The organism is Novosphingobium sp. AP12 (assembly GCF_000281975.1).
Classification (GTDB): Bacteria; Pseudomonadota; Alphaproteobacteria; order Sphingomonadales; family Sphingomonadaceae; genus Novosphingobium.
The window spans coordinates 1-42,041 of the sequence record NZ_AKKE01000057.1; the positions used below are offsets into that span (position 1 = coordinate 1).

A 42,041-nucleotide genomic window follows, 5' to 3' on the forward strand; every position below is an offset into this window, starting at 1 on the left:
AGCCACGATGACCGATCCGTATTGGTATGCGTGCGCATGGGATGCGCAAGGTTTGCGACTTGATCTCGCGCCCTTGCCTCCGATCGCCGACCCGATACACCGTGTCGCCTTGTACTTCAGCTAGCGGATGTCGCGGCATATAACCTAAATGGTTCTAAATGTCAAGTTAGAACCGCCTTGACTGCCACCGGTCTCCGTCCCCGCTAATGGGGGCGCTGGGTACTCACTGGGCAATATCTGAATCACGGCCAGGCAGCGCGGCTGCGCGCGCCCGGCCTCGCCGTGCTCAGGCCCGCGCTTCGTTCACGCCGGCGCTGTTGTGGCGCAGCGCCTTCAGCACGGTATCGACGATCTGCGGGGCGTTGAGGCCGGCTTCGTCGTACTGCGTCTCGGGCTTGTCGTGGTCCTGGAACACGTCGGGCAGGCGCATGGTGCGGATTTTGAGCCCGGCGTCGGTCAGGCCCTCGTCGCTCGCCATGGTGAGGACGTGCGCGCCGAGGCCGCCGATCGAGCCTTCCTCCACCGTCACGATCACTTCGTGGCTGAGCATGAGGCGGCGGATCAGGTCGGTGTCGAGCGGCTTGGCGAAGCGCAGGTCGGCGACCGTCGTCGACAGGCCCCTGGCCTCGAGCTGGTCGGCAGCCTTGAGCGCCTCGCCCAGCCGCGTGCCGAGTGACAGGATGGCGACCTTGGAGCCTTCGCGTACGACGCGGCCCTTGCCGATCGCCAGTTGCTCCGGCGTGGCGGGCAGTTCCAGGCCAACGCCGTTGCCGCGCGGGTAGCGGAAGGCGATCGGTCCGGCGTCGTGCAGCGCGGCGGTGTGGACCATGTGGACCAGTTCCACCTCGTCCGCCGCGGCCATGACGACCATGTTGGGCAGCGTGGCGAGGTAGGTCACGTCGAACGAGCCGGCATGCGTGGCCCCGTCGGCGCCGACGAGGCCGGCGCGGTCGATGGCGAAGCGGACCGGCAGGTTCTGGATCGCGACGTCGTGGACCACCTGGTCGAAGGCCCGCTGCAGGAACGTGGAGTAGATCGCGCAGAACGGGCGCATCCCCTGCGCGGCGAGGCCGGCGGCGAAGGTCACGGCGTGCTGCTCGGCGATGCCGACGTCGAAGCTGCGTTCGGGGAACTGGGCTGAGAACTTGTCGAGCCCGGTGCCCGACGGCATGGCGGCGGTGATCGCGCAGATCGTGGGATCGCGCTCCGCCTCTGCCGTAAGCGCCTTGGCGAAGACGCCGGTATAGCTGGGGGGGCCGGCGGGGGCCTTGGCCTGCTCGCCGGTGATGACGTCGAACTTCTGGACGCCGTGGTACTTGTCGGCAGCGTTTTCGGCGGGCGCGTAGCCCTTGCCCTTCTGGGTCACGACGTGGACGAGGATCGGGCCTTCGCCCGCATCGCGCACGTTTTCCAGCACCGGGACCAGCGCGTCGAGGTCGTGGCCGTCGATCGGGCCGACGTAGTAGAAGCCCAGTTCCTCGAACAGGGTGCCGCCCATGGCCATGCCGCGGGCGAATTCGTCGGTCTTCTTGGCGGCGACGTGCAGCGGGCGCGGCAGGCGGCGGGCGAACTTGCGCGCCAGCTCGCGCAGGCCAAGGAACTGCCCGGAGGAAACCAGCCGTGCTAGGTAGGCCGAGAGCCCGCCGACCGGCGGCGCGATCGACATGTCGTTGTCGTTGAGGATCACGACGAGGCGGTTGCCGGCCTCGCGCGCGTTGTTCATCGCCTCATAGGCCATGCCGGCGCTCATCGCGCCGTCGCCGATCACGGCGATGCCGCGCCCCGGCGTGCCCTTGATCTTGTTAGCGATGGCAAAGCCCAGCGCGGCCGAGATCGAAGTGGAGCTATGGGCGGTGCCGAAAGGGTCGTACTCGCTCTCGCTCCGCTTGGTGAAGCCGGAGAGGCCGCCGCCCTGGCGCAGGGTGCGGATACGCTCGCGCCGGCCGGTCAGGATCTTGTGCGGGTAGGCCTGGTGGCCGACGTCCCAGATCAGGCGGTCGGCGGGCGTGTCGAACACGTAGTGGATCGCGACGGTCAGTTCGACCACGCCGAGTCCCGAGCCGAGGTGCCCACCCGTCTGTCCGACGGCGGAGATCATCTCGGCGCGCAGTTCGTCTGCGAGCTGGCGAAGTTGGGCGGGCTTGAGCTTGCGAAGGTCTTCGGGAGTCGGAACTTCGTCGAGCAGGGGAGTGGCCGGGTTGGCGTTCATCTTTCGGGCCTTACACGCTTGCGACTGGCGTGTCGATTGACCGGTTCCGCAATATCGGTCCCGTGTGGTCGCGGCGCCTCAGCTGCAGTCCGCGCAGATGCCGCGCAGCTCGATCACCGGGCGAACGTCGGCGAATCCGGCCGTGCGGGCCGCCGCCACGAGCGCGCCCGTCAGCTTGTCGTCGTCGATGTGGACGGCCTGGCCGCAGCTGTCGCAGATCAGGAAGATACAGTCGTGCTGGCAGCCGGGGTGCGTGTTGGCGACGTAGGCGTTGGCACTCTCAACCCGCCGCGCGAGGTTGGTGCGCACGAACAGGTCGAGGATGCGGTACACGCTGTTAGGAGCGACGCGCTTGCCGCGCAGGGCCGATACGTTCTCGGCGAGATCGTAGGCGGAGGCGGGGCGCTCGCGGCCGGCCAGCGCCGAGAACACGTCGGCACGCATTTCCGTCCATTGCTCGCCCGCTTCGACGAGCGCATTGCGGGCCTCGCTGACAAGGCTGGCGCCGGAATGTTCGTGGTGGTTATGGTGAGCGGACATGCCGCCCATATGGGGCTTCCGGCGCGGCCACGCAATCGGGCGCGCTATCGGCGCGGCGCTCAGTGCGTTTCGGCAGCCTGCGCGGCAGGAGCAAAATCGCTGGCGAGCGGCGAGTGCCCGCCGATACCCATCACGCCAAGCACCAGCAGAGCCCCGCCGGCGAAGCCGAGCGCGAAGAAGCGGTAGAAGTCGGCCTTGAAGAGTCCCATCGGAATGGCTTTCGAAAATTCGTAGATACGTTGCGTGCGGCCCTAGTGGTCAAAAGTGCCTTTCCGTCGAGTGAACGATCGGCGCAATACCGCCATTCTTCGACGAACCGTTGACCCGATGCGGTGAAAGGCGAGAGAATCGGCCCTAGCGACGCCGTGCTGCAACAAACACCGCAGCGCGCCCGGTCCGGTCGTCGGCGCAGAACGCGATGCGCAGCTCGTGCCAGCCGTTGTAGCCGTCGGCAGCGTAGATCGCGGGTGACAGGCAGTCGGTGAAGGAGGATCGCGCCGTCGCGGGCGTCGTTGCTGCCGGCGAGGGGCTCATCCACCAGCTGCCGAGACCCCGGCGCGCGCCGCGTTTCGCGAAGGCGGCGGGTGTCATGGTGGCCGGGGCGAGCCCGGGCAGGGCCATGAGGCGGCCGCGCTCCGCCGGCGTGGCGTCGAGGCGCAGCAGGACTTCGCGGTCGCGGCCCTGTCCGAAGTCCTCGAACAGCATACGGTCCCGGTCAGGCACCGGTCCCGGGCCCATGAGTTCCGCATAGAGCACGCGGTCGTCGGGTGCCAGGGCCGAGGCGGCGAGCGAAAGCACCGCGAGCGCCAGCACGGGAAGCGCCGCGCAGCCGAACGGCAGGGAAGCGGCGGCCAGCGCGGAGCGGGGCGAGCGGAGCTTGCCGAGCCGCAGCAGTACCGCGGCGACCGTCATGCCGGCGAGGAAGAAGACGACAACCACGGGGCCGAACCAGATCACCCACACGGTCGTTCGTCTCCTCGTTCCGCCGCCTGGCTGATGCCGCTCAGTGCTTGAAGTGGCGCATGCCCGTGAAGACCATCGCCAGGCCCGCCTCGTTGGCGGCGGCGATCACTTCGTCGTCGCGGATCGAGCCGCCCGGCTGGATGACCGCCGTCGCACCCGCCTCGGCGGCGGCGAGCAGGCCATCGGCGAAGGGGAAGAAGGCGTCGGAGGCAACCGCCGAGCCGACGGTGCGGGCGGCGTCCCAGCCGAGCTTCTCGGCAGCTTCGGCGGCCTTCATCGCGGCGATGCGCGAGGAATCGCGGCGGTTCATCTGCCCCGCGCCGATGCCGGCGGTGACGCCGTCCTTGGCATAGACGATCGCGTTCGACTTGACGTGGCGCGCGACGGTCCAGGCGAACAGGCAGTCGGCCAGCTCGCGGTCGGTCGGCTCGCGGGCGGTGACGACCTTGAGGTCGTCGAAGCCGATGGCGCCGTTATCGCGGTTCTGCACGAGGAGCCCGCCGGTGATGCCGCGCACGGTCAGGCCGGCGCGGCGCGGATCGGGCAGTTCGCCGGTCAGCAGCAGGCGCAGGTTCTTCTTCTTCGCGAAGAAGGCGCGGGCTTCCTCGTCGGCATCGGGAGCGACGACGACTTCGGTGAAGATCTGGCAGATCGCCTCGGCGGTCGAGCCGTCCAGCAAGGTGTTCACCGCGACGATGCCGCCGAAGGCCGAGACGTCGTCACAGGCCAGCGCGCCCTGCCAGGCTTCCAGCAGCGAATCGCCCTGGGCCACGCCGCACGGATTGGCGTGCTTGACGATGACGACGGCCGGCTTCTGGCCCTTGAACTCGGCGGCGAGTTCGAGGGCGGCGTCGGCGTCGTTGTAGTTGTTGTAGGACAGTTCCTTGCCCTGCACTTGCTCGGCCTGCGCCAGGCCCTTGGTAAAGGGGCCGACCGGCGTATAGAGCGCGGCTTTCTGGTGCGGGTTCTCGCCGTAGCGCAGGGTCGTCGCAAGACGGCCGTTGACGCTCAGCATCTCGGGGAATTCGAGGCCCTGGTCGACGGTCGCGAACCACTGGGCGATCATCGAATCGTAGGCGGCGGTCTGCGCATAGGCGCGCGCGGCCATCAGCTTGCGGAAGGCTAGCGTGGTGGCGCCATCGGTCGCTTCCAGCTCGTCGATCAGGCCGGCGTAGTCTTTTGGATCGGTGACGATGGTGACGAAGGCGTGGTTCTTGGCCGCCGAACGCACCATCGAGGGGCCGCCGATGTCGATGTTCTCGATGACCTCGTCGCGGTCCGCGCCCTTGGCGACGGTTGCCTCGAACGGATAGAGGTTGACGACCACGAGGTCGATCGCGCCGATTGCGTGCTCGGCCATCGAGGCGGCGTGCTCGGGATTGTCGCGCACGGCCAGCAACCCGCCGTGGACCTTGGGGTGCAGCGTCTTGACGCGGCCGTCCATCATCTCTGGGAAGTCGGTGATCTCGGAGATGTCCTTCACCGCCAGGCCCGCCTCGCGCAGCGCCTTGGCGGTGCCGCCGGTCGAGACGAGTTCCACGCCCCTCGCGCTGAGCACCTGGCCGAGTTCGGCAAGGCCGGTCTTGTCGGACACCGACAGCAGGGCGCGGCGGATCTGGACGGAATCGGTCATCGGGCGGGCTTCCTTGCGGCAGGGTCTTTGCGCGCGCCCTTAGGACGGGAGGGGTTGGGGGGCAAGGGCGCGGGCGCCTTATGCGCCGAAGCCGCTCCTTTGCGGGGCGGCGCGCGATGAAAAAGCCTTAACCGCGCGGCTGCGCTCATCCGGTCTATGTAGGCCGGGCAGCTCGGGGCGACCCGAAATCACGCTGCATGAAGGAGGTGGTTTATATTCAGTTAGATACAGCACTCATGATCATCATGGCCTGCTTCGCTTTCACGACCCTGATCCTCAAGGTCGTGGAGCTATCACGCCGGCAGTGATCACGGGCGGGGAATGGGCTGGCACCCGTTCCCCAAACGGTAAGGGACACGCTACTGGCATAGCGCGCCCCTTGGAGGTGATATATCGATTAGATACAGCACTGGTATGATAGCGGCCATTCGCGGAGATTTCAATCCCGGCCGTTGTAGCGGATCGCTTCAGTTCATCTTCTTGAGCAGCCATCCGAACGTCCCGCCGCCGCGTGAGACCATGCCCTGGATGACGAGCTGTTGCGTCGCCTGCGGACGGCCCTGGCCGTCGACCCAGAGTGAATCCTCGACCGTCACGTCGCCCGCCCCGGACCGGAACTGCCAGTAGCCGCCGTCGGGGAGCGACAGGGCCGCGCCTTGCCCGTCGGCGGTGAGGTTGACGTCGACCTCGGGGCCGAGGTGGAAGCGGATCGCGAAGCCGACCATGCCGCGCTTGCCCTTGCGACCCGACGGGACCAGCAGGTCCTCGCCGCGCAGTTCGGAGCCGTCGTCGCGCAGCAGCAGGATGCGTTGGTGGGTCAGGCCGTAGCGCGCCGCGTAGCCGTTGTGGCTGGCGTCGAGGCGGCTGGCGGCGGTGCCGTTCTCCTGCGGCAGGGTCTTTCGGTCGAGCGCGACTTCGGTGACGCCCGAGCCGATCATGCCGCCGATCAGGATCGCGGTGGAATTGGCGTCGTCGAGGGTGAGCGTGGAGTGCGCCGCGGTCGCCCGCAGGCCCTGCTCGAGCCGTACCGGGACCAGCCCGCCGCCGCTTGCCGCGCCTCCGCAGTTGACGACGAGGCGGTGGACGCCGTGCGAGAATTCGAAAGCCAGCGTCGAGGCACAGCCGAAGCGGGCCTGCGCGGGCATCGGCGGCGGCGCGGTGTCGAACTGCAGGACCGACTTGTGCGCGACGACCCGCTGGTAGCCCCACTGGCGCACGTCGCGCAGAGGCCGGGTACGCACGCCGCTCGCCTTGACGAGCCCGTCGAGATCCTCGGCAGAGACCGCCCAGCCGCCCTGCCACGAACCGAGCCCGCCGTCGCCGTGGGTCAGCGCGAGGAGCGGCGGCAACAGCAGTTCCACCACGCGCTCGACCGCCGGGGGGGCGTCGCGGCGGGTGGCGTGATAGCAGTTGCGCAGCCGCACCAGCAGCGCGATCGCCTCCATCTGCGCGAGCGGGCTGCGGGACAGCACGCCGCCATCGTCGCCCATCAGCTCGCCCAATGCCTTGATGAGTCCGGCCTCGCCGTAGAGGCGGCGCGGCCGGCCATCGGGCAGCAGCAGCCCGGCGGCGACGATGCCGACCCAGCCGGCCACTTCGGCGAGCTGGTCCTCGGCGTTCGTCACGTGGCGGTCGAGCCAGCGGGCGGTCGCGGCGATGTGCGCCAGTGTGCGCAGCCGCAGCGTCTTCTCGCCGGAGAGGATCAGCGGGGCGTGCGCCAGCCAGTTGGCGACGCGCATGCCGGTGTTGCCCACGTTCCACGCCGGGCCCTTGCCGGGTTTCGACGGGGGAGCGGGGTTGGCGGCGAGCCAGGCGGTGAGGATGCGCTCGGCCACGGGCGCGCCCTGTTCGCGCGGCGCGCAGGCTTCAAGGTCGGTCAGCCACGAGAAGGAGTGGACGACCTTCTCCAGCGGCGGTGTCACCCGCTGGGCGCCCGAATAATCGACCTGCGCGACCGGGGTCTTGGCGCCGTGGACGAGGAAGTGACCGGCGCGGATCGCGGTGCCCGCGGCGCGGCTGCCGGGCAAGGTGTTGTCGACCGTCGCCAGCAGCCGGTTGCGAGCCTTCTTGCCCATCGGCCCGGCGAGCATCGATCCCGGCACGCCCATGCGGTAGGCCATGCGAATGAACTTCTCGCCGAAACCAACGGCGGGCGGCGAGAAATCGACCAGCGCCAGCGCGCGGCCCGGCTCGATATGGCCGGGCTCGATCACTTCGGCGGGGTGAGCGGCGTGTACGGGATGGGGGACCGGCGCGGCGTGGAGGTCATTCGCGCTGTCATCTGCCACACCCACCTCCACCGCGTCCGACAGGGGAAGCGCCCGGGATGGTTCCAGGTTCCGCGCCATCGGATCTGCGGCCGGGCGAGGATGGGTGCCCAGGCCCACGCCTATGCCAGGCCCTTGAGCGTCTGGATGTTGCTTGCGTACTGCGAGGGACCGCCGCGGAACGTGGCCGATCCCGCCACCAGCACGTCGGCGCCCGCCGCGACGCACAGCGGCGCGGTCTTCGCGTCGACGCCGCCGTCCACTTCAAGGCGGATGTCGCGGCCCGACTTGTCGATCATCTTGCGCACCGCCTCGATCTTGCGAAGCTGGCTGGAGATGAAGCTCTGCCCGCCGAAACCGGGGTTCACGCTCATGATGAGAACGAGGTCGATGTTGTCGATCAGGTAGTCGAGCATCTTGGCCGGCGTCGCCGGGTTGAGCGAAATGCCGGCCTTCTTGCCGAGGTTGTGGATCGTCTGCACCGTGCGGTGGACGTGGGGGCCGGCTTCCGGGTGCACGGTGATGTAGTCGGCGCCGGCATCCGCGAAGGCTTCGAGGTAGGCATCGACCGGGGAGATCATCAGGTGCACGTCGAAGACCTTGGCGCTGTGGGGGCGCAGGGCCTTCACCACGGCCGGGCCGATGGTGATATTGGGCACGAAGTGGCCGTCCATGACGTCGACGTGGATCCAGTCCGCCCCGGCTTCGTCGATGGCGCGCACTTCCTCGCCGAGCCGCGCGAAGTCGGCGGACAGGATCGAGGGGGAAATCAGCGGGATGGTCATGGTGGGGTAACCGGGCTCCTTGCGCCCGGGATACGCCACCACATCTGGGGGCGACAAGCGTGCGCGGGCCGTTTTCCACACGCGATGTTGCGTCAAGCGCGGCAAGGACGCCGGAATGGCCGAATTTGGTGGCAATGGCGACGAAGCGTGGCTTTCAGTCGGTGTAACGGAGAGTTCACTGGCCATTCACGGCGGCTGAGGCATCTTGAAGCCATAGAAATCCTTCACGACATGCCTCGTCGGTGGTTGCGAAGGCGCGGCGAAGTACCGATGGCCTGCCACCGCCGGGCTCACTACATGGAAGCGAAATGACCACGACCAATCCCAGGGGATCGATCGCAATGCCTTATCGAATGTCCGCTGCGCTGGCCGCGCTGGCCGCCGCCGGGCTTGCCGTGCCGGCGCTGGCCGAGAGCCGCACGGACTACCGCAACGAAATCCGCAACGAGATGGGCCGCTGCTCGTCCGACAAGGGCCCGGCGCTGCTGGTTACGGTGGACGGCGTGAAGTCGTCCTCGGGCAAGCTGCGCGTGCAGTCGTACCGTGCCAACTCGGCTGAATGGCTTCAGAAAGGCAAGTGGCTCTCGCGCATCGAAGTGCCGGCGCGTGCGGGCACGATGACTTTCTGCGTGCCGGTGCCTGCGTCCGGGACCTACGGCATCGCGGTGCGCCACGACGTCAACGGCAACGGCGAGACCGACATCCGCACCGACGGCGGGGCCATGTCGAACAACCCGTCGATCAGCATCTTCAACCTCGGCAAGCCCAGCTATACCAAGGTCGGCGTGCCGGTGGGCGGCGGGGTCAAGACGATCCGGGTGCAGATGAAATACATGTGACGGCGCGCGCCCCCGGTCTGGCCGGGCGCGACATTATTCCATGATCCTGCGCGCATCCGCGAGGTCCGAAGGCTTGTCGACGTCCACTGCGGCCAGGCCGTCCCGCGCGGCGACCAGGCTCGCGTTGACGCCGATCTTGCCTCCCAGCCGCGCGATCGCGGCGGCGAGCGTGAGGCGGCCGAGCGCGTAGCCGGCCAGCATGCCGAGCCCTAGCCGCGCGGCGATGCGCCAGGGGCGCTTGCGGTCAGCCTCGACCATCTTCCACGTCTCGATCGCGAGGCCGGCACGATCGCTCGCCAGCAGGAACAGGTTGCAGCCAGACCACTGGCCGTCGGCGAAGCGCAGGTACGTGCGGCGGCTCCCGGGCATCGCAGCCTCGATGGCCTCGCGCCGGGCGAGCAGGATGGCGACATCGCTGACCTCCGGCGTGTCGCCGAGGAAGTCCCGCACCCATTCGGGCCGCAGCAGCGCGTGGTCGCTGGTGGTGACGAGCAGCGGCGCGCCCAGAGCATCGAGCCCGATGGCGACGCTGGCGCTGGGACCGGCGCCGGTCGCCAGCACCTCGCAGCCGAGCCGCAGGGCAAGGTCGCGAACGTCCGCGTCGCTGGCCGAGACGGCGATCCGCTCGATCCCCGCCTCGCGCAGGGCACTCACGACATGGGAGAGCATCGGCCGGCCGGCGATCTCCACCAGAGACTTGTGCGACACGCCTTCCGCCGCGGCGACCGGATCGGGGGCGCCGGGGCGCGACCCGGCGAGGATCAGGGCTGCGGGCTTCATGCCTTCACCTGCTTTGGCAGCGCCTTGCGGCCGCGCCAGACCTGCCAGAGCACGCCGGGGGCTGCGAGCACCGGATGACGCTCGCGCCAGGGAGTGATCGCCACCGGTACGCCGGTATGACGCTCGATCTTCCACGCTGCATAGCGCGCCGCGCCTTCGAAGGTGGTCGAGGCTTTCAACAGGCGCAGGACGTTGTAGGGCTTGCCCATCCGCTGGCGGCGTTTCCACCACGACAAAGTATTGTCCCGCGCGGCGACCTTCGGGCGGATGGTGCTGCTCTCGCGCGTGAAGTCGATGCCCTGCGCGCTCAGCGCCAGGGGCAGCAGTCCCTCGAAATGCTCGCGGTTGGCGGCGAGGATCGAATCTTCGCGGCCGGCCTTCTCGACGCGGAATTCGGCGGCGTAAGTCGCCCGGAACAGCGCGCGCCAGTAGTCTTCGGGCGTCCCCGCCTCCGGTCCCAGTGCGACGGCCAGGCGGGCGGCGGTGCGGGCGGCCTGCGCTACGGCATCGGCGATCGCGGCGCCGGCCGCCTCGTCGCGCTTCCAAGCGAGGGCGCTGGGCTGGACGAAGCGGGCCCAGATCGTCGTGTCGACCTTTTCTCCGGCAGCGGCGGCGCGGAATGTCTCCAGCGCCATCGTCGCGACTTTGGCGCGCAGCGGCACGCCGTCGTGGAGCCATTCGTGATAACTCACGCGCGGCCAGATGCGCTCCACCTGCGGGCCGGGCGACAGGACGTAGAAGTCGAGCACGCCTTCCAGCGAGCCGGTGCGCAAGTTGGAGCCGTAGAACAGCACGCCGACCGCGCCCGCGCTTTCCGCCAGCTTCTGCGCGAAGGCGCGCACTTCCGGCACGACCAGGCGGTCGAGGGCCGTCGTTACACGCTCAAGGAGAAGGTCTTCGCTCATGCCGGCCTGCATCGGGCACGCCAGCCCCGATTACAAGCCGTCAGGGAACCACGAAGTTGATCTGCGGACCTTCGTCGAGCACGAACCGGCCGGCTGGGAAAGCCTCCCCGTCGAGGATGAACGAGCCTCCGATGTCGATGTCGAGTTCGCTTGCGGCAAAGCGCCTGGCACCGTTCCGGGTCAGGAACTTGCCGTTGAGCCCGGCCATGATCGCCGGCAGCAGCGCGACGATCCAGCGGACGGGCGAATCCATCACCGCCAGCTTGAGGCCCGGTGCCGGGTCGCGGCCGAAGGGGCGCGCGCCGAGCGGAAAACGCTCGAACGTGGTGGCGAACGTCAGGAAGCGCTCGTCTGCGCGGCCGCGCCCGGCGTAAGGCAAGTGGCGGCCGCTGTGGCGATCGACGATGCGGGTAGGGGTGCTGGCGCGCCAGACGTTTCCGGATCGTCCGAACAAGGCTCCGACAATGGCCGCGAGGATCGACAGACCCACCGCGAAGCTGTTGAACGCCCCGCGGCGGTGCGCTTCCTGTCCGGCTTCGGTGGCGCGGGCGAAGATGCCGGTGCCCAGCACGAAGCCGAGGATCGAGCGGGCCGCCCCATCCCGGGGGCCATCCTTGGGCGTAAGTCGTAGCGGGCGGCGCGCGATCGTGCTTCGGCGCTGCGCGGCGGCGAGCGCCTCGGCCAGCGACCAGCGGTTGGGCAAGCCGAGGTCGACCGCCAGCGCGTTGGTCTTGCCCTTGGGAAGGACGATGAGGGTGGGCCAGTCGTCGCCGAAGATGTCGGCGCCGCAGGACAACACGTCGCGGACGGTGCCGTCGCCGCCGTCGACCACGAGATAGTCGACACCGCGCCGCGCGAACTCGCCGAGCGTGTGGTGCAGTTCCTCGCGCGTGCAGGGGGTCTGGGTCAGGATGTTGGAGCAATCCGCCATCTCGGGCGCGATGCCCTTGTTGCGGTGGCTGCGGGGGTTGCGGACGATGCCGACGAGCGGAACCGCCCGGCCCCGGCGGGCAGGACGGACGAAGCGGGCGTCTGCGCGCCGACCGGGCTCACCGAAAGTCGGCAGCGTTTCGAATTCGTAGATGCTTCCGTACACACCCCCTATGTAAGGTCGCGCGGTCCGAAAATCACCAAGAAACATTCTGTGACACATTAAGGTTACAGTTCGATGGCAGCTGTTGCCCTATCGTCACGGCAGTGGCTGGTGCTACCGCGGCCTCCCCCGATGATTGCCAGTCTTCGCGGGAGGCTTTACGGGCTGGGGGCATGATCCAGCAAAACCAGGTGTTACCGGTCTTCACGATCGGCGCGAATCCCGTGAAGCTCTGGGGCCTTACGATGGCGCAGCGCGTCGCGCGGATCGCGCGGGCGGCCGGGCTCGAGACGGCGGATACGCTGCCACCGGGACCGGCCATCCTCTCCAACGCGGCCCATGCTTGGGACCCGGCATGGTTCGGCAACGTGGTCGGCCGGCCCGGCGTCGTTCTCACGCTCGGCGGCGTCCCGGCGCTCGGACATGGCGCCGACGCGGGGCAGACGGCCCGAATCGCGCGGGCCATGGCGGACGGTGTGCCACTCGCCGACAAGGCCGGGCTTGAAGTCATAGCCTTCGAAGACGGCCCCACGATCGAGAACAAGACGCTCCGGAAACGCGAGACGCCGTTCCTCATGACGCTCACTCCCACGACCGTCCGCCCGATCGAGCGGGCCAGCTACTTCGGCGCCTACAAAGGCGTGACAGACGTGCTGACCAAGTATCTCTGGCCCGAATGGGCGCTGGTGCTCACGCGGATCTGCGCGAAGCTCGGCATCACGCCGAACATGGTGACGGCGGTGGGCGCGGTGTTCTGCGTCGTCGCGACGGTGCTCTTCGCCTACGGGCACTACTGGGCGGGCATGGCGACGGGCCTAGTGTTCATGGTTCTCGACACCGTGGACGGCAAGCTGGCGCGCTGCACGATCACCTCGTCGGCGTGGGGCAACGTCGCCGATCACGGCATGGACCTCGTTCATCCGCCGTTCTGGTGGTGGTTCTGGGCGACCGGTCTCGGCGCCTGGGGGCTCGCCTATGATCCGGCGACGTTCTGGTGGGTGCAGGGCGCCATCCAGATCGGCTATGTCATCCAGCGCCTGATCGAGGGCGCGTTCATCAGTGCCCACGGCATGCACATCCACGTCTGGCGGCCGTTCGACAGCCGGTTCCGCCTGATCACCGCGCGCCGTAACCCGAACATGGTCATCCTGTTCGTCTCGGTGTTGTTCGGCCGGCCCGACATCGGCCTGATCGCGGTGGCCTGGTGGACCGCCGGCTCGTGCCTCATCCACGCCGTGCGGCTGGTCCAGGCATGGATGCTGCGGGCGCGCGGCGGTACGATCACCTCTTGGCTGTCGGAGAGCTGAGGACATGAACGCGACCATCGAGAAGTTCGGCTGGCCCGCGAGCCTCGTCGCGGGGTTCACCCACTGGGTCGTCCTCGCCCGGCCCGCGCAGCCGACGCTCGGCTCGCTGGTGCTCGCCGCGAAGAGCGACGTGACCGCATTCGGGGAGCTCCCCGCTGAGGCTCACGCCGAACTCAAGACCGTCACCGCCGCCATCGAAGCCGCGCTGGGCGAGGCGGTGAGCTACGCGAAGCTCAACTACCTGATGCTGATGATGGTGGATCCGCACGTCCACTTCCACGTCATCCCCCGCTACGAAGGCGCGCGCGAGTGGCAGGGGCGCGAATTTGTCGACTGCGGTTGGCCCAAGGTTCCCGACCTCGGCCACGGCGTCGCGCTGGAAGGCGACGCCCTCGCCGCGTTGGTGGCTTGGCTGAAAGGCTATTTCGCCGCTTGAGACAGGGGATGCCCCGGCCGGGCCGGGGACCGGATTGGCTTCAGACCCAGCTGTCGGTCAGCTTCGTCGCGATCTCTATGTCGTTGAGAAAGTCGACCTCGGCCCAGTCCAGTCCTTCGATCGAGACGGTGCCGACCTTGCTGGTGGGCGCGATCGAATCGATGACCTTCAGATACCAGTGCTGGACGCCCTCGGGCGTGCGCATGGCCTGGCGCACGGTTTCGCGGAACAGATCGACGCCTTCGCCCCGGAAGGCGAGGAAGCCGATCGATTCGGCGTTCGACTGCGCCGCCGTCAGCGTCTTGCCGATGTGGACGAGGCGGCCATCGGTCTCGCGTTCGACCTTCATGTCGTCGCTGTCGTAGCCCTCGGCCTTGACGTCGACCGTCACCGTGACGGGCCAGGGCCTGCCGTCGGGTCCGGTCGAGCCCTGCTGGACCGTGCGGACGATATCCTCGGACACCAGCGTGTCGCCGTTGAGGATCATGAAGTCGCCCTGCATCGCCTCGCGCGCGATCCAGCAGGAGCCGAGGTTGTCCGCCACTTTGAAGAAGGGATTGAAACGGATCGCGATTTCCACGCGCGGGTCGCGGATGGCGCCAAGGTGCTCCTCCAGCATGTCGGTCATGAACCCGGTCACCACGTCGATCCTTTTCACCCCGCCGCGCGCGAGCATCTCGATCTGCCACTCGATCAGCGAGCGGCCCGAGAAGTCGATCAGGCACTTGGGGCGCTCGGCGGTGAGCGGCAGCAGGCGCGAACCCTGGCCGGCGCTGAGGAGGATGGCGTGTTCTATCATGGTTCAGGTTCGATCTGCTTGGGGGAGGCGCGCCAGATAGCGACTGCGGCGTGAAAGGAAAAGCTCTGGCGGGAGCTGGCCCATCGGTTCGTTCCCCCAACTACGAGTGATCCCTTGCAAGTGACAGCCCCCTCGTCCAAATGCACGCCGATGCCCGCCAAACGCGACCGCCAGGAGAGCGCCTCTCCGCTAGGGCGGATACTCCAGAACACGGCCTGGCTGCTCGGCGGCAAGGGCTTCGGCGCGATCTGCGGGCTTGCCTACCTCGCCATCCTGACCCGCACGCTGGGACTGAAGGACTTCGGCCACTTCTCACTGATCTTCGGGACGGCGCAGGCGATCACCTCGATCGCCGGCTTCCAGACCTGGCGCGTGGTGGTCCGGTACGGCACCGAGCACATCCACAACCGCGACTGGGACAAGTTCGGCCGCCTGGGCATGCTCTGCGGCGTGCTCGACGGGGTCGGCGCGGTGATCGGCTGCGCGCTGGCGGCGGTGACGATCTACGGCTTCGCGCATATCCTGGAGCTCAATCCCGGCTACATCGACGTGGCCTTCTGGTTCTGCTGCGGCTCCCTCTGGGCGCTGGTTTCGGCGCCGACGGGCATCGTGCGCGCGCTCAACCGGTTCGACATGGCAGTCTACGTCGAGGCCATCGTGCCGAGCGGACGGCTGGTTGCCGCGCTCGTCATCTGGTTCACCGGCCCCACCGTCGGCCGGTTCCTGGCGGCCTGGGCCCTGATCGATATCCTCGAGGCCATCCTCTACTGGATCATGGCGCGGCGGCTCTGCCCGCAGGCGGTGCGGATCTCGAACCTCGGAAAATGGCGCCTCGCGCTGACGGAAAATCCCGGCGTCACGCGCTTTTTCCTCATTACTTACGCCGGCTCGACCATCGATGCGGCCATGAAGAACGGGCCGCTGCTCGTCGTCGGCGGCTGGGTCGGCACGCGCGCGGCGGGTCTCTACCGCCTCGCCTCGCAGCTTTCGCAGGCGCTGAGCAAGCTTTCGACCCTGCTGACCCGCTCGGTCTATGCCGAGGTCGCCCGCGTGCGCGTTGCATCCAAGGCGGCGGAGTTCCGCAAGCTGGCGCTCCAGACCACGTTGATCGCCGGCGCGGCGGGCATCGTCGTCGTGCTCATCGCGGTCGTCGCGGGCGAGCAGCTCCTCGCCATGATCGGCGGCGAGGCGTTCGAGAGCGGCGCGGGCATCCTCGTGCCGCTCGCCATCGCCGCCAGCTTCGACCTCGCCAGCGTCGCCTTCGAGCCGGTGCTCCATGCGACCGGCCGCGCGCGGCTTTCGCTGGTGGCCCGCCTGATCGCCGTCGTGGCGCTGGGCGTCGGGCTCTGGCAGTTCATCCCGATCGGCCCGAGCGGCGCAGCCTGGGCCGTGGCGCTGGCCGGGGCGGTGTCCTACCTCGCGATGGGCGTGATGGCCTGGCGCACGCTGCAGAAGGTCGACGCGGGCCAGATCGCCGTCGGCATCGACGAGGACGCGCTGGACTGACCCGACCCGGCTCGACACGGGGGCCAGCCCGCGTATCATGCCGTCATGCCCGCATCCCTCGTCGCCGAAGCCGCCGCCCTGTCCGACCGCATCACCGCACTGCGCCGCGCGGTCCATGCCGAGCCGGAAATCGGGCTCCACACTCCGAAGACCCGCGACAAAATCCGTGCCGCGCTTGCGCACCTGCCGCTGGAGTGGGCGGAAGGGCCTTCGACCACCGGCCTCGTCGCCACGCTGCGGGGCGGGCGACCGGGACGCAGCGTGCTCCTGCGCGGCGACATGGACGCGCTGCCGATGCCCGAGGAGACCGGGCTGGACTTCGCCTCGACCGTTCCGGGCATGATGCATGCCTGCGGCCACGACGCCCACGTCGCCATGCTGGCCGGCGCGGCGGAGATACTTGCCGGACAGGCTGAGAGCCTTGCCGGCGAAGTGCGCTTCATGTTCCAGCCGGGCGAGGAGGGCTATCACGGCGCCCGTTTCATGCTGGAGGACGGACTGCTCGGCGGGGAGGGTTTCGACCGCCCGCTGCCGGACGCCGCCTTCGCACTCCACGTCATGCCCAATGCGCCGCACGGGCTGATCGGCGGGCGCGCCGGACCGCTGCTCGCCGCTGCCGACCAGCTCCAGATCACCGTCACCGGGCGCGGCGGCCATGCCTCGATGCCTCACGACACGCTCGACCCGGTGCCGATCGCCTGCGAAATCGTCGGCGCCATCCAGACCATGGTGGCGCGCCGCTTCAGCGTGTTCGATCCGGTCGTGGTGACGGTCTCGAAGATCGAGGCGGGCACCGCGCACAACGTGATTTCCGATAGCGCGAAGCTCACCGGCACGATGCGCACGCTTTCGGCGGCAAACCGCGCGCGGCTGAAGGACGAACTGCCGCTGCTCGCCGCCGGGATCGCGGGCGCGCATGGGCTGAGCGCCGAGACAGTCATCCTCGAAGGCTTCCCGGTCACGCTCTGCGATCCGGGCGCGGTCGATTTCGGCGAGAAGGTGGCGCGCGACATGCTGGGCGAGGGCGCCTTCCAGCGCCTCGCCGACCCGATCATGGGCGCGGAGGACTTCGCCTATGTGCTGGAGAAAGTGCCCGGCGCGATGTTCTTCCTCGGCTTCGCGCATGCGGGCGATGACTGGCGGCAGTGCTGCGGCATCCATTCGACGAAAATGATGCTCGACGAGACGGTGATGCCGCGCGGCGCTGCATTTCTCGCGGGTTTGGCCACAACTTTTCTGGCCCGAGGCTGGAGCTGATCACTTCGGCGGACTTTAGTTGATGAAGTACGTGCGCGCGCGGTGTTCTTTGAAGGAGCATGGCGGGGGGCGGGATCGACGATGTGAAAGAACCTGCGCGAACGTAGCAGCGTCCGGCGCTGTAGGAAAATGCGCGCCCCGCTAACCCCGTCCATTGTCGATCCTCCTGCGCATCCTGTGCTTGCCAAGCCGCGCCTGGTTTGCTGACCTGCGCGCGATAAAGATAACTGCGGGAGAGGACATGGACGCGACCCAGCGGCTCGAGGCGATCGAGCGGATCCGCAACCTGAAGGCGCGCTACTTCCGGTTGATGGACACCAAGCAGTGGGACGAACTGGCAGGCGTGTTCACCCGCGACATGAAGGTGCTGACCCCCGACGGGCGGATATGGCTCTGCGGGGGCGAGGCCTACGCCGACAGCCTGCGCACTTCGCTCGAACACGCGGTCTCGTGCCACCAAGGCCTGACCGCCGAGATCGAGGTCCACGATGCGTTCAGCGCCTCGGCCATCTGGGCGATGCAGGACCTCATCACCTGGACCCGCGCCCACCCGCGCGAGGGGTGGAAGGCGATCCAGGGACGCGGCCATTACCACGAGACCTACCGCTTCGAGGATGGCGCCGATGGGAAAGTGGACTGGCGCATCGCCACGCTCACCCTGACCCGGCTCAGCCTCGACATCGAATGGCCCGAGGGAGTGCGCGCGGCATGAGTGTGGCGGAAAAGGCGGGGCTGACATTCGCCGACCACTTCGGCGAAGGCCGCGACGACAACCCCTACTGGAACGAAAGCGTGTGGTTCTCGCTCTCGATCCCCGAACGCCGCATCCACGGCATGATCCAGTACTACTTCCGCCCCAACATGGGGATGCTGAACGGCGGCCCGGTGCTGTGGGACCCCTCGGGCACCTTCCAGCACGACTGCCTGCACTACCAGTGGAGCCACCTGCAGGCGCTCCCGGCGGGCACGCGCGGCAAGTTCGACATGACGGCGCGCAATTCGCTGTCGTGCCGGATGATCGAGCCGATGGCGAAGTACAAGCTCGACTACCACCGCGACGGGCTTCTGCTTGACCTGACGTGGACCGCCATCGGCCCCGCGCACGAACTGCGCACCGGCGACGCCGGGCAGGCCTCCACCGCGAAGTTCCACATCGAGCAGCCCGGCCGCATGACCGGCACCATACGCCGCCACGGCGAGGAATGGGCCATCGACTGCTGGTCGATGCGCGACACTTCCTATGGTGCGCGCGAGTACGAATCGCTCGCCTGCGGGGGCTACTTCTGGGGCATCGGCTCCGGCGCGGGCGGACCCAGCGCCTTCCACGCCATCGCCATGGGCGAGGGGACCGAGGCGCGTTCGATCGGCGGCTTCATCTGGAAGGACGGGGAGATGGCCAGCCTCGCCTCGGGCCGGCGCGAGGTGCTGGAATGGGGGCGGTTCGGCCCGGCGAAAGTGCTCTGGCAGGGCACCGACACGCTCGGGCGCACGATGGAGGCCACCGGCGAGATCGACCCCGGCCTCGTCTTCACCGGCTACACCGACCACTCGGTCGTCTGGTCGCTGGTGCGCTGGGACTGGGACGGGGTGGAGCATTGGGGAGACAACCAGGAATTTTCCCCCGCCGAACGCTTCCGCCGCATCGCGCGCGGCGAGATCGCGCTGGGAAGTCCCGCGTGACCCTGGGCCAGATCGTCGTCGTCAACGGCACCTCGGGTTCGGGCAAGTCGACCACCTGCGAGCTTTTCCAGAAGACCCGCGAGGACTACTGGCTGCTCTACGGGATCGACCACTTCACCGCCCAGACCCTGCCCGCGAAGTTCGGCCACCACGGCCCGCTCGCCGCGCAGGGGATCGAGGCGGTGCCCGTCGATCCGGCGGACCCCGACGGACCCCTGCGCTGGCGTTTCGGGCCGGAGGGGACGAAGGCGTTCGCCGCCCTGCACGAATGGATGGCGGCGACATCGCGGCAAGGCCTCAACGTGGTGTTCGACCACCTTCTGATGAGCGACCCGCCGGTGCTGCAGGACCTCGTCGCCCGCACCGAGGGGCTGCCGGTGCTGCTGGTGACGCTCAAACCCCCGTTCGAGGTGCTGGAACGCCGCGTCGCCGAGCGGCGCATGGACAAGAAGATCCCCACCGACCTGCTCGGCGAGGACGCGGCGGCCAAGATCATCGACCGCCTCACCCGCCTGCGCCCGTGGTTCTACGAGGAGGTCTATCGCAACGCGGTGTCGGACCTCACCATCGACACCTCGGTGCACGGGCCGGAGGCGGTCTGCGCGATGATCTCGGCGCGGCTGGCGCAGGGGCCGGGTACGGCGTTCGATGAACTGCGAGCGGCCTGATCCTCCCCTCCCCGTCGGGGGAGGAAGCTCAAGCCCGCACGTCGGCCCATTCCGGGTGCCGCTTGAACGCCACGTCGACGTAGCTGCACAATGGTCCGATCTTGAAGCCTTCCTCGCGCGCGTCGGCGACCATCGCCTCGACCAGCCGCATCGCGACGCCGCGTCCGCCGATCGCGGGCGGGACCAGCGTGTGCTCGGCGTAGCGGACACCGCCGCGCTCAGCCCAGGTGAGGCGACCGATGTGGTCGCTGTCGGCGATGTGCGCATGGTACTCGCCGGTGGAGCCGGTCTCGTGCTTGGTGATGGTGACGCCGACCATAGGACGCTTCTCCTCGTTGCTGACGCTTGACGGAAACGGCCCGTCCTCTCAGGGCATATGGCTATGCAGTTCACCTCCGACAATGCCGCCGCCGTCCACCCCGCCGTCTGGAAGGCGATGATGGCGGCCGATGCGCCCGACGCGCCCTACGACGGCGATGCGCTCAGCCGGAGCCTCGACGCGGCATTCACCGCGCTGTTCGGGCGCGAGTGCGCGGTGCTCTGGGCGGCGACCGGGACGGCGGCGAACTGCCTGGCGCTCGCATCGCTGGTGCCGCCGCACGGCGCGGTGGTCTGCCACCGAGAGGCGCATATCGAGATGGACGAGGCCGGAGCGCCCGGCTTCTTCCTCCACGGCGCCAAGCTGCTGCTGGCCGATGGCGCCAGCGCCAAGGTCACGCCGGCGACGCTGGCGGCGGTGATCGAGGCGATCCGCGACGACGTCCACCAGGTCCAGCCCCACGCGGTCTCGATCACCCAGGCGAGCGAGTACGGCTGCGTCTACCGCCCCGCCGAAGTCGCCGCGATCGCCGCCGTCGCCAAGGCGCGCGGCCTCGGCCTGCACATGGACGGCGCCCGTTTCGCCAATGCGGTGGCACATCTCGGCTGCTCGGCGGCCGAGGCGGCAAGCGGCGTCGACGTGCTGAGCTTCGGCTTCGTCAAGAACGGCGGCATGGGCGCGGAGGCGATCGTGTTCTTCGACGTCGAGGCCGCGAAGGTCATACGCTACCGCCGCAAGCGCGCCGGGCACCTCCAGAGCAAGGGCCGCTTCCTTGCCGCGCAGATCCTGGCGATGCTGGAGGACGAGCTGTGGCTCGACAACGCGCGCGCGGCCAATGCCGCCGCTGCCGGAATCGCCGCCGCCGCCCCTGAACGCCTGCTCCACCCGGTCGAGGCGAACGAGGTGTTCCTCACCTGCACCGCCGCCGAGCGCGCGGCGCTGCGCGGCGCCGGCTTCACCTTCTACGACTGGGGCCCGGACGCCGCGCGTCTGGTGACCTCGTGGGACGCCAAGACCGGCGACATAGCGGCGCTCGCGAAGGCGATCGCGGCGCTATGAGCGCCGGGGACACGCAGCCCATCTCGATGCTGCGACCGGCGGTGGCGCTGCCGTTCCTGATCGTCGCGCTGATCTGGGGATCGACCTGGTGGGTCATCACCGGCCAGATCGGCGACGTGCCGGCGAGCTGGTCGGTGACCTGGCGCTTCGCGCTGGCGACCCCGGCGATGTTCATCGTCGCCGCTGCCATGGGACGCAGCCTGCGGATCGGGCGCGACGGGCAGGGCCTCGCGTTCCTGGTCGGGCTGACCCAGTTCTGCGGCAACTACAACTTCGTCTACCGCGCCGAGGCGCACCTGACCTCGGGCATCGTCGCGTTGATGATCGCGCTGCTGCTGGTGCCCAACGCGCTGCTGGCGCGCCTCATGCTCAAGCAGCCGATCAGCGCGCGCTTCGCCATCGGGAGCGGGATCGCCATCGCCGGCATCGCCCTGCTGCTGCTCCACGAATCGCGCGCCGCCCCGACCGGAGAAACCGGCGGCAGCGTCCTCGTCGGCATCGGCCTGGCGCTCGCGGCGATGCTCTGCGCCTCGGTCTCGAACGTGATCCAGGCGAACGAGGTCGGCAGCCGGTTGCCGATGGTGAGCCTGCTGGCCTGGGCGATGCTCTACGGCACCCTGTGCGACGCCGGGCTGGCGCTGTGGACGGCGGGCCCCCCGGTGCTGCCGACCGGCACGAGCTACTGGCTGGGCACCGCCTACCTTGCGCTGGCGGGTTCGGTGGTGACCTTCCCGCTCTACTTCACGCTGATCCGCCAGCTCGGCGCAGGCCGTGCGGCGTACAACGGCGTGGCGGTGGTGGTCATCGCGATGGTCTTCTCGACCGTGCTGGAGGGCTACCGCTGGTCGCTGCTGGCGGCCGGCGGCGCGGCGCTGGCGACCGTGGGCCTCGCGGTGGCGCTGAGCGCGCGCAAGCCCTCGACGTAACTGGGATAGCGCGGCCGCCAGCCGAGCACGACCTTCGCCTTGCCGTTGGCGACGCGGCGGTTCTCGGCATAGAACCCGCGCGCCATGGGCGAGAGCCCGGCCTCGTCGAGCGATTGCAGTGGCGGCAGCGCCATGCCGGTGAGGCGGCAGGCTTCCTCCACCAGCCGGTTCTGCCCGCAGGGCAGGTCGTCGGCGAGGTTGTAGGCGCCGCCCTGTGCCTCGACCCCGGCGAGCACGCCCGCTGCGATATCCGCGACATGGACGCGGCTGAAGACCTGGTCCGGCAGGTCGATCCGGTGCGCGCGGCCTTCCGCCAGTCGTTCGAAGATCGAGCGCCCCGGCCCGTAGATCCCCGGCAGCCGGTACGCCCGCGCACCGAGCGCCAGCCACGCCGCGTCCGCCTCGGCCCGCGCGGTGCGCCGCCCGGTGCCGACCGGCGCGCCCTCGTCCACCCACGCGCCGCCGGTGTCGCCGTAGACGCCGGTGGAGGAGAGGTAGGACAGCGCCTTGCCCCGCAGCGCGTCGCCGTATAGCTCCAGCACCGGATCGAGCGGCTCGCCCCGCCCTTCGCTGCCCGGCGGGACGGAGGACAGCACATGATCCGCATCCGCCAGCGCGACACGCACGCTCCCGGCGTCGTCGAAGGCGAGGGTGCCGTCGCTGCCGGTGGAGACGACTTCCCAGCCGCGGCCCTCGAAGCGGGCGGCGATGACGCGGGCGGTGTAACCGAGGCCGAAGATGAACAGGCGAGGCATCGCAGCCAGACCTAGCATCCCGGCGCGGACCCGCAACCCTGCGCCGAAATCGCTCCACCGCCGCTGGCAATCCGCCCCCGAGCGGTTAAGTATGCGGCATGGATATCGCCAGCAGACCCGCCGAGCCCGTGGAAAACACCCAGGTCGCCGACGCCGCGCCGCCCCCCGCGTCGCCGCCGGTCATCCGCCGCGAGGACTACCTGCCGCCCGCCTGGCTGGTGCCGCAGGTCGCGCTCGACTTCCGGTTGGGCGTGGACGCGACGCACGTCGTCTCCAAGCTGTCGGTCACCCGCAACGCTGCCGGCAACGGCACCTCGACGCTGCGCCTCAACGGCGACCAGATCGCCCCGCTCGCCGTCCGGGTGGACGGGCGCGAGGTGAACGACTGGCGGCTCGATGGCGGCGACCTCCTGGTCGAACTGACCGGAGAGGCGCACGACGTCGAGGTCGAGACCAGCGTCAATCCCGCCGCCAACAGCCAGCTCATGGGCCTCTACGCCTCGAACGGCATGCTCTGCACCCAGTGCGAGGCCGAGGGCTTCCGCCGCATCACCTTCTTCCCTGACCGCCCCGACGTGCTTTCCACCTATTCGGTGCGCATGAGCGGCGACAAGGCGGGCTTCCCGATCCTGCTGGCCAACGGCAACTGCACCGCCACCGGCGAGGGCGAGGACGGCACGCACTGGGCCGAGTGGCACGATCCCTGGCCCAAGCCGAGCTACCTCTTCGCGCTGGTCGCGGGCGACCTCGTCGCCAACCACGCGACCTTCACGACCTCGGGCGGGCGCGTGGTCGACCTCAACATCTGGGTCCGCCCGGGCGACGAGGACCGCACCCAGCACGCGATGGATTCGCTCATCAATTCAATGCGATGGGATGAGGAAACCTTCGGGCGCGAGTACGACCTCGACCTTTTCAATATCGTCGCCGTGTCCGACTTCAACATGGGTGCGATGGAGAACAAGGGCCTCAACGTCTTCAACACCCGCTACGTCCTCGCCGACCCGGAAACCGCCACCGACGGCGACTACGACGCGGTCGAGGGGGTGATCGGCCACGAATACTTCCACAACTGGTCGGGCAACCGCGTGACCTGCCGCGACTGGTTCCAGCTGAGCCTCAAGGAAGGCTTCACGGTGCTGCGCGACCAGCTGTTCAGCGCCGACATGGGCAGCGAGGCGGTCAAGCGGATCGAGGATGTGCGCGTGCTGCGCATCGCCCAGTTCCCCGAGGATTCGGGTCCGCTGGCGCACCCGATCCGCCCGGATTCGTTCCAGGAAATCAGCAACTTCTACACCGCGACGATCTACAACAAGGGCGCCGAGGTGATCCGCATGATGCGCACCATGGCCGGCCCCGAGCGGTTCCGAAAGGGCACCGACCTCTACTTCGAACGCCACGACGGCGAGGCCGCGACCTGCGAGGACTTCGTCAAGGCGATCGAGGACGGCGCCGGGCTCGACCTCGGCAGCTTCCGCCTCTGGTACTCGCAGGCCGGCACTCCGCAGGTCTCCGTCGAGCTGGACCATGACGGCACCCGTACGACCCTTAACCTGACCCAGAGCGTACCGGCGACGCCGGGCCAGCCCGAAAAGCAGCCGATGCCGATCCCGCTGCGCGTCGCCCTTTACGATCGCAGCACCGGCGAGCATTCGGGCGAGCAGCTCATCGTGCTGGGCGAGGCATCGGGCAGCTTCACCTTCGACGGGTTCGCGGCGCCCCCGGTGCTGTCGATCAATCGCGGCTTCTCCGCCCCCGTCGCCATCGACTTCGCGCGGCCTGCCGAGGACCTCGTGTTCCTTGCCGCGCACGACGACGATCCCTTCGCCCGCTACGAGGCGATGCAGGGCCTCGTCGTCCAGCACCTCGTCGCCGGCGTGGCCGGGCGGCTGGACGATGCCTCGCGGGCAGAGGGGCGCGCCGCTATCGGCGCGGCCTTCGCGGCGGTGATCGCCGATCCGGCGCTCGACGACCTGATGCGCGGCGAACTCATGATCCTGCCCGCCGAGACCTACCTCGCCGAGCAGCTGGCCGTCTCCGATCCCGGCGCCATCCATGCCGAGCGCGAGGCGCTGAAGGCCTGGCTCGGCGCCGAGTGCGCCGATGCGCTGAAAGCCCTGCACGACCGCGCGGTGGCGGTGCCCTATGGCCGCGATGCCGCCGCCCGCGGCGCACGCAAGATCAAGACCCAGGCACTCACCCTCATCGCCGCGGGCGACCCGGCCGAGGGGGCGACGCGCGCCTTCGCGCAGTACAAGGCCGCCGAGACCATGACCGACCGCCAGGGCGCGCTGATGGTCCTCGCCAGCCTCGACGCCCCCCAGCGGGCCGCGGCGCTGGCCGACTTCCATGCCCGCCACGCCGGCAACGCGCTGGTGATCGACAAGTGGTTCTCGCTCCAGGCGGGCTCGTTCCACGCCGACGTGCTCGCGCATATCCGCGAACTCGCCGCCCATCCCGACTTCACCATGACCAACCCCAACCGCGTGCGCGCGCTCTACATGGCCGCCGCCGGCAATCCGCAGGCGTTCCACGACGAAAGCGGCGAGGGCTACCGGATGATCGGCGACCTCATCCGCCGCCTCGACCCGGTGAACCCGCAGACGGCCGCGCGCTTCGTCCCCGCACTCGGCCGCTGGCGCCGCGTCGAGCCGGTCCGCGCCGCGATGATGCGCGAGGAACTCGAACGCATCGCCGCCGTCCCCACCCTCTCGCGCGACGTGCGCGAGCAGGTGACCAAGAGCCTTGGCTGAACCCGTCGAGATCAACCGCGCCCCGCTGCTCGAGGATCTGCCGCATGGCTTCCTCGGCCGGCGCGGCGGGGTGAGCACGGGCGACGTGGCAGGCCTCAACGTCGGCCTCGGCTCGGGCGACGAGCCGGCGCTGATCGCCTGCAACCGCGAGCTTGCCGCCGAGGCGGTGCTGCCCGGCGCTCGCCTCGCGACCGTCTACCAGGTCCATTCCGCCACCTGCGTCGTCGCCGAACCCTGGCCGGACGACGCCCGCCCCCATGCCGACGCCCTCGTCACCGACAGGCCCGGCGTGCTGCTCGGCATCCTCACCGCCGACTGCGCCCCCGTCCTCTTCGCCGACCGCGAAGCGGGCGTGATCGGCGCCGCCCATGCCGGGTGGAAGGGCGCGATCGGCGGGGTCACCGACGCCACCATCGCCGCCATGGAAGCGCTCGGCGCGCGGCGGACAAGTATCGTCGCAGCGGTAGGTCCCTGCATCGCGCAAGGCTCCTACGAGGTGGACGAGGCATTCGCGGCGCGATTCGTCGCCGATGATGCCGACAACACCCGCCATTTCCGGGCCGGACGCGAAGGCCACCACCAGTTCGACCTCGAAGGCTATGTCCTCGCACGGCTGCGAAGCGCCGGAATCGCCATGGCGGAAGGTCTCGGACAGGACACTTATAGTGCAGCGCAGCAATTCTACTCGTTCCGCCGTGCCACGCATCGGGCGGAGCCTGCCTACGGCCGCCAGATCTCGTTGATCGGATTGGGCTGATTACTTGTCGATCTACTGGCGCCTTGCTGGCCGCAAGCGCTCATCGCCGACCAAAAAGGCGGTTGGCACGATCGTCTTTCGCGTATATCAGGCCCGCAAAGTCGGGAGAGGGTCGGGCTGCGTCCGGGCCTTGAACCGACACGGGGGATTCCAGGCTACTCATTGGTCAGGATTGACCTCCTGCCGGTCCCCCGGCAGTGGGTTGTCGAAAGCAAGGCAAGGGCAGACATGGCAGAAACAGAGGGCGTGCGGCGGCGCGATTTCATCAACATCGCCGCAGTAAGCGCCGCAGGTGTCGCGGGCGTCGGGATCGTCATCCCGCTTATCAGCCAGATGTCGGCCTCTGCCGACGTCCTCGCGGCTTCCTCCACCGAGATCGACATCTCCGCGATCCAGCCGGGTCAGGCGATCAAGGCGATCTTCCGCAAGCAGCCGGTCTTCGTGCGCAACCTCACTCCCAAGGAGATCGAGGAAGCCGACGCGGTGGACACCGCCAGCCTGCGCGATCCCCAGACGCTTGCCGAGCGTACCAAGGAAGGCAAGGAGAACTGGCTGATCACGATGGGTGTCTGCACCCACCTGGGCTGCGTGCCGCTCGGCGCCGGCGAGGGTGAGATCAAGGGTGAGTTCGGCGGGTACTTCTGCCCCTGCCACGGCTCCTCCTACGACACTGCCGCCCGTATCCGTAAGGGCCCCGCGCCCAAGAACCTCGAGGTTCCGGAATACGAATTCACTTCAGACACCGTCGTCCAGATCGGTTGAGGCCAAGAGAGAGGATCACGAACATGAGCTTTCCCTGGGCCAACGAATACAAGCCGAGCCATCCCTTCATGCAGTGGATGGACGAGAGGCTGCCCCTCCCGCGCCTCGTCTACAACTCGGTCGGCGGCGGCTATCCCGTGCCGCGCAACCTCAACTACTTCTGGAACTTCGGTTTCCTCGCCCTGATCTGCCTGACGATCCAGATCGTCACCGGCATCGTCATGGCCATGCACTACGCGGCCAACACGGCGGTGGCGTTCGACACGATCGAGATGACCGTGCGCGACGTCAACTGGGGCTGGCTGATGCGCTACATGCACGCGAACGGCGCCTCGGCGTTCTTCGTGGTCATCTACGTGCACATCTTCCGCGGCTTCTTCTACGGTTCGTACAAGGCCCCGCGCGAGATGGTGTGGCTGCTGGGCGTCGTCATCTTCCTGCTGATGATGGCCACCGCGTTCATGGGCTACGTGCTTCCCTGGGGGCAGATGAGCTTCTGGGGCGCCAAGGTCATCACCGGCCTGTTCGGCGCGATTCCCTTCGTCGGCGAGCCGCTCCAGCAGTGGCTGCTCGGCGGATTCGCGCCTGACAACGCCGCGCTCAACCGCTTCTTCTCGCTGCACTACCTGTTGCCGTTCGTCATCGTCGGCGTGGTCGTGCTGCACATCTGGGCGCTGCACATCCCGGGCTCCTCGAACCCCACCGGCGTCGAGGTCAAGACCGAGAGCGACACCGTTCCGTTCTACCCCTACTACATCGCCAAGGACGGCTGGGCCGTGGGCGCCTTCCTGTTCCTCATGGCGGTCGCGGTGTTCTACTTCCCGAACGCGCTGGGCCACCCGGACAACTACATCCCGGCGAACCCGATGAGCACGCCGGCGCACATCGTTCCCGAATGGTACTTCTGGCCGTTCTACGCGATCCTGCGCGCCTTCACCCAGGACTTCTTCTTCATCCCGGCCAAGCTGATGGGCGTGCTCGCCATGTTCGGTGCGATCCTGGTGTGGTTCTTCCTGCCCTGGCTCGACAAGTCGCCGGTGCGCTCGGGTGCCTACCGCCCGCTCTACCGGAAGTTCTTCTGGGTTCTGGTCGTCGACATGCTGGTGCTGTTCTACTGCGGCGGTGCCGCGGCGGCGGAGCCCTACGTCATGATCAGCCAGCTCGCGGCGCTCTACTACTTCGCGCACTTCCTGATCATCGTGCCGATCATCTCGGCGATCGAGAAGCCGCTGCCGCTGCCCTACTCGATCACCGAGGCGGTTCTCGGCGATGATGACGCCGCCCAGCTCGCTCCCGCAGCGAACGCCTGATCAGCCAGAACGAAAGACGAAAGACATGGCACGCATTCTCTCGATCCTCGTCGGGCTGTTCTTCACGGTGGCACTGGCGTGGTCCTTCGGGCTCGGCTTCTACACCTGGGCGACCGATCCGGCCGCCCCGACCGCCGAGCATGAATTCCACCTCCACCCCAAGGAAGTGGCCTTCGCCAGCGACGGCGCCTTCGGCAAGTTCGACAAGCAGCAGCTCCAGCGCGGCTTCCAGGTCTACAAGGAAGTCTGCTCGGCCTGCCACTCGCTGAACCACGTCGCCTTCCGCGACCTGGCGCAGCTCGGTTACTCCGAAGGCCAGGTCAAGGCGATCGCCGCCGGCTTCCAGGTCCCGGGCACCGATCCCAACACGGGTGAGGCGAACCTGCGTCCCGGCATGCCGACGGACTACTTCCCCAAGCCCTTCGCGAACGACGTCGCCGCGCGCGCCGCCAACAACAACGCGGTTCCGCCCGACCTCTCGTTGATGACCAAGGCCCGCCACGACGGTCCGGCCTACGTCTACTCGCTGCTGACCGGCTTCCAGGCCCAGCCCGCCAAGCTGCTGAAGGAATTCCCGGATTCCAAGACGCCGAGCGGCCTGCACTACAACCCGTACTTCGCGAACCTCAACCTCGCGATGGCGCCGCCGCTGACCGGCCCCGGCCAGGTCGAATACGGCCCGGGCAACCCCAAGCCGACCGTCGACCAGATGGCGAAGGACGTCTCGGCCTTCCTGATCTGGACCGCCGAACCCTCTCTCGACAAGCGCAAGCAGACCGGCCTCGCCGTGACCCTGTTCCTGCTCTTCGCGACCGTGCTGGGCTACATGTCCTACCGGAACATCTGGGCCGGCAAGAAGCACTGACGCCGCCTCGGAAGACTGCTAAAGGCTCCGCGCCCCGTCATCCCAGCGATGGCGGGGCGCTTCGCTTTCGGGCCGCCCAACGGAGAATGCCAACGTGACCGTCGAAGACCTCCGCGCGCTGGTGCGCACGATCCCGGACTTCCCCAAGCCCGGCATCCTGTTCCGCGACGTGACCACGCTGATCGGCGACGGTCCGGGCTTCGCCGCCGCCGTCGGCCACATGGCGAACCGCGCCGAGGCCGCCGGCGCCGAGGTCGTCGCAGGGATCGAGGCGCGCGGGTTCATCTTCGGTGCCGCCGTCGCCGCACGGATGGGGCTGCCCTTCGTGCCGGTGCGCAAGCCGGGCAAGCTGCCGGTCCCGGTCCTCGCGATCGACTATGCGCTGGAATATGGCACCGACACGCTCGAGGTCGATCCCGGCGCCGTGCCCGGCGGCGCGAAGGTGGTGGTGATCGACGACCTCATCGCCACGGGGGGCACCGCGCTGGCGGCGGTCGAACTGCTACGCCGCGCGGGCGGCACCGTGGCGCAGGCGCTGTTCGCCATCGACCTGCCGGAGCTCGGCGGAGCGCAAAGGCTGCGCGATGCGGGGGTGGCGGCCGAGGCGCTGCTGGCGTTCGAGGGGCACTGAGCCGGAAGAAGAAGTCATCCCAGTAAAGGCTGGGATCGCTAGCTATTCTTCAGGCACAGCCCCGCCGACAGCCCCGCCGAGAAGCGGGCGGGGCGCGGCGAGCGGTCCCAGCCTTCGCCGGGACGACGGGTTGTCTCAAGCCGTGGTCCTCACGCCGCCACGGCATCCTTCGCAGCCTTGCCCTTCTTGGGCGCCGGTTCCGGCTCGAGTAGTGCCAGCACCGGCTTCGATGTCGCCACCGTGCCCAGTTCGGTCAGAGCGAAGACGTTCGCCTCGATGTCGGCGAGTTCGTAGAGGTAGTTCACCATGACCCCGTGCGACTGCTTCTGCCCGTTGGCGGAGAGGTCGGCATTGGCGTGGACCGCCTCCAGCCGGGCGCCGTTGCCGAGGTGGAAGCGGGCAACCGGGTCCGCCGGCTCGTTGCTTTTGCCCTTGCCGTGGACGAGGTAGCGCGCGGCGAGCTGGCGCAGGTCCCTGGCGCCCGGAACCGGAGCATCCGCCGCCTGCTCCTTGCCCAGCCATTTGGCGAAGCCCGGCACCGGCGAGAGCGTGGCGAAGGTCTTGAGGTGCGGCAGCTCCTCCTTCAGCAGGCCGACCACGCGCTTGATGAGGTGGTTGCCGAAGGGAATGCCCTTGAGCCCGACCTGGCAGTTGCTGATCGAGTAGAAGATCGCGCAGTTGGCCTCGCGAGGATCGATGGTCTCGCGCTCCTCGGAGATGATCTGGTGGATCGCGCCCGGGATCTGCGGGGTCAGCGCCACTTCGACGAAGATCAGCGGATCGTCGCGCATCTGAGGGTGGAAGAAGCCGTAGCAGCGGCGGTCGACCGGCTCGACGCGGCGCCGGAGGTCGTCCCAGCCCTGGATCTGGTGGACCGCCTCGTAGCGGATGATGCGTTCGAGCAGCTGCGCCGAGCTGTCCCAGCCGATCCGCCGCAGTTCGAGGAAGCCCGCGTTGAACCAGGCGGTGAAGGCGTTCTCCAGGTCCCGGTCGAGCGCCATGAGGCCCGGCGTGGTCGCCGTGCGCGGCACCGCCAGCAGGTCTTCACGCAGGCCGATCAGGCGCTGCGTGCCCTGCGGCGCGAGGTTGAGCTGGTTGATGAGGCGGCGGCTGGGCGACTTGCTCGCCGCGTTGAGCGCCAGCGCGGAGGCCTCGTCGCGCTTTTCGGTCCACTTGGCGATGGCCTTGTCGATCGCCTTGGCGTCGGCCGGGTGGAGGTCGTGGATCTTGCCGAGGAAGTCCTGCCGCGCCTCAAGGTCGCTGGCCTCGTAGAGGTCGAAGAAGGCCGAGGCGAGCGCCGGCCCGGAAGCCCGCCCGCGCAGCGACAGCAGCGCGTCGGCGAGGTCGAGCAGGCTTTCGCCGCTGTCTTGCCGGGGGGCCACGCCGATCCCGCGCAGCATCTTGCCGAGACCCGAATTCATCAGCAGGTCGAGCGGGCTGCGTCGCCGCGCGGCGGCCGTTCCCGTGGTGGCCGGGGCCGCACCGTCGGAGGGGGAGCGGGTCCGTGAGGTGTTCATGGCGATCTCGATCCTCTGCAACTCTAGGGGCGCAGGCTATCATCGCTGCCCCTCCGAGAGAATACGGTGAAGCGGGGAGGAAGGCGCCGGAACGGCGCGAGTACCGCCGTTCCCGGGGCTTTTCAGGACAGAAGCCGCCCGGGCGATTGCGAATTGCGGCAAGAGAGTCGTTGACGAAGGCGCCCCGGCCGTGGCAAGCGCCTGCCACCACAAGGCCCGAGCGGGTATAGCTTAGTGGTAAAGCTCCAGCCTTCCAAGCTGGCTATGCGGGTTCGATTCCCGCTACCCGCTCCACCTTTGCCGTACTTGGCGTTTCCAGCTTCTTCCCGGTCGCCAGCGCTACGATCGCGGCGAGGCGCCCTTCCACCTCGATGTCGATGCCGCGTTCGCCCTTCGCCGGGCGCAGAACGATTCGGTCGATCAGTTGGCGAATGGCGGGCATGGCGCCGTCGCGCGCGGCCGGGTCTGCGACCGCCGCAGTGAGTTCCTTCACTTGCCGGCGATAGTCCTCGGCGATGGCGGGGTGGAGGGTGATCACGGGCAGGGCCTCAAGCTCAGCCAACTGGCTGGCCGCCACATCGCGATCGGCGCGGGCCTTCGTCAGGGCCTCGCGTATTTCCTGAAACTCTCCGGCTCCGCCCGAAATGGCGTCGACCAAGCGCGTGATCTTGGCAGAGGACTCCGCGGCCTTCTTCTCCAAGTCCCTCCGTTCCCGCTTCAGGTCAGCCGTGCGGCGCGTCCTTTCCTCGTGGAATTCCTTCACCCAGATCGCGACCAAGCGCGGGTCCAGCATGTGGCGCTGCAGACCTTCGAGCACGCGCGTTTCGTAGTCGGTGTTGGCGACCGTTCGGTTGTTCGAGCAGTTGTTGCCCTCGCGCCGGCCCGAGCAGCCCCAGTACGTGCGCGATCGGACAATATAGGGGCTTCCACATTCGCCACAGACGCCAAGCCCGGATAGCAGGTGCTTTGCCCTGCGCGCCTTGTGGGGCACCGAACCCTCGAGCCGCCGCAGGCCTGCCTGCACTTCCTCCCACAAGCCCTGATCGAGGATACGCAGGTGAGGGACATCCTCGATCACCCATTGTTCGGGCGGGTTCGGTCGGATTCGCACAGTACGTGTGACCGGCTCGATGATTTTCGAGGTCCGGTTATGGATGATCCGCCCGATATATAGCTGGTTCTGGAGCATGCCATTGCCGCGCGTGCGATCCGGGCGAATTGTCGTCGCGCGCCAGCGATCGCCGCGTGGGCCAGGTATGCCTTCCGCATTAAGGCGCTGTGCGATCGCCACGGGGCTTACGCCGGCGGCATAGTCGCGGAAGATCCGGCGGACGATCTCGGCCTGGTCATCGTCGATCTCGCGCAGGCCACGCACAGGGCGGCCGTTCGGGTCGATCCGATTGGCCGTGCGGTAGCCGTAGGCGATGCCGGCCGGCGATCGGCCCTGCGCCACCGTGTCGCGCTGGCCTCGCTTGATGTTGTGGCGTAGCTCGACGCGCTGCTGTTCGTCCAGCAGGCCTTTGATAGCGCCCTTGAACCGATCAATCTCGCCATCGCCGAGCGTGAAGAGACGGGCGCCCCAATAGTTCAGCCTGTCGCGGATGTGGTGGCTGTCGCCCTGGTTACGGGCGATGCGGCTTGTCGTGTCGACAAGGATTTGCTCGATATCGCCCTGCTCTACACGTGTCAGCATGGCAGCCAACCCGGGGCGCTGGGCCTCGTTGGTGCCAGCCCCGCCACCGATCGCATAGTCGGCGAAGACGTCGACCACAGTCCAGCCTTCGCGCGCCGCGCGTTCGTGGCAGACCTCGACCTGCTGGTCGATGGAGCGGCTGTTCTGCAGCTGGCTTGAGTAGCGGGCATAGATGAGCGTACGCATTGCGTTAGCGCTTCACGCGTTCAATTGCCGGGTCGATCGGCGGAACCGGCATCACGGGGCGAATCCTTGTGTCGAAGGCGCCCAATGTCCTTCGCGGCCGCGGCGCGCGCAAGGGCCTTCACCAGCTCGACAACAGCCGGGTCCAGATCGGGGAGGCGCGCCGAAGTGCTCACCGGTCGCTCACCTTATTGGCTGCGACTACGCCGAGGTAGAGCGGGTCTTCGGAGTACCCTTGCTCGCGGAGGCGCGCCGCGTATTCGGTGTCGCGGTTGAAGATCAGCTCGGCGTCACCGAAGTGGTTTTCGTAGATCCATGCCTTTGGCGGGCGGGCATCCGGGCGGAGCAGGCCGTTCCATGTGGCGTGCTGCCGGTCCTGGTTGCCGTCCGACACCGACAGGCTGCATCCACCGCAGCTGATCCACTGCGCGCCACGCCTGTTCGACCTGAAGTGCACGTCGGTGCTGCCACAGGCCGGATTCGGGCATGGGAGCAATGCGGGCAGCGCCGGCGGTCGCTGGTGATCGCATGGGTCAAGCCTGAGGCTGGCATCGTCCTTGTAGCCGGTGTCGTTGCACATCGGGCAGCTGGGCGTGGTCATAGTCCAAGCCTCGCGTTGGCGGCGGCCAGCATCAGCAGCTCGCAGCCGGTGGGGCGGGGATCGGCCTTCGTGGCGTTGCAGCGCTGGTGCATCACGAGCAGGTTTCCCAAGATACGTCGGCCGCCGGCAGCGCGCGGAGTGACATGATCCAGCGTGGGCCGGTTCGCGGGCGCGCAATAGACGTCCAGAGGCGGGACGCGGTGCCCGCACGCGCCGCAGCGCTCGCGCTGGGCCTTGCGGAGCACCGCGATCTTATGCCGGCGTCGGGCCTTGCGTTTGGCGGCGCTGCTCATCGGCTGAGCACCGCCTGGGCGAAGCCGGGCATCACGAGGCGCAGCTGTTCACCGGTTTCGGTAAGCCAATAGCTCGAGCCGATCGGCATGCCGTCATCTTCGCGGAAGAGCGGGCCGTAGGTCGCGTACCCGCCGGCGATTAGACGCTGGAGGATTCCGCGCAGCTGCTCGACGGGCATGCCGATGTCGCGCGCGACTTCGCGGGCGTACGGGATCTTGTCGTCATACCAGCAGGACAGTTCGGCTATGACATGGCGAGCGTCGGCGTCCGCCATCAGCTCCTGCGCGATCTTGAGGCCGGGATCAGGCATCGGCTACCTCCGCAATTCGGCGGCATGCGGTTTCGAAATGGATAGGGTTGTGTTCGATGCCGACGAAACGTTTGCCGGCGCGGATCGCCGCGACGCCGGTCGAGCCGGTGCCCATGAACGGATCGCAGACGGAGCCCCCGGCGACGTTGCGGATGATCTTGTCCATCACAGCGTCGGGCTTCACGGTCGGGTGACCGAAGTCCTTCGACTGGCGCGAGCGGGCGTCGACGATGCGCTTGAGGTCGGCGACATCGCCTACCGGGTGATGCCCGCGGTTCCACGCATGGAGATAGATCTCGATCTCCGGGACGTAGTGCTTGTTCGCTACCGGCATCGGCGTGAGCTTCCGCCAGGCGCACAGGGCGAACCGATGGAAAAGGCCATCGAGGTGAGTCGACAGCCTCGGCACCTGGTCGTTACTGCAGAACGTGACCAAGCTGCCGCACAGCAGCGGATTGATGATGGAATGATCGAAGTCCTGGGCCATGCCCTCTTCCTCGATCTGGTCGAGGTAGGGTCGGTCGGCGCGAAACTTTCCGCCGCCGGACGTCTTGATCAGGTACGGCGGGTCCATGACGTCCGCGTCCATCCAGCCCAGAGTCGGCCGTATCGCGTATGCATTGCCAAGGTAGAGGGTGGCGTTGCCGATGTGCTCGACACGCTCAGTCGCCGCACAAGTCATGCCTGTTTCCTAGGGCTGTAGCGGATGCGGTGCCGCGCAAGCATCTGAAGCGCTCCATCGTTGTCCAGGATGCCGACGGCAGCCATGTGCGCTGCGCGTTCGGGGGCGTAGCCCTGAAGGATCAGGGCCCGTCCGAATTCCTCCCGGTCTTCCGGCGTGATGGGGACCATCCGGGCCGCACGGGCAAGCTCGGTCAGGTTGCTGGCGGTTATCTGGTTAAGCGTCGGCATCGGCCTGGTCCTCCGCTTGGGCTTCCGGGTCGTCTAGGGCGCTGTCGATTGCCTTGCGGCGCTGCGCCTCGGCCGCCTCGGCTTCTGCTTTCTTCGCCTCGGCGGCGGCGGTTTCCTCTGCGATCAGACGCTCGGCTTCCTCGCGGTTAGCGCTGATCCGGTCGACGGGGACGCGCACCAGCACGGCCACCATCGCGTGAGCTTCGTCGTCGATCTCTACCGCCACCGGTCGGGCCATTGCAGCCGGCCAGAAGGCGCGGCCCTCGAACGGTGTGCCGGCGAACTTTCCGAGTTCGTAGACGGCAAGCTGGGCGGCGCGCCTCTCTATCCTGAACTGACGCTGCTCCTCGGCGCGCTCGGCCGCCCAGTCGCGTTCCTCCTGCGGTTCCTTGACGGGCGTGGGCCGGTAGTGCCCCTGCTTTTCGATGCCGATGCCGTCATGAGCGATGGCGTAGACCGCGACGCACTTCTTCAGCTGGGCTTTGGTCGGCGTCTTGGATTCGTAGTAGCTGTAGTAGCGGTCCATGCCGTCCGGCGCCTTAGGCCAGCGCGCAGAGCTGCTGACTCCGCTGGCCAGTAGGCCGGACTTGAAGCCGTCCTTTTTCGCCTGAGGCGCGATCATCGGCTCAGCCTTGTCCTTCGCCAGCTTCTCGATCAGCTTCACGTCGACGACGCGCTGTTGGTCGCCCATGGTGCCCATGAACATTTCCGCTTCGATCCGGCCGCCGGCCTCGACATAAGCGTCCAGCCCCACAAACTTCACGAGTCCGTCGTTGGCCGACAGGGTCTTCTCGCGCATTGCACTGCGGACTGAGGCTGGATGGTGGGGCTGCCAGTTAGATTTGCCCTGCGCCGCGAATACCTTCAGCTGCAGACCATGGTCCTCGACGCTGGCGTAGGCTTTGGCGCTATCGACGCCGATGGCATTGGTGCGGAGGGCTTCGAGGATCTCGGGCGCGAGCGCCGCAAGGCGAAGTCGCCCTTCGACGTGCTTGACGCTCTTCCCGAACCGCTTGGCACAGATCTCGATCGCGTTGGCGTCGTGGATCTCCGGCCGGGCGCTGTGCCGCGCTACGATCGCGGCATAGGCATCGAACTCGTCAGCCGCGTTCATGGCATGCCGTTCAAGGTTCTCGATCAACGACGTCTCACGGGCCTGCTCGCGATCCTCCACAAGGCAAGGCACGGGATAGGTTGGCGCGAGACGATCCTGCTCAACAAGCTGCTGCATCGCCTGGAAGCGCCGGCCACCGGCAATCACTTCGAACTTGTCTGCCCAGCGGTCCTTACCGTCCCATGCCTCGCTGACATCACTGGTCGTAAAGTGCGCCGGCACGACGACCAGGTTCTGCTTGAGACCGTGGACGGCAATGCTCTCCGCCAAGCTGGCGATTTCGACGTCGCGCTCGGTCTGGCGGACGTTGAGCTTGGAGAGCAGCAGCTGGCTCAGCGGGATCGTGGTCAAGCCGGTCGAGGCGGCCGGGTCGGAGAAGTCTGGCGCGGTTGCGTCGGCCATGAGGGTCAATCCTTTCGGGGATGGTAGAGGGTGGGGTGTTCGGGGAGAGGTACGCCGCTGGAGAAGACCCAGTGCTCGGCGATGAAGCGGACCAGGGCGTATCGCCCCCCGGCGAAGACAAGCTGGAAGCGGCCGTCGCGCGCATCGTCGTCGATCGGCACGGCGTCGATCGACGCGGCCCGGCTCACGCGCCGATCCTCATCAGCTGGTCGAGGGCCTTGCCAGCCTGCTCGGCGCCGAGGCTCCAGAACAGGGCCCGCTTCGTTGCGCGGCGATAGGGGCAGCGGGCGGGCTGGCCGCCGCGCAGGTATGCGTCGATCGCCGCGTCGCGGCCCTCGCGCACCAGTGGATCCTTGGGGACGGGTGCCGGCATCAGCTCGCCGCCTCTTCGGCCATGGCGAGGCGCATGATGCGCATCCGAACCGATGTGTAGGCCCGGCCTACTCGGCGCGAGATCTCGAGGTAGCTAAGCCCCTCCATTTCGAGGGCGAGCATCTGGCGATCTTCTTCCTCGGTGAAGGTGCGCTGAGTGACGCCGTTCTTGCAGTGGGTGGTGCGCTGCTGCGACGGCACCGGCAAGAAGCGCTGCCTCGGTCCGCGCGCGCCATGTTTCAGGCACTGATAATAAACAGCGCCCGAGCTGACACCGAAGGCTTTGGCGAGCTGATCATAGCTGTGGCCGAGTTCCTCGCGCCGTCCGACGATCTGCTCGATCTGCTGTGGGGAGAGCTTGCTCATCAGGCGGCCGCCTTCGTCTTGCAGAACTTGTCAGCACATGCGGCGATCTCGCGATGGTCCACGCTGCGGTCGCACTGGTCGCACCACTGCTTGCCGGTGCGCATGGATACAGGCGCCGGGCGAGCGGCGGGCGGCGCGGGGCGTGCGACCGTTTCTGTCGTGGCAGGCTTGCTGCCGGATGCCCTGCCCCACGCTTCGCGGATGACGTGTTCGCTGGCGCTTGTCAGGCTGAGGCCGGTGTTGTCGACGCGGGCGCGGGCGATATCGCGGCGCCAGTCATCCTGGCTGCGGATCGCCAGCATGGTGATGAACTTCTCGAGCCGATCGTGGAGGAAGATCTTGTGCCGAGTGTGCTCGTCGAACGATACGGCGGCGATCCCCGGGAAGATGGTGCCGGCCAGCTGCAGGACCTGCCCGGCATAGGCCTGTGCGAGGGCGCGGAGCGCAACCGACGTGCGGCGGCTGCCATGCTTGCGCCACGATGCCTCGATGCCGGCAATGTTCGATACCATGCCCGGCTTCCACGCTGTAGGATTGGCATGGGGTGCGACGGCCAGACCGGCATCCGCCATGGCCTTGACGATCTCGCAGGCTTCCTTGTCGCCACTGGCGATCGCCGCCTTGAACAGATCTAGCTTCGAAAGCGGCTTGCGCTGCTGGTTGAGCTTCACGAAGCTGGCGGCCTCGGCCGAGACATTGGCGTAGCTTCGGATGTTGCAGGGCAGCTGCGCGATGTCGCCGCGCAGCTTGGCGGCCTCGAGCCGGTGCTGGCCGTCGATCACGAAGAACGTTTCTTCTGCGCCTTGCTGGCGCCGTGCGACCACCAGGGGCTGGCACAGGTCCCAGTCCCAGTGCTGGGCAATGCGTCGAATGAGCGCCTGGCTATCACCACCCTCGGCCGAACGCTGGTAAGCAGGGTCGACGGACAGTTCGACCGGCGGCAGGAACTGCAGCACCGGCATGCGGCCGAGGGGCGGATTGACCTTGAGCTTGGGGACTTTGGTGGCCTGGGTTTGCTTTGCCATTGCGGGCTCCCTTCAGGGATGGATGAAGAGGGTTGCGAGGAGGGTGAGGATCGCCGCCGCCGACATGGCGGCGCCGGCGACGACGATCCTCGTGCGGCCCGAGCGGTACGTGCTCGGGTTCGCGGGAGGCGGGGTGATCACGGCGCGGGCCAGAAGGCCGCGCCTGCGAGGATGGGGAGGGAGAGGCCGAGCGCGATCGCCAGCAATACCCAGAGGTAGTTCGCGTAGAGGAACCACGCCTCGGCCCGCCCGATCAGTGAGGCGTCGATCTCGGCCACGTGGTCCCAATCGTCCCGCAGGCGATAGAGGCTGACCAGCGTGCCTTGATGCGGGCTCCACACGAAGGCCTCGAAGGGGTCGGGGCGCAGCGTACGGTTCACGCGGCTTTCCTTTCGGACTGGACGGGCCGGGCGCACGAAGCCGCGGTCAGCGGCACGTCCAGCGCACGGGCGAGGATGCAGAGGTTGCGGGCGCGGGTGACGCGCTCCGGTGTGGTGGCCTTGCCCAGGGCGACGTCACGCGCCTTGCCGAGCGCGGCGCGCCAGACGCTGGGCGGGCACAGATCGCAGGCGAGTTCCCAGCGCGCGTCCTGCTCGGACAGCAAGTGGCCGTAGACGGCGGGCGCGCCATTGCCCGGGTAGTGGACGATGGTGCGCTGGTAGTCGGTGACGTCTTCGGTCAGCACGCCGGGCGCGGCGCAGATGACGGCGATGGCCTGCCATGGCAGCAGCTCGCGCTTGGCGCGGTGCTCCGGCAGCTGGCCTGCCTTGACCTGGCGCGCCGCGCTGGCGGTCCGGCGATCGTGCTCGTCGAGCGCAATCCCGGAGAGCGTTGCGCCGCCGGTGGCGCTTTGCGTGCTCACCGGCGGCGGCCCTTGGTGCGACCCGAGGACTGGGCAATCTTTTCAAGGCGCGCGCGCTTGGCAGCCGCCTTCTTCTGGCAGTCACACTTCCAAGGAAACTTCGTGTTGATGTGTGGGCACAAGTCGGTGTGACCGAGCAGCGGCGTGTCGATCGGCGCGGCGCGCTCGTGTTCGCGCAGCTGGCTCAGCGATACCGTGCGGTTGCCGCTGGCAACCTGCCCCGGATACCGGTGCGAATGGATTGCGATGAGAACAAGGTCTTCGGGCTTGTGCGCGATGATGCGCACCTTCTCGACGACGTCGTTACCCTCAGGGTCGACGTCGTCCATGTACGCGATGCAGCCTGCATGCGGATACGAGACGGTGACGTTGAGCATGGAAACCTCCAGCGGGCGGTGTGCCTGTTGGAGGGACATATGCGATTATCGCACTTTGCCCGTCAAGCGCTAAAGTGCGAATATCGCATTTCACATTCATAGAGGCTTTTCCAGCGGTCGCCCTGTTCCTTTTTTGTTCCACTCGTGGCAGGTTCAGAAACCGAATCAGAACGGAGAAATCGATGTTGCTCTACCGCGTCCGCGTGTTTGGACAGCCGAAAGCGCCCTGGCGGCGCGTCAAGAAACAAGCTCAACAGGATGCACTTGAGCTCGGCCTGGGCCAGTTCGATGAATGGGGTAAGTTCTTCGTTGCCGTACCGGGCGAGATCGAAGAGCTACACGAGCGCTTCGTTAGCGAGAACGCCTAGGCAGATCCACGTCGCGCATCATGTAAGAGTACACTCGACCGACGACGGTTATCGGATCATTGCCAAGCAGGATTTCCTGATGACTATCGTCGGTCGAAAGCGGCACTAAACGTGCGGGATCAGATTGAAACTCTTTGTACGTAGTTTGGCCGTCTTCGGTTTGGATTACGTAACGCTTCCCGGGCCATAGCGCTTTGTCATCGGGGTCAATAACAAGGGTGGTGCCATCCGGAACAACAAGATCCATCGAATTTCCCTCGACGGTCAGAGCATAGGCGTTTGGCGGTGTCGAAGGGTCTGAGACGGGCATGCGTCGCCCGCCCTGCTGCTCCGCCGGCTTAAAGCCGCCCGCAGGAACCGAACCAAGATGAGGGATCGTGCGGATGCGGTGAGAGATATCCTCAGGTGCCAGTACCTGTTGAATAGCGATCAACTCATCCGCTGACAGCTTTCGGCCGCCACGGAGGGCCTTGCCGAGATAGTTCGAGTTCATGCCGATCGCTTCCGCAAGATCAACAATCTGCATACCGCGAGCGTCTAGCTCCGCTCTGATCTCCTCTGGGCGCATTGGCCCTAGGTGCCCAGCACTGCGATAATCGCAACTGCTATAATCGCACTTGGAGGGCTTGACCTTGAAGTGCGAATATCGCATTTCAAGGTCATGAACGCTTCCGCAAACGCTGTGATCGATCACTTAGGTGGCACTTCCGCTGTCGCAAAGCTGATCGAAGCTCCGATGTCGACCGTCCATAGCTGGCGGAAAAATGGCATCCCGCACTCCCGCATGGCTCATCTGCGCCTTGCAGCAAAGGCTGAGGGGCGGGTGCTTCCGGAGGATTTGAGCGATCTTCAACATGCCGTAGCTGATGCCGCAACGCAGCAAGACTCGTCCATTATTCAATGTGGCGAAAAGTCTAATGGCTCGATCGGAGCGCGCGCATGACGCCGGCCGTCGCCCGCATCAAGCTGGCAGTCGTCGCAGCGATTTCCCGCAACGGCGGGAAGGACAGCGCCGCGCTTACCGCGAAGCGCCAGCCCTCCACGGTAGGCCGGTGGCATAATCGAAACGACGACGTGTTCCCCCCTGTGGAGTGCGCGTTCGAACTGGACCAGCTCTGCATGGTGCTGGGCGACGCGCCGCCGATCCTGTCTGCCATGGCAGCCGAGTTGGGGCACGTCGTCCATCGCCTGCCTACGGTCGCCGCGTCCACGATGAACCCAGGCGAGGCGCTGGTCGCGGCGATGGCCGAATTCGGTGACATCGCAGCTGCCATTCAGACCGCGCACAAGGACGGAAAGGTCTGCGAGCACGACGTCGGTGAGATCACCCGCCAGATCGACGAGGCTCAAGCGTCGCTCGCGCGGCTGCGGGCGCTCTACTGCGCAGCGGCGGGGCACTGATCATGTCGGGGCGGATCGACAGGGGCAGCGCGCAATACAGGATCGGCCCGCTGACGACCTATCGCGATGCGGCCGACCTCGAGCGGGAATTCCGGCGCGCCGACGTGGGCGGGCGTGTCGTCTACGCCATGGGCCCGGCGCTTACGCCCGGCGCGACGATTCCAGCCATGATGCGCCAGTGGCAGGCCGCGGGCCTTTGCCATCTGTCGCGCGTGAAGCGGGAAGGCATCTGGCACTACTTCGCCGAGAAGCGGCCCATGGTCGCCACGGTGGCGAACTCCGTGTCCGCCAAGCAGAGCATCGCCGGCACGCCAGAAGAGCAGTTGCTGCACGTGCTGGTCGATCTGGCCGAAGCCGGGAGCGCCCTGCCCAGCTTGGACCTGCTGGCCGATCGCGCGGAGCTGCCGCACCGTCAGGCTGCGGACTATCGGCTTCGGCTG

51 protein-coding genes and 1 tRNA gene are annotated in these 42,041 nt (G+C 67.8%); 21 read left to right on the plus strand and 31 right to left on the minus strand.

Features of this window, described 5'->3' with window-relative positions:
* Positions 1-286: 286 nt before the first annotated feature.
* From dxs to rpe, 7 genes are all read right to left on the minus strand, one after another.
* Positions 287-2,209, minus strand: a complete 1,923-nt coding sequence (gene dxs, locus PMI02_RS10070) for a 1-deoxy-D-xylulose-5-phosphate synthase (RefSeq protein WP_007682190.1) — start codon at positions 2,207-2,209, stop codon at positions 287-289.
* A 78-nt stretch (positions 2,210-2,287) separates the two neighbouring features.
* Positions 2,288-2,749: a Fur family transcriptional regulator gene (locus PMI02_RS10075; protein ID WP_036503298.1), complete on the minus strand. Its 462-nt coding sequence runs from the start codon at positions 2,747-2,749 to the stop codon at positions 2,288-2,290.
* A gap of 59 nt (positions 2,750-2,808) precedes the next feature.
* Entirely contained in the window at positions 2,809-2,958 is a 150-nt protein-coding gene (locus PMI02_RS27595) for a hypothetical protein (RefSeq protein WP_007682195.1), read from the minus strand.
* A gap of 145 nt (positions 2,959-3,103) precedes the next feature.
* On the minus strand, positions 3,104-3,712 hold the full coding sequence (locus PMI02_RS10080) for a hypothetical protein (protein WP_007682199.1): 609 nt from the start codon (positions 3,710-3,712) through the stop codon (positions 3,104-3,106).
* Between the two features lie 40 nt (positions 3,713-3,752).
* A complete protein-coding gene (purH, locus tag PMI02_RS10085) occupies positions 3,753-5,345 on the minus strand; it encodes a bifunctional phosphoribosylaminoimidazolecarboxamide formyltransferase/IMP cyclohydrolase (protein WP_007682201.1) in 1,593 nt (530 codons plus the stop codon).
* Between the two features lie 467 nt (positions 5,346-5,812).
* On the minus strand, positions 5,813-7,693 hold the full coding sequence (locus tag PMI02_RS10090; protein ID WP_036503300.1) for a heparinase II/III family protein: 1,881 nt from the start codon (positions 7,691-7,693) through the stop codon (positions 5,813-5,815).
* A gap of 41 nt (positions 7,694-7,734) precedes the next feature.
* Positions 7,735-8,397 carry a ribulose-phosphate 3-epimerase gene (gene rpe / locus PMI02_RS10095; RefSeq protein WP_036503303.1) on the minus strand — a complete coding sequence of 221 codons (663 nt, stop codon included), beginning with the start codon at positions 8,395-8,397 and terminating at the stop codon, positions 7,735-7,737.
* Between the two features lie 353 nt (positions 8,398-8,750).
* Between rpe and PMI02_RS10100 the strand changes: the two genes are divergently transcribed.
* On the plus strand, positions 8,751-9,236 hold the full coding sequence (locus tag PMI02_RS10100) for a DUF2141 domain-containing protein (protein ID WP_238539047.1): 486 nt from the start codon (positions 8,751-8,753) through the stop codon (positions 9,234-9,236).
* Positions 9,237-9,269: 33 nt separating this feature from the next.
* Here PMI02_RS10100 and PMI02_RS10105 read toward each other — a convergent pair whose 3' ends face one another.
* Genes PMI02_RS10105 through PMI02_RS10115 form a run of 3 tightly spaced genes read right to left on the minus strand, consistent with a single transcriptional unit; the run spans position 9,270 to position 12,017 of the window.
* A complete protein-coding gene (locus tag PMI02_RS10105; RefSeq protein ID WP_007682209.1) occupies positions 9,270-10,016 on the minus strand; it encodes a GTP--adenosylcobinamide-phosphate guanylyltransferase in 747 nt (248 codons plus the stop codon).
* Positions 10,013-10,921 (minus strand): hypothetical protein, encoded by a 909-nt coding sequence (locus PMI02_RS10110; RefSeq protein ID WP_007682211.1) that lies wholly within the window; start codon positions 10,919-10,921, stop codon positions 10,013-10,015. Before PMI02_RS10110 ends, PMI02_RS10105 begins: the two co-directional genes overlap by 4 nt.
* Positions 10,922-10,961: 40 nt before the next feature.
* Positions 10,962-12,017 carry a diacylglycerol kinase family protein gene (locus tag PMI02_RS10115; RefSeq protein WP_036503286.1) on the minus strand — a complete coding sequence of 352 codons (1,056 nt, stop codon included), beginning with the start codon at positions 12,015-12,017 and terminating at the stop codon, positions 10,962-10,964.
* Positions 12,018-12,187: 170 nt separating this feature from the next.
* On the opposite strand from PMI02_RS10115, the gene PMI02_RS10120 reads away from it, so the two are divergent.
* Complete coding sequence (locus PMI02_RS10120; RefSeq protein ID WP_007682219.1) at positions 12,188-13,321, plus strand: CDP-alcohol phosphatidyltransferase family protein; 1,134 nt, start codon at positions 12,188-12,190, stop codon at positions 13,319-13,321.
* Between the two features lie 4 nt (positions 13,322-13,325).
* A complete protein-coding gene (locus tag PMI02_RS10125; protein ID WP_007682221.1) occupies positions 13,326-13,757 on the plus strand; it encodes an HIT family protein in 432 nt (143 codons plus the stop codon).
* Between the two features lie 40 nt (positions 13,758-13,797).
* Here PMI02_RS10125 and PMI02_RS10130 read toward each other — a convergent pair whose 3' ends face one another.
* Complete coding sequence (locus PMI02_RS10130; RefSeq protein WP_007682228.1) at positions 13,798-14,556, minus strand: sugar phosphate nucleotidyltransferase; 759 nt, start codon at positions 14,554-14,556, stop codon at positions 13,798-13,800.
* Between the two features lie 150 nt (positions 14,557-14,706).
* On the opposite strand from PMI02_RS10130, the gene PMI02_RS10135 reads away from it, so the two are divergent.
* The 5 genes from PMI02_RS10135 (at position 14,707) to PMI02_RS10155 (ending at position 19,667) form a co-directional block, all read left to right on the plus strand.
* Positions 14,707-16,062, plus strand: coding sequence for a lipopolysaccharide biosynthesis protein (locus PMI02_RS10135; protein WP_007682231.1), 1,356 nt, complete (start codon positions 14,707-14,709; stop codon positions 16,060-16,062).
* 45 nt (positions 16,063-16,107) lie between these two features.
* A complete protein-coding gene (locus tag PMI02_RS10140; RefSeq protein ID WP_007682232.1) occupies positions 16,108-17,319 on the plus strand; it encodes a M20 family metallopeptidase in 1,212 nt (403 codons plus the stop codon).
* Positions 17,320-17,560: 241 nt separating this feature from the next.
* The gene (locus PMI02_RS10145; protein ID WP_007682233.1) at positions 17,561-18,031 is read left to right on the plus strand and encodes a nuclear transport factor 2 family protein; all 471 of its coding nucleotides are present in this window, start codon (positions 17,561-17,563) and stop codon (positions 18,029-18,031) included.
* Complete coding sequence (locus tag PMI02_RS10150) at positions 18,028-18,999, plus strand: hypothetical protein (protein WP_007682236.1); 972 nt, start codon at positions 18,028-18,030, stop codon at positions 18,997-18,999. The genes PMI02_RS10145 and PMI02_RS10150 overlap by 4 nt, the downstream gene beginning before the upstream one ends.
* Positions 18,996-19,667 carry a chloramphenicol 3-O-phosphotransferase gene (locus PMI02_RS10155; protein WP_007682238.1) on the plus strand — a complete coding sequence of 224 codons (672 nt, stop codon included), beginning with the start codon at positions 18,996-18,998 and terminating at the stop codon, positions 19,665-19,667. Before PMI02_RS10150 ends, PMI02_RS10155 begins: the two co-directional genes overlap by 4 nt.
* 28 nt (positions 19,668-19,695) lie before the next feature.
* On the opposite strand, the gene PMI02_RS10160 is transcribed toward PMI02_RS10155, so the two are convergent.
* Positions 19,696-19,986 carry a GNAT family N-acetyltransferase gene (locus PMI02_RS10160; RefSeq protein WP_007682240.1) on the minus strand — a complete coding sequence of 97 codons (291 nt, stop codon included), beginning with the start codon at positions 19,984-19,986 and terminating at the stop codon, positions 19,696-19,698.
* A gap of 63 nt (positions 19,987-20,049) precedes the next feature.
* On the opposite strand from PMI02_RS10160, the gene PMI02_RS10165 reads away from it, so the two are divergent.
* Both PMI02_RS10165 and PMI02_RS10170 read left to right on the plus strand, forming a co-directional pair.
* The gene (locus PMI02_RS10165) at positions 20,050-21,045 is read left to right on the plus strand and encodes a low specificity L-threonine aldolase (RefSeq protein WP_007682242.1); all 996 of its coding nucleotides are present in this window, start codon (positions 20,050-20,052) and stop codon (positions 21,043-21,045) included.
* Positions 21,042-21,971: a DMT family transporter gene (locus PMI02_RS10170; protein WP_007682244.1), complete on the plus strand. Its 930-nt coding sequence runs from the start codon at positions 21,042-21,044 to the stop codon at positions 21,969-21,971. The genes PMI02_RS10165 and PMI02_RS10170 overlap by 4 nt, the downstream gene beginning before the upstream one ends.
* On the opposite strand, the gene PMI02_RS10175 is transcribed toward PMI02_RS10170, so the two are convergent.
* Entirely contained in the window at positions 21,881-22,726 is an 846-nt protein-coding gene (locus PMI02_RS10175; RefSeq protein WP_007682247.1) for a hypothetical protein, read from the minus strand. The two genes, PMI02_RS10170 and PMI02_RS10175, sit on opposite strands and share 91 nt — an antisense overlap.
* 98 nt (positions 22,727-22,824) lie before the next feature.
* On the opposite strand from PMI02_RS10175, the gene pepN reads away from it, so the two are divergent.
* The 6 genes from pepN (at position 22,825) to PMI02_RS10205 (ending at position 29,804) form a co-directional block, all read left to right on the plus strand.
* Entirely contained in the window at positions 22,825-25,479 is a 2,655-nt protein-coding gene (gene pepN / locus PMI02_RS10180; RefSeq protein ID WP_007682251.1) for an aminopeptidase N, read from the plus strand.
* Positions 25,472-26,236, plus strand: coding sequence for a peptidoglycan editing factor PgeF (gene pgeF / locus PMI02_RS10185; protein WP_007682252.1), 765 nt, complete (start codon positions 25,472-25,474; stop codon positions 26,234-26,236). The genes pepN and pgeF overlap by 8 nt, the downstream gene beginning before the upstream one ends.
* Before the next feature lie 228 nt (positions 26,237-26,464).
* Positions 26,465-26,998 (plus strand): ubiquinol-cytochrome c reductase iron-sulfur subunit, encoded by a 534-nt coding sequence (gene petA, locus PMI02_RS10190; RefSeq protein WP_007682254.1) that lies wholly within the window; start codon positions 26,465-26,467, stop codon positions 26,996-26,998.
* 23 nt (positions 26,999-27,021) lie between these two features.
* Positions 27,022-28,308, plus strand: coding sequence for a cytochrome b N-terminal domain-containing protein (locus tag PMI02_RS10195; RefSeq protein WP_007682256.1), 1,287 nt, complete (start codon positions 27,022-27,024; stop codon positions 28,306-28,308).
* Between the two features lie 25 nt (positions 28,309-28,333).
* Entirely contained in the window at positions 28,334-29,173 is an 840-nt protein-coding gene (locus tag PMI02_RS10200; RefSeq protein WP_036503290.1) for a cytochrome c1, read from the plus strand.
* A gap of 94 nt (positions 29,174-29,267) precedes the next feature.
* Positions 29,268-29,804: an adenine phosphoribosyltransferase gene (locus PMI02_RS10205; protein WP_007682260.1), complete on the plus strand. Its 537-nt coding sequence runs from the start codon at positions 29,268-29,270 to the stop codon at positions 29,802-29,804.
* 149 nt (positions 29,805-29,953) lie between these two features.
* Here PMI02_RS10205 and PMI02_RS10210 read toward each other — a convergent pair whose 3' ends face one another.
* Entirely contained in the window at positions 29,954-31,321 is a 1,368-nt protein-coding gene (locus PMI02_RS10210; RefSeq protein WP_007682263.1) for a malonyl-CoA decarboxylase domain-containing protein, read from the minus strand.
* Between the two features lie 220 nt (positions 31,322-31,541).
* On the opposite strand from PMI02_RS10210, the gene PMI02_RS10215 reads away from it, so the two are divergent.
* Positions 31,542-31,615, plus strand: a tRNA-Gly gene (locus PMI02_RS10215).
* On the opposite strand, the gene PMI02_RS26360 is transcribed toward PMI02_RS10215, so the two are convergent.
* From PMI02_RS26360 to PMI02_RS10290, 16 genes are all read right to left on the minus strand, one after another.
* Complete coding sequence (locus PMI02_RS26360; protein ID WP_081496675.1) at positions 31,584-33,200, minus strand: recombinase family protein; 1,617 nt, start codon at positions 33,198-33,200, stop codon at positions 31,584-31,586. The genes PMI02_RS10215 and PMI02_RS26360 overlap by 32 nt on opposite strands.
* A 20-nt stretch (positions 33,201-33,220) precedes the next feature.
* Entirely contained in the window at positions 33,221-33,373 is a 153-nt protein-coding gene (locus PMI02_RS27040; RefSeq protein ID WP_157222461.1) for a hypothetical protein, read from the minus strand.
* Positions 33,370-33,798 (minus strand): hypothetical protein, encoded by a 429-nt coding sequence (locus PMI02_RS10230; RefSeq protein WP_007682266.1) that lies wholly within the window; start codon positions 33,796-33,798, stop codon positions 33,370-33,372. Before PMI02_RS10230 ends, PMI02_RS27040 begins: the two co-directional genes overlap by 4 nt.
* Positions 33,795-34,091 (minus strand): HNH endonuclease, encoded by a 297-nt coding sequence (locus PMI02_RS25860; RefSeq protein WP_007682268.1) that lies wholly within the window; start codon positions 34,089-34,091, stop codon positions 33,795-33,797. Before PMI02_RS25860 ends, PMI02_RS10230 begins: the two co-directional genes overlap by 4 nt.
* The gene (locus PMI02_RS10240; protein WP_007682270.1) at positions 34,088-34,402 is read right to left on the minus strand and encodes a hypothetical protein; all 315 of its coding nucleotides are present in this window, start codon (positions 34,400-34,402) and stop codon (positions 34,088-34,090) included. The genes PMI02_RS25860 and PMI02_RS10240 overlap by 4 nt, the downstream gene beginning before the upstream one ends.
* Positions 34,395-34,991, minus strand: coding sequence for a site-specific DNA-methyltransferase (locus tag PMI02_RS10245; RefSeq protein WP_238539048.1), 597 nt, complete (start codon positions 34,989-34,991; stop codon positions 34,395-34,397). Before PMI02_RS10245 ends, PMI02_RS10240 begins: the two co-directional genes overlap by 8 nt.
* Positions 34,992-35,080: 89 nt before the next feature.
* The gene (locus PMI02_RS10250; RefSeq protein ID WP_007682273.1) at positions 35,081-35,314 is read right to left on the minus strand and encodes a hypothetical protein; all 234 of its coding nucleotides are present in this window, start codon (positions 35,312-35,314) and stop codon (positions 35,081-35,083) included.
* Entirely contained in the window at positions 35,301-36,830 is a 1,530-nt protein-coding gene (locus PMI02_RS25865) for a ParB/RepB/Spo0J family partition protein (RefSeq protein WP_007682275.1), read from the minus strand. The genes PMI02_RS10250 and PMI02_RS25865 overlap by 14 nt, the downstream gene beginning before the upstream one ends.
* 5 nt (positions 36,831-36,835) lie before the next feature.
* Entirely contained in the window at positions 36,836-37,018 is a 183-nt protein-coding gene (locus tag PMI02_RS10260; protein WP_007682276.1) for a hypothetical protein, read from the minus strand.
* A complete protein-coding gene (locus PMI02_RS10265) occupies positions 37,015-37,203 on the minus strand; it encodes a hypothetical protein (protein WP_007682277.1) in 189 nt (62 codons plus the stop codon). Before PMI02_RS10265 ends, PMI02_RS10260 begins: the two co-directional genes overlap by 4 nt.
* The gene (locus tag PMI02_RS10270; RefSeq protein WP_007682278.1) at positions 37,203-37,568 is read right to left on the minus strand and encodes a hypothetical protein; all 366 of its coding nucleotides are present in this window, start codon (positions 37,566-37,568) and stop codon (positions 37,203-37,205) included. Before PMI02_RS10270 ends, PMI02_RS10265 begins: the two co-directional genes overlap by 1 nt.
* On the minus strand, positions 37,568-38,593 hold the full coding sequence (locus tag PMI02_RS25870; protein ID WP_007682279.1) for a DUF6551 family protein: 1,026 nt from the start codon (positions 38,591-38,593) through the stop codon (positions 37,568-37,570). Before PMI02_RS25870 ends, PMI02_RS10270 begins: the two co-directional genes overlap by 1 nt.
* Positions 38,594-38,605: 12 nt before the next feature.
* Positions 38,606-38,734 carry a hypothetical protein gene (locus tag PMI02_RS28170; protein ID WP_255348711.1) on the minus strand — a complete coding sequence of 43 codons (129 nt, stop codon included), beginning with the start codon at positions 38,732-38,734 and terminating at the stop codon, positions 38,606-38,608.
* Positions 38,731-38,973 (minus strand): hypothetical protein, encoded by a 243-nt coding sequence (locus PMI02_RS10280; protein ID WP_007682280.1) that lies wholly within the window; start codon positions 38,971-38,973, stop codon positions 38,731-38,733. The genes PMI02_RS28170 and PMI02_RS10280 overlap by 4 nt, the downstream gene beginning before the upstream one ends.
* Positions 38,970-39,455, minus strand: coding sequence for a hypothetical protein (locus PMI02_RS10285; protein ID WP_007682281.1), 486 nt, complete (start codon positions 39,453-39,455; stop codon positions 38,970-38,972). The genes PMI02_RS10280 and PMI02_RS10285 overlap by 4 nt, the downstream gene beginning before the upstream one ends.
* A complete protein-coding gene (locus PMI02_RS10290) occupies positions 39,452-39,832 on the minus strand; it encodes a hypothetical protein (RefSeq protein WP_007682282.1) in 381 nt (126 codons plus the stop codon). Before PMI02_RS10290 ends, PMI02_RS10285 begins: the two co-directional genes overlap by 4 nt.
* A gap of 182 nt (positions 39,833-40,014) precedes the next feature.
* Here PMI02_RS10290 and PMI02_RS10295 point away from each other — a divergent pair, with 182 nt between their 5' ends.
* Positions 40,015-40,200 (plus strand): hypothetical protein, encoded by a 186-nt coding sequence (locus PMI02_RS10295; RefSeq protein ID WP_007682284.1) that lies wholly within the window; start codon positions 40,015-40,017, stop codon positions 40,198-40,200.
* On the opposite strand, the gene PMI02_RS10300 is transcribed toward PMI02_RS10295, so the two are convergent.
* Positions 40,184-40,852 carry a LexA family transcriptional regulator gene (locus PMI02_RS10300; RefSeq protein ID WP_007682286.1) on the minus strand — a complete coding sequence of 223 codons (669 nt, stop codon included), beginning with the start codon at positions 40,850-40,852 and terminating at the stop codon, positions 40,184-40,186. The genes PMI02_RS10295 and PMI02_RS10300 overlap by 17 nt on opposite strands.
* Positions 40,853-40,861: 9 nt before the next feature.
* Here PMI02_RS10300 and PMI02_RS26365 point away from each other — a divergent pair, with 9 nt between their 5' ends.
* The 3 genes from PMI02_RS26365 to PMI02_RS10310 form a co-directional block, all read left to right on the plus strand.
* On the plus strand, positions 40,862-41,143 hold the full coding sequence (locus PMI02_RS26365; protein WP_081496676.1) for a carph-isopro domain-containing protein: 282 nt from the start codon (positions 40,862-40,864) through the stop codon (positions 41,141-41,143).
* Positions 41,140-41,601: a phage regulatory CII family protein gene (locus PMI02_RS10305; RefSeq protein ID WP_007682288.1), complete on the plus strand. Its 462-nt coding sequence runs from the start codon at positions 41,140-41,142 to the stop codon at positions 41,599-41,601. The genes PMI02_RS26365 and PMI02_RS10305 overlap by 4 nt, the downstream gene beginning before the upstream one ends.
* A 2-nt stretch (positions 41,602-41,603) precedes the next feature.
* A partial coding sequence (locus tag PMI02_RS10310) for a hypothetical protein (protein ID WP_007682290.1) occupies positions 41,604-42,041 on the plus strand: 438 nt, incomplete at its 3' end.

Coding starts and splice junctions, on each gene's coding strand:
- PMI02_RS10230 (WP_007682266.1), bottom strand. CDS start 33,798: ATGACCACGCCCAGCTGCCCGATGTGCAACGACACCGGCTACAAGGAC.
- PMI02_RS25865 (WP_007682275.1), bottom strand. CDS start 36,830: ATGGCCGACGCAACCGCGCCAGACTTCTCCGACCCGGCCGCCTCGACC.
- rpe (WP_036503303.1), bottom strand. CDS start 8,397: ATGACCATCCCGCTGATTTCCCCCTCGATCCTGTCCGCCGACTTCGCG.
- PMI02_RS10130 (WP_007682228.1), bottom strand. CDS start 14,556: ATGATAGAACACGCCATCCTCCTCAGCGCCGGCCAGGGTTCGCGCCTG.
- PMI02_RS10195 (WP_007682256.1), top strand. CDS start 27,022: ATGAGCTTTCCCTGGGCCAACGAATACAAGCCGAGCCATCCCTTCATG.
- purH (WP_007682201.1), bottom strand. CDS start 5,345: ATGACCGATTCCGTCCAGATCCGCCGCGCCCTGCTGTCGGTGTCCGAC.
- PMI02_RS10160 (WP_007682240.1), bottom strand. CDS start 19,986: ATGGTCGGCGTCACCATCACCAAGCACGAGACCGGCTCCACCGGCGAG.
- PMI02_RS10240 (WP_007682270.1), bottom strand. CDS start 34,402: ATGCCTGATCCCGGCCTCAAGATCGCGCAGGAGCTGATGGCGGACGCC.
- petA (WP_007682254.1), top strand. CDS start 26,465: ATGGCAGAAACAGAGGGCGTGCGGCGGCGCGATTTCATCAACATCGCC.
- PMI02_RS26360 (WP_081496675.1), bottom strand. CDS start 33,200: ATGCGTACGCTCATCTATGCCCGCTACTCAAGCCAGCTGCAGAACAGC.
- PMI02_RS10110 (WP_007682211.1), bottom strand. CDS start 10,921: ATGAGCGAAGACCTTCTCCTTGAGCGTGTAACGACGGCCCTCGACCGC.
- PMI02_RS10295 (WP_007682284.1), top strand. CDS start 40,015: ATGTTGCTCTACCGCGTCCGCGTGTTTGGACAGCCGAAAGCGCCCTGG.
- PMI02_RS10165 (WP_007682242.1), top strand. CDS start 20,050: ATGCAGTTCACCTCCGACAATGCCGCCGCCGTCCACCCCGCCGTCTGG.
- PMI02_RS10210 (WP_007682263.1), bottom strand. CDS start 31,321: ATGAACACCTCACGGACCCGCTCCCCCTCCGACGGTGCGGCCCCGGCC.
- PMI02_RS10100 (WP_238539047.1), top strand. CDS start 8,751: ATGTCCGCTGCGCTGGCCGCGCTGGCCGCCGCCGGGCTTGCCGTGCCG.
- PMI02_RS10200 (WP_036503290.1), top strand. CDS start 28,334: ATGGCACGCATTCTCTCGATCCTCGTCGGGCTGTTCTTCACGGTGGCA.
- PMI02_RS10245 (WP_238539048.1), bottom strand. CDS start 34,991: ATGGACGCGGACGTCATGGACCCGCCGTACCTGATCAAGACGTCCGGC.
- PMI02_RS10170 (WP_007682244.1), top strand. CDS start 21,042: ATGAGCGCCGGGGACACGCAGCCCATCTCGATGCTGCGACCGGCGGTG.
- PMI02_RS10150 (WP_007682236.1), top strand. CDS start 18,028: ATGAGTGTGGCGGAAAAGGCGGGGCTGACATTCGCCGACCACTTCGGC.
- PMI02_RS26365 (WP_081496676.1), top strand. CDS start 40,862: ATGAACGCTTCCGCAAACGCTGTGATCGATCACTTAGGTGGCACTTCC.
- PMI02_RS10175 (WP_007682247.1), bottom strand. CDS start 22,726: ATGCCTCGCCTGTTCATCTTCGGCCTCGGTTACACCGCCCGCGTCATC.
- PMI02_RS25870 (WP_007682279.1), bottom strand. CDS start 38,593: ATGGCAAAGCAAACCCAGGCCACCAAAGTCCCCAAGCTCAAGGTCAAT.
- PMI02_RS10135 (WP_007682231.1), top strand. CDS start 14,707: ATGCCCGCCAAACGCGACCGCCAGGAGAGCGCCTCTCCGCTAGGGCGG.
- PMI02_RS10270 (WP_007682278.1), bottom strand. CDS start 37,568: ATGAGCAAGCTCTCCCCACAGCAGATCGAGCAGATCGTCGGACGGCGC.
- PMI02_RS10305 (WP_007682288.1), top strand. CDS start 41,140: ATGACGCCGGCCGTCGCCCGCATCAAGCTGGCAGTCGTCGCAGCGATT.
- PMI02_RS10300 (WP_007682286.1), bottom strand. CDS start 40,852: ATGCGATATTCGCACTTCAAGGTCAAGCCCTCCAAGTGCGATTATAGC.
- dxs (WP_007682190.1), bottom strand. CDS start 2,209: ATGAACGCCAACCCGGCCACTCCCCTGCTCGACGAAGTTCCGACTCCC.
- PMI02_RS10090 (WP_036503300.1), bottom strand. CDS start 7,693: ATGGCGCGGAACCTGGAACCATCCCGGGCGCTTCCCCTGTCGGACGCG.
- PMI02_RS25860 (WP_007682268.1), bottom strand. CDS start 34,091: ATGAGCAGCGCCGCCAAACGCAAGGCCCGACGCCGGCATAAGATCGCG.
- PMI02_RS10120 (WP_007682219.1), top strand. CDS start 12,188: ATGATCCAGCAAAACCAGGTGTTACCGGTCTTCACGATCGGCGCGAAT.
- PMI02_RS10265 (WP_007682277.1), bottom strand. CDS start 37,203: ATGCCGGCACCCGTCCCCAAGGATCCACTGGTGCGCGAGGGCCGCGAC.
- PMI02_RS10250 (WP_007682273.1), bottom strand. CDS start 35,314: ATGCCGACGCTTAACCAGATAACCGCCAGCAACCTGACCGAGCTTGCC.
- PMI02_RS10075 (WP_036503298.1), bottom strand. CDS start 2,749: ATGTCCGCTCACCATAACCACCACGAACATTCCGGCGCCAGCCTTGTC.
- PMI02_RS27595 (WP_007682195.1), bottom strand. CDS start 2,958: ATGGGACTCTTCAAGGCCGACTTCTACCGCTTCTTCGCGCTCGGCTTC.
- PMI02_RS10105 (WP_007682209.1), bottom strand. CDS start 10,016: ATGAAGCCCGCAGCCCTGATCCTCGCCGGGTCGCGCCCCGGCGCCCCC.
- PMI02_RS10145 (WP_007682233.1), top strand. CDS start 17,561: ATGGACGCGACCCAGCGGCTCGAGGCGATCGAGCGGATCCGCAACCTG.
- PMI02_RS10125 (WP_007682221.1), top strand. CDS start 13,326: ATGAACGCGACCATCGAGAAGTTCGGCTGGCCCGCGAGCCTCGTCGCG.
- PMI02_RS10290 (WP_007682282.1), bottom strand. CDS start 39,832: ATGCTCAACGTCACCGTCTCGTATCCGCATGCAGGCTGCATCGCGTAC.
- PMI02_RS10140 (WP_007682232.1), top strand. CDS start 16,108: ATGCCCGCATCCCTCGTCGCCGAAGCCGCCGCCCTGTCCGACCGCATC.
- pepN (WP_007682251.1), top strand. CDS start 22,825: ATGGATATCGCCAGCAGACCCGCCGAGCCCGTGGAAAACACCCAGGTC.